The organism is Flavivirga amylovorans (assembly GCF_030540875.1).
GTDB lineage: Bacteria > Bacteroidota > Bacteroidia > Flavobacteriales > Flavobacteriaceae > Flavivirga > Flavivirga amylovorans.
In genome coordinates, this window is record NZ_JAUOEM010000005.1 from 288,357 (window position 1) to 346,027 (window position 57,671).

Annotated in this window: 59 protein-coding genes and 1 riboswitch (2 of these 60 cut by a window edge); of the genes, 40 read left to right on the top strand and 19 right to left on the bottom strand. The window is 32.1% G+C overall.

Annotation, left to right across the window (positions count from 1 at the left end; genetic code table 11):
* The 17 genes from Q4Q39_RS15505 to Q4Q39_RS15585 all read left to right on the top strand — a co-directional run.
* Positions 1 to 82 carry the 3' end of a cytochrome c3 family protein gene (locus tag Q4Q39_RS15505; protein ID WP_303283466.1) on the top strand. It extends 548 nt beyond the left edge of the window, so 82 of the gene's 630 nt are visible here — the last part of the coding sequence; its start codon lies beyond the left edge, outside the window; its stop codon occupies positions 80 to 82.
* A gap of 34 nt (positions 83 to 116) precedes the next feature.
* Positions 117 to 1,244 (top strand): 4Fe-4S dicluster domain-containing protein, encoded by a 1,128-nt coding sequence (locus Q4Q39_RS15510; protein ID WP_303283467.1) that lies wholly within the window; start codon positions 117 to 119, stop codon positions 1,242 to 1,244.
* Positions 1,245 to 1,501: 257 nt separating this feature from the next.
* The gene (gene dsrP / locus Q4Q39_RS15515) at positions 1,502 to 2,725 is read left to right on the top strand and encodes a sulfate reduction electron transfer complex DsrMKJOP subunit DsrP (protein WP_303283468.1); all 1,224 of its coding nucleotides are present in this window, start codon (positions 1,502 to 1,504) and stop codon (positions 2,723 to 2,725) included.
* A 204-nt stretch (positions 2,726 to 2,929) separates the two neighbouring features.
* Positions 2,930 to 3,529, top strand: coding sequence for a cytochrome c nitrite reductase small subunit (gene nrfH / locus Q4Q39_RS15520; RefSeq protein ID WP_303283469.1), 600 nt, complete (start codon positions 2,930 to 2,932; stop codon positions 3,527 to 3,529).
* A gap of 11 nt (positions 3,530 to 3,540) precedes the next feature.
* Positions 3,541 to 5,037 (top strand): ammonia-forming cytochrome c nitrite reductase, encoded by a 1,497-nt coding sequence (nrfA, locus tag Q4Q39_RS15525; RefSeq protein ID WP_303283470.1) that lies wholly within the window; start codon positions 3,541 to 3,543, stop codon positions 5,035 to 5,037.
* A 94-nt stretch (positions 5,038 to 5,131) separates the two neighbouring features.
* On the top strand, positions 5,132 to 8,284 hold the full coding sequence (locus Q4Q39_RS15530) for a cytochrome c biogenesis protein (protein WP_303283471.1): 3,153 nt from the start codon (positions 5,132 to 5,134) through the stop codon (positions 8,282 to 8,284).
* A 491-nt stretch (positions 8,285 to 8,775) separates the two neighbouring features.
* Positions 8,776 to 9,534: a Crp/Fnr family transcriptional regulator gene (locus Q4Q39_RS15535; RefSeq protein WP_303283472.1), complete on the top strand. Its 759-nt coding sequence runs from the start codon at positions 8,776 to 8,778 to the stop codon at positions 9,532 to 9,534.
* Between the two features lie 348 nt (positions 9,535 to 9,882).
* Positions 9,883 to 10,296, top strand: a complete 414-nt coding sequence (locus Q4Q39_RS15540; protein ID WP_303283473.1) for a globin family protein — start codon at positions 9,883 to 9,885, stop codon at positions 10,294 to 10,296.
* 21 nt (positions 10,297 to 10,317) lie between these two features.
* The gene (locus tag Q4Q39_RS15545; RefSeq protein ID WP_303283474.1) at positions 10,318 to 11,127 is read left to right on the top strand and encodes a c-type heme family protein; all 810 of its coding nucleotides are present in this window, start codon (positions 10,318 to 10,320) and stop codon (positions 11,125 to 11,127) included.
* A gap of 114 nt (positions 11,128 to 11,241) precedes the next feature.
* Positions 11,242 to 11,721, top strand: a complete 480-nt coding sequence (locus tag Q4Q39_RS15550; protein ID WP_303283475.1) for a hypothetical protein — start codon at positions 11,242 to 11,244, stop codon at positions 11,719 to 11,721.
* Between the two features lie 7 nt (positions 11,722 to 11,728).
* Entirely contained in the window at positions 11,729 to 12,757 is a 1,029-nt protein-coding gene (locus tag Q4Q39_RS15555) for a ferredoxin--NADP reductase (RefSeq protein WP_303283476.1), read from the top strand.
* Positions 12,758 to 12,778: 21 nt separating this feature from the next.
* Positions 12,779 to 13,486: a cytochrome c3 family protein gene (locus Q4Q39_RS15560; RefSeq protein ID WP_303283477.1), complete on the top strand. Its 708-nt coding sequence runs from the start codon at positions 12,779 to 12,781 to the stop codon at positions 13,484 to 13,486.
* A 482-nt stretch (positions 13,487 to 13,968) separates the two neighbouring features.
* Positions 13,969 to 15,363: a CmpA/NrtA family ABC transporter substrate-binding protein gene (locus Q4Q39_RS15565; protein WP_303283478.1), complete on the top strand. Its 1,395-nt coding sequence runs from the start codon at positions 13,969 to 13,971 to the stop codon at positions 15,361 to 15,363.
* A gap of 149 nt (positions 15,364 to 15,512) precedes the next feature.
* Positions 15,513 to 16,619, top strand: a complete 1,107-nt coding sequence (locus Q4Q39_RS15570; RefSeq protein WP_303283479.1) for an ABC transporter permease — start codon at positions 15,513 to 15,515, stop codon at positions 16,617 to 16,619.
* A gap of 77 nt (positions 16,620 to 16,696) precedes the next feature.
* Positions 16,697 to 17,545 (top strand): ABC transporter ATP-binding protein, encoded by an 849-nt coding sequence (locus Q4Q39_RS15575; protein ID WP_303283480.1) that lies wholly within the window; start codon positions 16,697 to 16,699, stop codon positions 17,543 to 17,545.
* A gap of 9 nt (positions 17,546 to 17,554) precedes the next feature.
* Complete coding sequence (locus tag Q4Q39_RS15580; protein WP_303283481.1) at positions 17,555 to 18,385, top strand: ABC transporter ATP-binding protein; 831 nt, start codon at positions 17,555 to 17,557, stop codon at positions 18,383 to 18,385.
* A 152-nt stretch (positions 18,386 to 18,537) separates the two neighbouring features.
* Positions 18,538 to 19,818 carry an alginate export family protein gene (locus Q4Q39_RS15585; RefSeq protein ID WP_303283482.1) on the top strand — a complete coding sequence of 427 codons (1,281 nt, stop codon included), beginning with the start codon at positions 18,538 to 18,540 and terminating at the stop codon, positions 19,816 to 19,818.
* Positions 19,819 to 19,874: 56 nt separating this feature from the next.
* Here Q4Q39_RS15585 and Q4Q39_RS15590 read toward each other — a convergent pair whose 3' ends face one another.
* From Q4Q39_RS15590 to Q4Q39_RS15605, 4 genes are read right to left on the bottom strand one after another with little or no spacing between them, the layout of a single operon-like run.
* Positions 19,875 to 20,516, bottom strand: a complete 642-nt coding sequence (locus tag Q4Q39_RS15590; protein ID WP_303283483.1) for a response regulator transcription factor — start codon at positions 20,514 to 20,516, stop codon at positions 19,875 to 19,877.
* Positions 20,488 to 21,195, bottom strand: coding sequence for a sensor histidine kinase (locus tag Q4Q39_RS15595; protein ID WP_345075315.1), 708 nt, complete (start codon positions 21,193 to 21,195; stop codon positions 20,488 to 20,490). Before Q4Q39_RS15595 ends, Q4Q39_RS15590 begins: the two co-directional genes overlap by 29 nt.
* A gap of 38 nt (positions 21,196 to 21,233) precedes the next feature.
* Complete coding sequence (locus Q4Q39_RS15600) at positions 21,234 to 21,881, bottom strand: hypothetical protein (protein ID WP_303283485.1); 648 nt, start codon at positions 21,879 to 21,881, stop codon at positions 21,234 to 21,236.
* Between the two features lie 12 nt (positions 21,882 to 21,893).
* A complete protein-coding gene (locus Q4Q39_RS15605) occupies positions 21,894 to 22,397 on the bottom strand; it encodes a hypothetical protein (protein WP_303283486.1) in 504 nt (167 codons plus the stop codon).
* A gap of 325 nt (positions 22,398 to 22,722) precedes the next feature.
* Here Q4Q39_RS15605 and Q4Q39_RS15610 point away from each other — a divergent pair, with 325 nt between their 5' ends.
* On the top strand, positions 22,723 to 23,451 hold the full coding sequence (locus Q4Q39_RS15610; protein ID WP_303283488.1) for a hypothetical protein: 729 nt from the start codon (positions 22,723 to 22,725) through the stop codon (positions 23,449 to 23,451).
* Positions 23,452 to 23,750: 299 nt separating this feature from the next.
* On the opposite strand, the gene Q4Q39_RS15615 is transcribed toward Q4Q39_RS15610, so the two are convergent.
* Complete coding sequence (locus Q4Q39_RS15615; protein ID WP_303283489.1) at positions 23,751 to 23,954, bottom strand: hypothetical protein; 204 nt, start codon at positions 23,952 to 23,954, stop codon at positions 23,751 to 23,753.
* Between the two features lie 133 nt (positions 23,955 to 24,087).
* On the opposite strand from Q4Q39_RS15615, the gene Q4Q39_RS15620 reads away from it, so the two are divergent.
* Entirely contained in the window at positions 24,088 to 25,623 is a 1,536-nt protein-coding gene (locus Q4Q39_RS15620; RefSeq protein WP_303283490.1) for a YifB family Mg chelatase-like AAA ATPase, read from the top strand.
* A gap of 290 nt (positions 25,624 to 25,913) precedes the next feature.
* Here the strand turns inward: Q4Q39_RS15620 and Q4Q39_RS15625 are convergent, their stop codons facing one another.
* The 5 genes from Q4Q39_RS15625 to Q4Q39_RS15645 form a co-directional block, all read right to left on the bottom strand.
* On the bottom strand, positions 25,914 to 26,126 hold the full coding sequence (locus Q4Q39_RS15625; RefSeq protein WP_303283491.1) for a hypothetical protein: 213 nt from the start codon (positions 26,124 to 26,126) through the stop codon (positions 25,914 to 25,916).
* A gap of 1 nt (position 26,127) precedes the next feature.
* Positions 26,128 to 26,568 (bottom strand): hypothetical protein, encoded by a 441-nt coding sequence (locus Q4Q39_RS15630; RefSeq protein ID WP_303283492.1) that lies wholly within the window; start codon positions 26,566 to 26,568, stop codon positions 26,128 to 26,130.
* A gap of 14 nt (positions 26,569 to 26,582) precedes the next feature.
* Positions 26,583 to 27,692, bottom strand: a complete 1,110-nt coding sequence (locus Q4Q39_RS15635) for a hypothetical protein (protein ID WP_303283493.1) — start codon at positions 27,690 to 27,692, stop codon at positions 26,583 to 26,585.
* Positions 27,693 to 27,717: 25 nt separating this feature from the next.
* The gene (locus Q4Q39_RS15640; RefSeq protein WP_303283494.1) at positions 27,718 to 28,836 is read right to left on the bottom strand and encodes a hypothetical protein; all 1,119 of its coding nucleotides are present in this window, start codon (positions 28,834 to 28,836) and stop codon (positions 27,718 to 27,720) included.
* Positions 28,837 to 29,071: 235 nt separating this feature from the next.
* A complete protein-coding gene (locus tag Q4Q39_RS15645; protein WP_303283495.1) occupies positions 29,072 to 29,923 on the bottom strand; it encodes an AraC family transcriptional regulator in 852 nt (283 codons plus the stop codon).
* Positions 29,924 to 30,118: 195 nt separating this feature from the next.
* On the opposite strand from Q4Q39_RS15645, the gene Q4Q39_RS15650 reads away from it, so the two are divergent.
* Genes Q4Q39_RS15650 through Q4Q39_RS15675 form a run of 6 tightly spaced genes read left to right on the top strand, consistent with a single transcriptional unit; the run spans position 30,119 to position 35,943 of the window.
* Complete coding sequence (locus Q4Q39_RS15650) at positions 30,119 to 31,201, top strand: mandelate racemase/muconate lactonizing enzyme family protein (RefSeq protein ID WP_303283496.1); 1,083 nt, start codon at positions 30,119 to 30,121, stop codon at positions 31,199 to 31,201.
* A 1-nt stretch (position 31,202) separates the two neighbouring features.
* On the top strand, positions 31,203 to 31,964 hold the full coding sequence (locus tag Q4Q39_RS15655) for an SDR family NAD(P)-dependent oxidoreductase (protein ID WP_303283497.1): 762 nt from the start codon (positions 31,203 to 31,205) through the stop codon (positions 31,962 to 31,964).
* A 1-nt stretch (position 31,965) separates the two neighbouring features.
* Positions 31,966 to 32,904 carry an aldo/keto reductase gene (locus Q4Q39_RS15660; RefSeq protein ID WP_303283498.1) on the top strand — a complete coding sequence of 313 codons (939 nt, stop codon included), beginning with the start codon at positions 31,966 to 31,968 and terminating at the stop codon, positions 32,902 to 32,904.
* Positions 32,901 to 33,920: a zinc-binding alcohol dehydrogenase family protein gene (locus Q4Q39_RS15665; RefSeq protein WP_303283499.1), complete on the top strand. Its 1,020-nt coding sequence runs from the start codon at positions 32,901 to 32,903 to the stop codon at positions 33,918 to 33,920. The genes Q4Q39_RS15660 and Q4Q39_RS15665 overlap by 4 nt, the downstream gene beginning before the upstream one ends.
* A gap of 35 nt (positions 33,921 to 33,955) precedes the next feature.
* Entirely contained in the window at positions 33,956 to 35,242 is a 1,287-nt protein-coding gene (gene fucP / locus Q4Q39_RS15670) for an L-fucose:H+ symporter permease (protein ID WP_303283500.1), read from the top strand.
* 8 nt (positions 35,243 to 35,250) lie between these two features.
* Positions 35,251 to 35,943, top strand: a complete 693-nt coding sequence (locus Q4Q39_RS15675) for an L-rhamnose mutarotase (RefSeq protein WP_303283501.1) — start codon at positions 35,251 to 35,253, stop codon at positions 35,941 to 35,943.
* A 114-nt stretch (positions 35,944 to 36,057) separates the two neighbouring features.
* Here the strand turns inward: Q4Q39_RS15675 and Q4Q39_RS15680 are convergent, their stop codons facing one another.
* Entirely contained in the window at positions 36,058 to 36,186 is a 129-nt protein-coding gene (locus Q4Q39_RS15680; protein WP_303283502.1) for a hypothetical protein, read from the bottom strand.
* Positions 36,187 to 36,802: 616 nt separating this feature from the next.
* Here Q4Q39_RS15680 and Q4Q39_RS15685 point away from each other — a divergent pair.
* Positions 36,803 to 37,936, top strand: coding sequence for a DUF2891 domain-containing protein (locus Q4Q39_RS15685; protein ID WP_303283503.1), 1,134 nt, complete (start codon positions 36,803 to 36,805; stop codon positions 37,934 to 37,936).
* Positions 37,937 to 38,041: 105 nt separating this feature from the next.
* On the opposite strand, the gene thiH is transcribed toward Q4Q39_RS15685, so the two are convergent.
* From thiH to thiS, 7 genes are read right to left on the bottom strand one after another with little or no spacing between them, the layout of a single operon-like run.
* A complete protein-coding gene (gene thiH, locus Q4Q39_RS15690) occupies positions 38,042 to 39,160 on the bottom strand; it encodes a 2-iminoacetate synthase ThiH (RefSeq protein WP_303283504.1) in 1,119 nt (372 codons plus the stop codon).
* Positions 39,161 to 39,168: 8 nt separating this feature from the next.
* The gene (locus Q4Q39_RS15695) at positions 39,169 to 39,951 is read right to left on the bottom strand and encodes a thiazole synthase (protein WP_303283505.1); all 783 of its coding nucleotides are present in this window, start codon (positions 39,949 to 39,951) and stop codon (positions 39,169 to 39,171) included.
* A 1-nt stretch (position 39,952) separates the two neighbouring features.
* The gene (gene thiE / locus Q4Q39_RS15700; RefSeq protein WP_303283506.1) at positions 39,953 to 40,603 is read right to left on the bottom strand and encodes a thiamine phosphate synthase; all 651 of its coding nucleotides are present in this window, start codon (positions 40,601 to 40,603) and stop codon (positions 39,953 to 39,955) included.
* 4 nt (positions 40,604 to 40,607) lie between these two features.
* Positions 40,608 to 41,393 (bottom strand): hydroxymethylpyrimidine/phosphomethylpyrimidine kinase, encoded by a 786-nt coding sequence (locus tag Q4Q39_RS15705; protein WP_303283507.1) that lies wholly within the window; start codon positions 41,391 to 41,393, stop codon positions 40,608 to 40,610.
* Entirely contained in the window at positions 41,394 to 41,984 is a 591-nt protein-coding gene (locus Q4Q39_RS15710; RefSeq protein WP_303283508.1) for a thiamine phosphate synthase, read from the bottom strand.
* A 3-nt stretch (positions 41,985 to 41,987) separates the two neighbouring features.
* The gene (thiC, locus tag Q4Q39_RS15715) at positions 41,988 to 43,847 is read right to left on the bottom strand and encodes a phosphomethylpyrimidine synthase ThiC (RefSeq protein ID WP_303283509.1); all 1,860 of its coding nucleotides are present in this window, start codon (positions 43,845 to 43,847) and stop codon (positions 41,988 to 41,990) included.
* Positions 43,848 to 43,877: 30 nt separating this feature from the next.
* Entirely contained in the window at positions 43,878 to 44,081 is a 204-nt protein-coding gene (thiS, locus tag Q4Q39_RS15720; RefSeq protein WP_303283510.1) for a sulfur carrier protein ThiS, read from the bottom strand.
* Between the two features lie 122 nt (positions 44,082 to 44,203).
* Positions 44,204 to 44,299, bottom strand: a riboswitch (TPP riboswitch).
* Positions 44,300 to 44,728: 429 nt separating this feature from the next.
* On the opposite strand from thiS, the gene Q4Q39_RS15725 reads away from it, so the two are divergent.
* The 7 genes from Q4Q39_RS15725 to Q4Q39_RS15755 all read left to right on the top strand — a co-directional run bounded on the left by Q4Q39_RS15725 (position 44,729) and on the right by Q4Q39_RS15755 (position 50,305).
* Complete coding sequence (locus Q4Q39_RS15725; RefSeq protein WP_303283511.1) at positions 44,729 to 45,454, top strand: LytR/AlgR family response regulator transcription factor; 726 nt, start codon at positions 44,729 to 44,731, stop codon at positions 45,452 to 45,454.
* Between the two features lie 291 nt (positions 45,455 to 45,745).
* Positions 45,746 to 46,423 carry a response regulator gene (locus Q4Q39_RS15730; protein WP_303283512.1) on the top strand — a complete coding sequence of 226 codons (678 nt, stop codon included), beginning with the start codon at positions 45,746 to 45,748 and terminating at the stop codon, positions 46,421 to 46,423.
* Positions 46,424 to 46,646: 223 nt separating this feature from the next.
* On the top strand, positions 46,647 to 47,912 hold the full coding sequence (locus Q4Q39_RS15735) for a hypothetical protein (protein ID WP_303283513.1): 1,266 nt from the start codon (positions 46,647 to 46,649) through the stop codon (positions 47,910 to 47,912).
* On the top strand, positions 47,890 to 48,240 hold the full coding sequence (locus tag Q4Q39_RS15740; RefSeq protein WP_303283514.1) for a hypothetical protein: 351 nt from the start codon (positions 47,890 to 47,892) through the stop codon (positions 48,238 to 48,240). The genes Q4Q39_RS15735 and Q4Q39_RS15740 overlap by 23 nt, the downstream gene beginning before the upstream one ends.
* Entirely contained in the window at positions 48,233 to 48,736 is a 504-nt protein-coding gene (locus Q4Q39_RS15745; RefSeq protein WP_303283515.1) for a type II secretion system protein, read from the top strand. Before Q4Q39_RS15740 ends, Q4Q39_RS15745 begins: the two co-directional genes overlap by 8 nt.
* Positions 48,726 to 49,850, top strand: a complete 1,125-nt coding sequence (locus Q4Q39_RS15750) for a type II secretion system F family protein (RefSeq protein WP_303283516.1) — start codon at positions 48,726 to 48,728, stop codon at positions 49,848 to 49,850. The genes Q4Q39_RS15745 and Q4Q39_RS15750 overlap by 11 nt, the downstream gene beginning before the upstream one ends.
* Positions 49,851 to 49,876: 26 nt before the next feature.
* Entirely contained in the window at positions 49,877 to 50,305 is a 429-nt protein-coding gene (locus Q4Q39_RS15755) for a type IV pilin protein (protein ID WP_303283518.1), read from the top strand.
* 210 nt (positions 50,306 to 50,515) lie between these two features.
* Here the strand turns inward: Q4Q39_RS15755 and Q4Q39_RS15760 are convergent, their stop codons facing one another.
* The gene (locus Q4Q39_RS15760; RefSeq protein ID WP_303283519.1) at positions 50,516 to 50,707 is read right to left on the bottom strand and encodes a hypothetical protein; all 192 of its coding nucleotides are present in this window, start codon (positions 50,705 to 50,707) and stop codon (positions 50,516 to 50,518) included.
* An 81-nt stretch (positions 50,708 to 50,788) separates the two neighbouring features.
* On the opposite strand from Q4Q39_RS15760, the gene Q4Q39_RS15765 reads away from it, so the two are divergent.
* The 7 genes in view from Q4Q39_RS15765 to Q4Q39_RS15795 are tightly spaced (at most 12 nt apart) and all read left to right on the top strand, a layout consistent with a single transcriptional unit that may run on beyond the window.
* Entirely contained in the window at positions 50,789 to 52,195 is a 1,407-nt protein-coding gene (locus tag Q4Q39_RS15765; RefSeq protein WP_303283520.1) for a GspE/PulE family protein, read from the top strand.
* Between the two features lie 3 nt (positions 52,196 to 52,198).
* A complete protein-coding gene (locus Q4Q39_RS15770; protein ID WP_303283521.1) occupies positions 52,199 to 54,127 on the top strand; it encodes a type II secretion system protein GspD in 1,929 nt (642 codons plus the stop codon).
* Between the two features lie 12 nt (positions 54,128 to 54,139).
* Positions 54,140 to 55,327, top strand: a complete 1,188-nt coding sequence (locus tag Q4Q39_RS15775) for a hypothetical protein (protein ID WP_303283522.1) — start codon at positions 54,140 to 54,142, stop codon at positions 55,325 to 55,327.
* Position 55,328: 1 nt separating this feature from the next.
* Positions 55,329 to 55,856 carry a hypothetical protein gene (locus Q4Q39_RS15780; RefSeq protein WP_303283523.1) on the top strand — a complete coding sequence of 176 codons (528 nt, stop codon included), beginning with the start codon at positions 55,329 to 55,331 and terminating at the stop codon, positions 55,854 to 55,856.
* A complete protein-coding gene (locus tag Q4Q39_RS15785) occupies positions 55,840 to 56,805 on the top strand; it encodes a fibronectin type III domain-containing protein (RefSeq protein WP_303283524.1) in 966 nt (321 codons plus the stop codon). The genes Q4Q39_RS15780 and Q4Q39_RS15785 overlap by 17 nt, the downstream gene beginning before the upstream one ends.
* 12 nt (positions 56,806 to 56,817) lie before the next feature.
* Positions 56,818 to 57,315, top strand: coding sequence for a hypothetical protein (locus Q4Q39_RS15790; protein ID WP_303283525.1), 498 nt, complete (start codon positions 56,818 to 56,820; stop codon positions 57,313 to 57,315).
* On the top strand, positions 57,308 to 57,671 hold the 5' portion of the coding sequence (locus tag Q4Q39_RS15795; RefSeq protein WP_303283526.1) for an OmpH/Skp family outer membrane protein. Its footprint extends 146 nt past the window's final position; 364 of the gene's 510 nt are visible here — the first part of the coding sequence; its start codon is at positions 57,308 to 57,310; its stop codon lies beyond the right edge, outside the window. The genes Q4Q39_RS15790 and Q4Q39_RS15795 overlap by 8 nt, the downstream gene beginning before the upstream one ends.

Sequence of the window (57,671 nt, forward strand, 5' to 3'; positions counted from 1 at the left end):
TTGTCACGATCCGCACAAACCACATTTTGAGTCAAGATGGCCGGCACGTTTTAATACCCAAAAGGAAAAAGAAAGAAAATAATTAACACCATTTATGGAATTAATAATATTTAGGTATGAGTAATAATAGCAAAAAATGGTTTTCATTAAATCTTGGAAGGAAGGAAAAAACGTCTTCTGGTTCTTGTAGTTGTGGAAAGACTTCAGGAGGTTGTGGAGGTCATTCTAATGCTCATCAGATGACAGATGAAGCATTTAACGAAGCTGCCATAAATGCGTCTATTGGAGAAGAAAGAACCAAAGATGGCTTTGAGCAGGTTTTTGATGTGAAAATGGACAGACGAAGTGCTTTTAAAAAGCTAACGGCTAGTTTGCTAATTGGTGCAGGAGCCGTAAGTACGTCTTGTAGCGTGATTAGTGGTGATGAAAGCAAAGAAAAAGCACAAATAGATTGGGAAGAGCAATTTAAAGGGAACTATAAATTGATGACCGATAAAGAAAAAGAAGGGACTGTAGACAGATTGGTACGTTCATATCAATTAAGAACAGGAAAAAATATTAGCATGTCATCTAAAAATGCAGAAGAAGATGTATTATTTGGTTATGCTTTTAATATTTCTAAGTGTCAGGGATATATGGATTGCGTGAACGCTTGTGTTGAGGAAAATAATCAAGACCGAAACTCGGAAATGCAATACATACGAATTCATGAAATGAAGGATGGTAAAGGTTTCAATTTTAATGAAGCTGATGATAATTACTATCATGAAGTACCAGCCCAAGGGCATTTTTATATGGGAACTCAGTGTTTTCATTGTGATAACCCACCATGTGTGGAAGTATGTCCTGTACAAGCCACTTGGAGAGAAGATGATGGCTTGGTGGTTGTCGATTACGATTGGTGTGTAGGGTGTAGATACTGTATGGCTGCTTGTCCTTATGATGGTAGACGTTTTAATTGGAGTAAACCAGAGGTGCCAGAAGCAGAAATTAATCATAATCAACATTATTTAGGAAACCGTATGCGCAAGAAAGGCGTGATGGAGAAATGTACGTTCTGTGTACAACGATCTAGAGCTGGAAAAAACCCTGCGTGTGTTGAAGCCTGCCCTACGGGAGCTAGAATTTTTGGAAATTTATTAGATCCAGACAGTACAATTAGATGGGTTTTAGAAAATAAAAAGGTATTTAGATTAAAAGAAGACCTAGGCACAGAACCTAAGTTCTGGTATTTTATGGACTAATACCGTTTGCGTTAGGGATTGTAACGGCATCCTTTTTTATGTCAGTTCGAGTGTTTTGTGAAGTATGAGCAAAATGTATCGAGAACAAATAAAAAAGATATAGTGGAAAGCCCGACCCTTGTGGTAACGCCCAAAGTATAAAAATTAAAAAGTTACAATAGAAGTTTACGTGAAACGAGCAATAACAAGGGGAAATACCAATCTATATGTTATTAGCGAATGACATCTGACCGAATAAATAAAATAAATAAAAACAGATGAAACGATTTAAAGTTTTTGGAAGTTTAGTTAAAGACAGTTTTGATACCATTACACATGGTTCTAAAAAGTATCATTTATGGATGGCACTTTTAACTTTTGTTATGTTGGCAGGAATGTATTGTTATTCCATTCAATTAGAGCATGGACTTAGTGTTACTGGTATGACAGACAGAGTGAGTTGGGGTTTGTATATTTCTAATTTTACTTTTTTAGTTGGTGTGGCCGCCGCTGCGGTTATGCTTGTTATGCCCACCTACGTTTTAAAAGATATTGATTTTAAACAAGCGGTGCTTATAGGAGAAGGCATAGCAGTAGCAGCACTTATTATGTGTTTAGCTTTTGTAATTGCAGATATGGGAGGGCCTTCGGTTTTATGGCATATGATTCCAGGAATTGGCGTGTTTAATTTTCCAAATTCCATGTTAACCTGGGATGTATTGGTGCTTAATGGGTATCTGTTTTTAAACATAACCATTCCATTTTATATTTTATTTAGACATTACCAAGGTAAAGAGGCTAAACGCAGTGTATATATTCCAGGAGCTATTTTATCTGTTTTTTGGGCCGTTGCCATTCACTTAGTAACAGCGTTTTTATATCAAGGCCTACAAGCACGTCCGTTTTGGAATAACGCCTTATTAGGCCCTCGATTTTTAGCATCTGCATTTGCAGCTGGACCAGCACTTATTATTTTAGTTTTAGCGATTATTAGAAACTTTACAGAATTTAAAATTCAAGATAAGACCATAAAAAAGATTGCGATGGTTGTTACCGTAGCCGCTCAGATAAATTTAATCATGCTTATCTCGGAATTATTTAAAGAGTTTTACGCGCCAACACACCACAGTGAAAGTGCCTATTATCTTTTCTTTGGATTAGACGGTAAGGATGCTTTATTGCCATGGATTTGGACCGCGATTCCTTTAAATGTATTAGCTACGGTCTTATTAACTTTCCATAAGCTTAGAAATAATTTTAAAGTCCTTTTCTTTTGTTGTTTTATATTATTTGTTGCTATTTGGATAGAAAAAGGCTTCGGGCTTATTGTGCCAGGGTTTATTCCTGGCCCTTATGGAAAAATAGCTGAGTATATGCCTACTGGTATTGAAATAGGGGTGACATTAGGTATTTGGGCGCTTGGAGCATTTGTATTTACAATACTTGCAAAAACAGCAATAGGTATAGAATTAGGAAAATTAAAATATAAAAAGAAATCGTAAATTTAAAGTGTTATATTTCTGAAAAATTAAATTAAAAATATCGTTAAATATGATATATATCAGCTTATTTATTCATAAAATATAAGAGATTTACGCCTAAGTTTAAATGTACTTATAGCGCTTAAAAAATTACTAAGGTATTCTTTAATTGCCAATAAAAATGGCTCTTATTAGATGCTCTAACCAAGATAGAAATTTAAAAAAGTGAATCTTAAAAAAAACATATTACCAGATAAAAAATCGAGATGGAGAACTGTCGCGGTTTTTTTAATTGCAGTTATTACTGGGTTGGGGCTTTTTATGGCTAAAGAAGCAGAAGTAGTTTCTTATATGTCAGATAATCCACTTGCCTGTGTTAACTGCCATGTCATGACCCCGGTTTATAATAGCTGGATGCATAGTTCACATCGAGAATGGGCAAATTGTAACGATTGTCACGTACCTCACAACAATGTATTTAACAAATACTATTTTAAAGCTAAAGATGGCTTATTTCATGCTTCGGTATTTACTTTGAGAGCCGAACCAGAAGTTATGTTTATGCGCGAAGAATCTCAGGAAGTTGTACAAAACAATTGTATTCGTTGTCATGTACAGCAAGTCACGCAAACCAAGTATGATGGTTGGATAGAGGATCATGCAAAAAACCGAACAGAGCGGAAATGCTGGAGTTGCCACCAGGAAGTACCACATGGCACTGTACACGGAATTTCCACCATAAAGAATAATATTGCACCTATTCCAACAGATACAGAGGAAACTGTTATCCCGGATTGGTTAGAAAAACAAATAGAAGACAAATAATTATAACAAAAATGAAAAACAAAGTATTATTTATCGTTACAGCCATCGTAGTATTTCTACTGGGCTTGTTAGCATCTAGTATTGTTAACAGAAAAAATGAGGCTAAATATAAATATGTTCCGCAAGTTGAAATAAGTGAAAACGAACCACGAAATGAAGAATGGGGAAAAAATTACCCAGCTGAATATCAATCGTTTTTACAAACTGCAGAAACTGATTTCGCATCCCAACAAGGAGGTTCTGCTATGCGAGATGTGTTACATGAAGATTCACGTCTAGTAGTTCTTTTTGCCGGATATGGATTTGCAAAAGATTACAATCAGGGTAGAGGACATCAATATGCTATTGAAGATTTAAGAAACTCTTTAAGAACAGGAGGTCCTAAAGGAAAAGGAGACGGCCCTATGCCTGCTACATGTTGGACTTGTAAGAGCCCAGATGTACCACGTTTAATGAATGAAAATGGTATTGCTGAATTTTACTCTGGAAAATGGGCAGACAAAGGGGCTGAAGTTGTAAATCCGATTGGTTGTGCAGATTGTCACGATTCAAAAACGATGAAGTTAACTATTTCAAGACCTGCTTTAGTTGAGGCTTTTGAAGAAATGGGGAAAGATATCAACCAAGCTACTCATCAAGAAATGCGTTCTTTAGTGTGTGCACAATGTCACGTTGAGTACTATTTTGATAAGAAGTTACCAGGTAAAGAAGGGGTTCCTTACTTAAAATTCCCTTGGAAAAATGGTATGTCTGTTGAAGCCATGGAAAAATATTATGATGATATTGAGTTTAAAGATTGGACGCATAAACTAAGCCGTACGCCTATGTTAAAAGCGCAACACCCAGGTTACGAGACGTATTTAACGGGCGTGCATGCAGATAGAGGCGTCTCTTGTGCAGATTGCCATATGCCTTACAAGAGTGAAGGCGGACAGAAATTCACAGATCACCACATACAATCCCCTTTAAATAATGTTGCTAATGCTTGCCAAGTATGTCATAGAGAAGATGCAGACAAATTAAAGCAAAACGTTTACGAACGTCAGCGTAAAGCATCAGAAAACAGATTGAAATTAGAAGATTTCATCGTTAAAGCTCATATAGAAGCTAAAAAGGCATGGGATTTAGGGGCAACTGAAGAACAAATGAAAGATATTTTAATGGATATCCGTCACGCGCAATGGCGTTGGGATTATTCAGCAGCTGCTCATGGCGCATCATTTCACTCGCCAGTTGAAACAGCTCGTGTTATGGGAAGTGCATTTACTGTTATTCAAGAAGGTCGCTTAAAATTAGCGCGTTTGCTAGCAGAATTAGGACATAATGAACCTGTTGAGATGCCAGATATTTCTACGAAAGAAAAAGCACAGGAATATATTGGTTTAGATGTTGAAAAAATGAAACAAGATAAAGAAGCCTTTAAACAAAACCTAGTTCCACAGTGGTTGGAAGAAGCAAAAGCTCGTGAAGCTGGTTACGATACTAAAAAAGTATCCATGAATAAATAGGGTTAGTACCAACCTTATTGTTATAATTAATTAAAAAGATAGCATTTGAGGGATAAAACCACAAATGTTATCTTTCTTCATTTAAGACATTCCCATGCAAAAATTATATAAATTCTTTTCATCCTCAAGTTTAGCATTGTTACTACTTTTAATTTTTGCAATCGCTATGGCTACTGCCACTTTTGTGGAAAACGATTTTGGTACCGCAACTGCCTGGGTTGCTATTTATGATGCCTGGTGGTTTGAAGTTGTTTTATTAGGGTTAGCCATTTGTTTTGCTGCCAATATCTTTAAATATAAGCTATTCCGTAAAGAAAAATGGGCGACACTGTTATTTCATGTGGCATTTATTGTTATTATTTTAGGAGCCGCTATTACAAGATATGCCTCTTATGGAGGGATTATGAGAATAAGAGAAGGCGCGTCTTCTAATATTGTTATCTCAGATGCTAATTTTTTAACAGCAACAATTACTGATGGTACAACTACAAAAACGATAAAAGAAAAGCTGTCATTTTCACCTATAAATGATAATAACTTTACTTTAAAAACAAACTTCAATGATAAACCAGTCATTATTTCATACAATGAATTTATAGCTGATGCTGTTCCAGAAGTCGTTCATGACGATGTTTCTGGAGAGCCACTCTTAGAAATGGTAGTAACAGCTGGTAACGGTAGAAATACTGTATATCTTAAAAAGGGTGAAATTGAAAAAATTGGAGAACATCAGCATGAAATCGGGTTTAATTCCAATAAAGAAGGTATTATCGATATTATAGAAAAGGATGGTGCATTTAGTATTAAAACACCGCACGATCTGGACTTTTTTATTATGTCGTCACAGCAAGCAGGAAAAGTTTCCAAAGATAGCTTGCAAGCTATTACTTTAAGAACGTTGTATAGAGATGGCGATATTTCTTTTGTACCATTGGTGTACCATGAAAAAGGAACCTTTCAATTAAAAAGTGTTTCAGAAAAACCTAAAGACAATGATAAAACTAAAGATGATGCTCTAATTGTAAATGTATCTGTTGATGGTGAAGAACAACCCGTAAATATTTTATACAGGGAAGGCTTCTTGCCAACACACCATGATTTAGAAATTAATAGCACTAGAGTGATTCTATCCTATGGAGCAGCGGCTATTCAAACGCCTTTCTCCATTCAGTTAGATGATTTTCAATTAGAAAGATATCCTGGGTCTTCAAGTCCCTCTGCTTACGCCAGTGAAGTCACTATTTTAGATAACGATACCAAGACACCTTTTAGAATTTTTATGAACAATGTACTGGATTATAAAGGCTATCGCTTTTTTCAGGCAAGTTATGATACCGATGAAAAGGGGACAGTGCTTTCTGTAAACCATGATAGATTGGGAACTTTCGTTACTTATTTGGGCTATTTATTAATGATGATCGGTATGTTTTTTACGCTTTTTGGAAAAACATCACGTTTTAAATTCATTAATAAAAAATTAAAACAACTAAAGAAAAAATCTGTCGTGACTGCATGTTTGCTTCTTTTTGGTTTAGCTAGCGTAATGGCACAAACACCAAGAGATTCATTAACAACAGTCGTTGAAAAAGCTATTGAAAGCCAAGAAATAGATAAAGATCATGCCGATTTTTTTGGAAGACTCTTAGTTCAAGATTTAGACGGTCGTATAAAGCCTATAAATACCTTAGCATCAGAATTTCTTAGAAAAATTTCTAGAAAATCTAAATTCACCTATCCGCTGGCTGATAAAAAAATAGTGTTTGATGCCAATCAGACCTTTTTATCAATGCACATGTTACCTCAAATATGGCAGCGTGTACCAATTATAAAGGTCGATTTTGCTAAAACAGGATCCTTATTTGATAGTGTTCCTAAAGGAAAAAACAATTTAATAGCGTTCACGGATTTATTAGATAAAAAAGATGACTATCTTTTAACGAATCAAGTTGAAGAAGCAAATAAGAAGAAACCATCAGAACGTAATGAATTTGATAAAGAGGTTTTAAAAATTGATGAGCGTTTTAATATTCTCTACAATGTTTTTATTGGTAATTACTTGAAAATTTTCCCAAATAAAAACGATACCAACAATACATGGTTTAGTTATACGCATCATTTTAAGGATTTTCCAGAAGAAGATGCGCAATTTTCAAAAACAATTATACCAACATATTTTAATGATATTGCGATAAAGAACTATGAAGCTGCACATGAAAAACTCATGTATATTAAAAAATACCAAGAGGTTTTGGGTGCAGAAGTCATTCCAACACCAGAACGTATTGAAGCTGAGTTATGGTATAATAAGGCCAATATTAATTTTTGGCTATTTCAAGTGTTCTTTACACTTGGTTTTGTGTTGTTGATCTTGGCTATTGTTAGAATGTTTTCTAAGAAAAAATGGGTGGAAGTTTTAAATAATACGTTTATTGTTTTAACATTAATTTCCTTCTTATGCTTTACGGGAAATATACTTTTACGCTGGTATGTAGCACAGCATGCACCTTGGAGTAATGGTTATGAAATGCTGATTTTTGTGGCTTGGGTATTAGTATTGTGCGGATTATTTACATTTAGAAAGTCTGATTTTTCATTACCTCTATCCACCTTGTTTTCTGGGGCGTTATTATTTGTAAGCTATTTAGATTGGTTAAGCCCGGAAATCACCAATTTAATGCCTGTATTAAAGTCGTATTGGTTAAAAATTCATGTAGCCACCATAGTAAGTAGTTATGCACCTTTAGCGTTATCTGCTATTTTGGGGCTAATGGCTTTACTATTGTTGATTTTAAAAACACCAAAAACAAAAGCCATTATAGATATTAAAATAAAAGAACTTACTTATATCAATGAAATAGCCATGACTATTGGTTTGTTTGTATTAGCAGTAGGTACTTTTTTAGGCGGTATTTGGGCAAACGAATCCTGGGGACGCTACTGGGCATGGGATCCTAAAGAAACATGGGCACTAATAAGTATTATCGTATATGCCATCGTTTTACATTTACGTTTTATTCCGAAATTAAATAATATGTATGTGCTTAATGTTGCGAGTATGTTTGCTTTTTGGTCTATAATAATGACCTCCTTTGGAGTCAATTATTATCTGTCTGGTTTACATAGTTACGCTGCTGGTGATCCTTTACCTATTCCGACATTTGTTTATGTCTTGGCTGCATTTATGATAGTTGTAGCTGTTGTAGCTGCTTTTAGGAATAAAGATAAACAGGCAGTTTCTGAAAAATAATGAATTAGTAACTAACAGTTTTCTTTTTACTTTTTCGTCAATATGCAGTTTTTGTTATTCCTGCGGAAGCAGGAATCCACAACTTTATAAAATGATTCATGTATGAATAGTACACTAACATTATTTTACTTTAACAAATAAACTATCATAATACTTAAGATTTGTATAGCAATTGGTTAAAATAAGATATCATCTATTTAATAGAATAAAGTAATGATTTAATATTTTCAATATTTAAGTAGATTTCTGCCTTCGCAGGAATGACAAACCTATAACTATCAAATAATAGGAGTGGTTACATTAAAAATTGAATAAAAATCACGCTTTTTATTTTACGAATTTGCCATAAATCAATATTCAAAATTACCATGTTGTGAATTTGAATATTGATTTTTAGTTTTCTCTTAAAAGTGAATGTGGTATTTATTATTATACGTATTAATACTTATATTCGTGATATCACATAATACTTAAATGAGTACTTAAAGAGAATGCAGTCAACGTTTAAAAGCATAAATGAGGTAAAACAGAGAGCAAATCCGTTGTCTGGTTTAGCGTGCAATTTATGTGATAATACGAACTGTTTAATCAAAAAGAACCTGTCTACTTTAGAAAGCTCTAATTTCACGAATAAAAAGAACAATATCAAGTGTAAAAAAGGGCAGCAGTTCATCATTGAAGGTGCCCCTGTAAATGGCTTATTTTTTATTTTAAAAGGCACTGTAAAAGTCTTTCGAACAGGTATAAATGGAAGAGAACAAATCGTAAGGTTTGCCAAAGAAGGAGAAATTATCGGTCATCGTGGTTTTGGAACTGAAGAATACTATTCTATAGGTGCTATTGCATTGCAAGACACCGTTTTGTGTTATTTTTCAAAGAACGATTTACAAGAAGCGTTACTCGAAAACCCTAAGTTCACTTACGATATGATGCTATTTTATGCAGATGAACTTAATAGAAGTGAAAATAAAGTAAAATCCATTTCGCAAATGACTGTTCGAGAACGTGTTATTGATACCTTATTATATATCCATCGAAAATTTGGCCATTTAAAAGGCTTTTTAAACTTACCTTTAAGCCGGAGAGAGTATGCCGACTATGCTGGAACTACAGAAGAACAGGTTATTCGTGCATTTTCTGCACTTAAAAAGGAAAAGCTTATTATAGCAAAAGGAAAGAAGATTGGTATAAACGATATTCCACTACTTAAAAAAGAGATTAGCGAGCATAATTACTTCTTGGACAGCTAGTTTTCTAAACATTTTTTACTTCTTGTTTTTGAGCATAGCTTTTTAATAGACACGAATTACACTAATTAATTTGTCTATCACCAGATTTAAACTCCAAGCAAGCAAATTAGTGTCTAATTCCTATTGGTCATTATACGTATCTATATTTAGATATATACAGTAGCTCTAAAACCCCTTCCTTTCTCCGCTCTTAAATAATTTACTGCGTTTTGACAGCTTTTCACATGCGGTAAAAGACCATTTACAACTGTATTATTTCATAATTAATTAAGAAACTACTATTTATTTTTGCCTTAAATAAGTACTAATACTTAATTTTTATAAACACAAACCAAATACATAAGATTTATGGAATCAACAACCATCACTCTAGTTCAAGAATCATTTGAAAAAGTAAGACCCATAGCCCCAACTGCTGCAAAAATATTTTACGAAAAACTTTTTGATTTAGATCCACAACTAAAACCATTATTCCCGAGTGATGAAGATGCTATGAAAACACAAGGAAACAAATTGATGAGTATGCTCGGTGCAGCTGTAGCTGGCTTGAGTAACTTGGATGCATTAATTCCTATTTTAAAAGATTTAGGAAAAAGGCATATAGAATATAAAGTAGAAGCTTTTCATTACACGACTGTAGGTGAAGCATTATTGGGAACTCTTGAAGTTGGTTTGGGAGACGATTTTACTCCCGAAGTAAAAGATGCATGGGCAAGTGTATATGGTACAATGTCTAAAGTCATGATTGAAGCTGCTTATTAATAACTAAAAAAAAACAGAAATATGAAAATTATTTACAAAACCATATTACCATTAACATGTTTTATTTTAGTTTCATGTGGTGGAGTTCCAGAAGAAAAATCAGAAACAACAGGTATAGAAAATGCCTTTTCTGTAGAAGACGTATTAGAAATGGTAGCTAAAGAGAACGATGTTACAAGAACGCTCTATACAAAAGCCATAGTAGGCAAAGGTAAAAAGCAAGGGATGAAGTTTGACGAAGACTGGAGAAAGGATGATGTAGAAGCCGGACCATTACCAGCATTATTTTTAAGAGGTGTAGCAACGAGTATTAGAAAGAATCCCGTGCCTTTAGGCTTGTATTTAGGGTCTGATTTTCCGGTAAATGCAGCCAATAAATTTGAAGGAAAGCAGGCGGATTTATTTAAACAAATTAAAAAGGACCAAAAGCCACAATTTTTCTATGACGAAGAGCAAAAACTACATACTGCAATGTTTGCAGATTTAGCCAGTGCAGGAGCTTGTGTAAGTTGTCATAATGAACACCCTCAGACAACAAAATCAGATTGGAAATTAGGAGATGTTATGGGTGCTACGACATGGCAATACCCAAAAGATTCATTAACATACAAAGAAACTATAGCGGTTTTAAACTCTTATGCTAAGGGGACTGTAGATATATACATGGAATATTTGGATGAGATTAAAGCCTTTAAGGAAAGCGAAAAGCCGGAAATAGGTAAAAAATGGCCAGCAGAAGGAAATTATTTGCCAACAGCTGAAGTTTTTCTTGATAGTGTTAAAAAGTTAGCATCTTATGAGACTATGAAACATCTTGTAGCAACGAAATAAGTGAAGTTTAGTTTTTGATTATTCAATTGTAACTCTGCTCATTCCTTATGCTTATGCTTCATAATTGTGATGAGCAAGTTGCTATTGTTTACCTTGAAACCATAGATAAAATTTATGTTAATTAATAACAAGTCCTCTTTAATCGGATTAATTTTCTTAAGTGCTTTCTTTTTACAGTTTTTTTTGAAATTAGAATGGAATGGGTTACTTGAACTCCAGCAACAAGAAATGTATAAGCGCTGGTCTGGTCTGGTTTTGGCTTTGTTTATAGTCTTTCAATGGATACTTACATTAACTCGGATTATTAAAAGGCTTAGAAAATATGCTATGTCTATGCAGACAATACATAAGTGGTTAGGAGCCATTAGTCCCCTAGTCTTTTATATACACAGCATGTCTTTAGGGTATGGGTATCTGTTATTGCTGTCTTATGTATTCTTTTCGAATACATTATTGGGGTATTTTAATCTGGATGTTATAAAAAATAATAGCGATCTGTTATTCAAAGGCTGGATGATTGTTCATGTAGCGTTATCCATAATAGTCACGATTATGATGGTATTTCATATAACCATTGTATTTTATTATAAATAGATACCGTATGAAACTACTAATAAAAGATATAATTAGAGAAACCGATGATGCTATCAGTTTGTGTTTCAAGAATGGAAACTTTTTCAAAAAATTAAAGTATAAACCAGGACAATTTTTAACCATCCATATTCCTATTGATGCGGTTGTGCATAAACGTGCTTATTCGTTTAGTAGTAATCCGTATACCGATAAAGATTTAAAAATTACTATAAAACGTGTCGAGAAAGGACTGGTTTCAAACTTTGTTCATGATAATCTTCATGTAGGAGGTAAGGTAGTTGTTGACGATCCAGCAGGTTCTTTTTATGTTGAACCAGCCAGTAAACAAAAAAAGCAATATGTATTATTTGCAGGAGGTAGTGGAATTACCCCTATGTTTTCTATTATAAAATCAGTTTTAACAGAAGAAAAGGATTCAAATATATTATTGGTTTACGCAAATCAGAGCATGGAGTCTATTATTTTTCATGATGAAATAAAAGCATTAGAAAGCAAGTACCCTGATAATTTTTCTATTGAGCATATTATTTCTTCAAATAAGGAAGATAATAACAACTACTATGCAGGCTTAGTAACACATAAATTATTAAATAAAATATTTTCTAAACATTTATTGGCTTATGATGATCATACCTATATGATTTGTGGCCCTTTTGGTTATATGGAGAAAATAAAAGAGATCTTAAAAGATAATGGTGTTACCAGAGAAAAAATTATGATCGAAGTTTTTAAAGCTCCAGTAGTAAAAGTTTCTGGTAAAGATCTTTTGAGTGATGTGACTTTAAAAGTTGAAGGAGAAGCCCATCAGATACAAGTAAGGGGAGACAAATCCATATTAGAGCAAGCTATGTCAGAAAGTATTATTATTCCATATTCATGTAGAGCAGGTATGTGCTCTTCTTGTAGAGCAAAATGTATATCGGGAGAAGTTATGATGACTGAAGGACATTTGTTGCCAGATAGCGATGTGGAAAACGGAGACATTCTCACTTGCATTAGTTATCCTGTAAGCGAGAAAGTAGTCATTGAAATATAATTAAAAAATACCAGTTAGTGCATGTTTAAGGTAAGTCCATTACGAAAAAGACAATTTTTAGGAGGGGTTATAGGTGTTATTTTGGGAACTTCCATATTTTATATCTTAACTTTAAATAGCACTGAAGAATACATATCAATTGGCCCGATGAATACAGGACATCAAGACCTTTCCTGTTTTTCATGCCACGCAGATGCTAAAGGAAATTTACTGCAACAAGTACAGTCTAATATATCACATACTTTTGGAGCCAGAGATAAAAGTGTAGATTTTGGAACTAAAGATGTTACTGTAGATAACTGTCTGCAATGTCATGACAGAGCCAATGATAGACATCCTACCCATCGATTTTCCGAACCAAGATTTAAAAAAGCGGTAAAACATATTGACGCGACCACTTGCATTACTTGCCATACAGAGCATCAAGAGGAACGCGTATCTGTAGCTTCAATTAATTACTGCATTAATTGCCACCAGGATTTAGAGGTAGAAAACGACCCATTAGACATATCTCATAAAAACCTAATTGCAAAAGAAGAATGGTTTACCTGTATACAATGTCATGATTTTCATGGTAACCACAAATATGATGTTCCTGAAAAACTATCAGATACAATTCCTATGAAATCTATTCAAAACTATTTTGAAGGTGGTGCAGACCCTTATGGAACAAATAAAAAATACAGGGCTTTATCCCAAGAGGCGTGGTTAAAGACTTTAGATAAATAAAGTCATAAATATTATTCTCCTTTAATGTGAGTCGAAAGGTACCAAAAATTTCGCTATTTCAATTAGGTTTCGACTTTAGCCTGTCTTGAGTCGAGTCGAAAGGCTCAACCTGACAGAATAAATCAAACTGCTTTAAGTCAATAATTTACATGTGTACTTGTGTTAAACTTACGTTCGTTTATTATTTTCTGTATGCTTTCCTGTTAGAGACAAATAAATAGCATTAATGTTTGGCCTTTATTTTTATTAAAAACACAAATACTGTTACTTTTTTATACCAATTACGTAGAGTGTTTAGTATCTCTTTTTAATATTTAATTATTTTAAAATCAGACTTTTATGATGATTTTATGTTTTTTTGCAGGTTTGACTATGTGAAAAAAGATGATTGCATATGTGTATTTGCATAAACTATAAGTGTTAATACTTATATATTTGCTTTAAATAAGTATAAATACTTAGTTAATTTAAAACTAAAAATTATGAAATCTATAATTAAAAAGTCATCTTGGATTCTACCAGTAGTAGTTTTGCTATGCTCTTGCGGTAGTAAGGAAAAAAAGCAAACTTTAGCTGAAAACGTAACAGCTGAAGCTTCAAAAACAAAAACCCTTGAAATTGAAAAACCACAATTAACATTTGGCTTTATCAAACTAACAGATATGGCACCTTTAGCGATTGCCAAAGAAAAAGGATTTTTTGAAGATGAAGGACTCTTTGTTTCAGTGGAAGCACAATCTAACTGGAAAAATGTATTAGATCGTGTCATTGATGGACAGTTGGATGGATCACACATGTTAGCTGGACAACCTATAGCAGCAGCTGCAGGGTTTGGTAGACAAGCAAAATTGGTAACGCCTTTTTCAATGGATCTTAATGGTAATGGTATTACTGTTTCGAATGATGTGTGGTCTAAAATGAAGTCAAATGTACCAAAAGGAGCAGATGGTAAACCTATTCACCCTATTAAAGCAGATGCTTTAAAACCAGTTATTGAAGATTATAAAAACTCAGGAAAAGCCTTTAAAATGGGTATGGTATTTCCAGTATCTACGCATAACTATGAAATAAGATATTGGTTAGCAGCAGCTGGTATTCATCCTGGTATGTATACTGCTGAAAATGTACAAGGGCAAATAGATGCAGACGTTTTATTATCTGTAACACCACCGCCACAAATGCCAGCAACACTAGAAGCAGGTACTATTTATGGATATTGTGTTGGAGAGCCATGGAATCAACAAGCCGTATTTAAAGGGATTGGTGTGCCTGTAACTACAAATTATGATATCTGGAAAAACAACCCGGAGAAAGTATTTGTCATGACAAAGAAATTTATCGATGAGAACCCAAATACAGCAATAGCAGTGACTAAAGCTCTAATTAGAGCAGGGCAGTGGTTAGATGAACCAGGAAATAGAGCAGAGGCAGTTAAGATATTATCGATGTCTCAATATGTTGGTGCAGACGAAGCGGTATTAGCAAATTCTATGACAGGAACATTTGAGTTTGAAAAAGGAGACAAACGTGAGATGCCAGATTTTAATGTATTCTATAAGTACCATGCAACCTATCCTTTCTATTCTGATGGTATCTGGTTTTTAACTCAAATGAGAAGATGGGGACAAATACCAGAAGCTAAACCAGCCGAATGGTATGCAGAAACTATCAAAGATGTATACCGACCAGATATCTGGAAAAAAGCGGCTGATCTTTTAGTTGAAGAAGGACATATTCCAGCAACTGATATCCCGAATACTGATGGTTACAAACCAGCAACTACAGATTTTATAGATGGAACAGCTTACGATGCTAAAGATCCAATTTCATATATCAATAGTTTCTCTATAGGGAATAAAGATAAAGCAGTACAATAATTGTGTTGTCATTCCGGACGAAGAATGAGGAGAAATCTCATCACTTTTGAGATTTCTCGTTGCTCGTTCCTCACTCTGTCGAAATGACAAATAGCTAAGTTCTAGTTTTAAAACTTTAAAACAATTACAACACTAAATAAGAAGTAATCATGAAACAAAGCATAACATTAGGAAAAGTAACTAAATTTATGGGATTAGGTTTTTTAAGTACTTTAAAAGATCTATTTACTGGGAAGCTAGACAAAGAAGATTTTAAAAACTTCTTACGTAAGGTATTCGTACCACTTGCTTCCATACTGTTATTTATCGGGCTATGGCATGTAGGTTCAAAATATTTATATAATAGAGAAGCCGATTTTAAAATTGAAAAAGCACTTACAGACCAAGGTCCAGCAGCTGCAGAAGCTATGCGGGAATGTATTGCATCTGGCGATATAAGTTGTCAGCCCAATACACTACCATCACCTAGTCAGGTTTGGGATTCTTATAAATCATTATTGAGAGATCATAATATCATTAGTGCAGATAAGGCAGCATTTATAGAGAAGACAGCCACATTAAATGCGAAGCGAATTGCTGAAGGTAAAGCACCCATAACCTATACTGGTAGACCGTCTTTTATAGATCAAATTATTATGAGTTTAAAAACAGTATTTGCTGGTTTTCTATTAGCTTTAATAATAGCGGTTCCTATTGGAGTTCTTATAGGGTTAAGTCCTACTTTAAAAAGTGCTTTTAATTGGTTTGTTCAAATTTTTAAGCCCGTATCTCCAGTTGTCTGGTATCTGTTGGTATTTATGATCGTTAAAACGATCTTAATAGATTCCAATGGAGATAGCTCATTCATCATTTCATTTATAAGTGTTGGGTTATGTTCTATGTGGGCCACTTTAGTTAATACGGCTATGGGAGTATCATCTGTAGATAAAGATTATATAAATGTAGCTAAAGTTTTGAAATTAGGGCCTTTTCAAAAAGTGTTTAAAGTGATTTTACCGTCATCTTTGCCTTTAATATTTACAGGATTAAAGATTACATTGTCTGTAGCGTGGATGGTATTAATTGCTATTGAATTATTAGCGCAAAGTCCAGGTTTGGGACTCTTTGTTTGGGAAGAATTCCAAAATGGTGCCAATGATTCAAATTCTAAAATTATTGTGGCCATGTTTGTTATAGGAATTATAGGTTTTTTATTAGACCGAATTATGTTGACTATTCAAAATGCGGTGTCGTTTAATAAAAATGATGGTATATAATTATGTTTAATTGTTGAATCGTGTAAATAAAACAAGCGATTAAACAAACAAACGAATCAACAAATAAATAATAAGAAATGGCATATTTAGAATTAAATAATATATATAAGACTTACGGTCAAGGGGATCATGAAACTGAAGTGCTTTCGAATATAAATTTATCAATTGAAGAAGGAGAATTTGTTGCTATTGTGGGATTTACTGGAAGTGGAAAAACAACCTTGGTAAACCTCATTAATGGATTGTTGGAACCAACAAAGGGAGAGGTGTTATTTAAAGGCGAGCCTGTTTCTGGTACGAGCCATGAACGAGGCGTTATTTTTCAGAACTATTCATTATTGCCATGGTTAACAGTTGGTCAGAATGTTTTCATGGCAGTAAAAGAGGCCTTTCCAAAAAAAAGTAAAAAGGAATTGAACGAACTAGTAGCAGAGTACGTTGAAATGGTGAGTTTAACACCGGCAATTAATAAGCGTCCAAAGGAATTATCTGGAGGGATGCGTCAGCGTGTTGCCGTTGCTAGAGCTTTATCTATGAAACCAGAAATGATTATCATGGATGAACCTTTAGGAGCATTGGATGCCTTAACCAGAGGTAATCTTCAAGATGAAATTTTAAATATTTGGGGAAAAGATAAACGAACCGCGTTGTTAATTACTAACGATGTCGATGAAGGTCTATATATGGCAGACCGTATTATACCTTTAAAGCCAGGGCCAAATGCCACTTTAGGGCCTGAATTTAAAATAGATATAGAACGCCCTAGAGACAAAACGGAGCTGAACGATAATATGAATTTTAAAGAAACCAGAAATGCTATTATAGAGTATTTAATGAATATTGGAGACGAAAGAAAATCACAGGCTAGAGAAGAATTTGTACTTCCAGATTTGAGTCCGAAGGATTTTGTTAATCAATTTAAATAAAGGAATCAAATGACTACTACTATAGAAAAAACAAAAACAGATAGTATTACTAATACCACTCTTTTTCCTTCATCTCAGGTGATGTTGGATCTAAAAAAGTTAAAGAAGGTATATCCAACACCAAAAGGCGATTATGTTGTTCTTGAAGATTTGAACCTCCAAATAAGAAAGGAAGAATTTGTGACTATTATCGGGCATTCAGGTTGTGGTAAAACAACCATGCTTTCAATGATTGCTGGTCTTAATGCCATTTCTGGGGGTAACATTTCTGTATTAGGGAAACATATAAAAGGACCAGGACCAGATAGGGGCGTTATTTTTCAATCACCTAGCTTAATGCCATGGATGACGTCTCTTCAAAATGTATTATTAGGCGTTAATCAAGTTTTTCCACATGCTACGAAATCTCAAAGAAATGATATTGCGAAATACTATTTACAAAAGGTAGGGTTAGAGGACGCCTTTAATAAAAAAGCATCGGAATTATCTCAAGGCATGCAGCAACGTGTTGGGATAGCCAGAGCGTTTGCTATAAAACCAAAAGTGTTATTGCTGGATGAACCTTTTGGGATGTTAGATTCTTTAACAAGAGGGGAGCTTCAGGATATTTTAATTGAAATATGGAACAAAGAAAAAATTACTGCTGTCATGATTACGCATGATGTTGATGAAGCTATTTTTTTAGCAGATCGTGTCGTGATGATGACCAGTGGGCCAAAAGCTAAAATAGGTGATATTTTAAATATTGATTTTGAAAGACCAAGAACGCGTAAAACCGTTTTAGAACATGAAGACTATTATAAGTACAGAAAACATTTAATCGATTTTTTAGAACATTAATCAATGAAATCACTCAAAACCATAATATTATAAATATTAGGTTATATGAGATTTGTCATAAATAAGACGTTTTTGTCTTTTTACATTTGACAAGCAATAATTAACAATATAATTAAACTCAAAAAACACAAACAACTTAAAAATTAAAAAAGATGAAAAAACAATATGTAATATTGGGGTTATTACTAGCAGGGTGCTTAAATTTTGCACAAGCGCAATTTACTTTAGATGGTGAATTTCGTCCACGTACAGAATATCGTAACGGTTTTGGAAGCCTTATAGCTGACGATGCAGATGCTGGTTATGGTATCTCAACCCGTATACGTTTAAATGCTGGGTATTCAGTAGATGCTTATAAGTTTTATGTGAGCTTTCAGGATATTTTGGTTTGGGGAGAAAATAGACAGATTCTACCTTACGATCAGAATAACTCGTTTGCAGTTTTTCAAGCTTGGGCAGAAATTAATTTCGGATCTGGATGGTCAACAAAGTTAGGACGTCAGGTGTTGTCTTATGACGATCAGCGTATTCTTGGGGGATTAGACTGGGCACAACAGGGACGTAACCACGATGCGGCGTTGATAAAATATAAAAAGAACAAATTCTTAATAGATGTTGCATTCGCATTTAACCAGGATTACTCTAACCCAACAGGTTTTCAGTCAGTCGGAACAGCGTATAACACTACAGGTTTCTTTTCATATAAAACCATGCAGTATGCCTATATAAAACAAGCTTGGGAAAACTTTTCAGGTAGTTTGCTATTAATGAATAATGGTTTCCAGGAATTTGATACAAGTAATGAACCTGATGGTGTGAGTAACCTTCAAACGTTAGGAACTCATTTAAACTACGGACAAGGGAGTTTTGCGGTTGCTGCTAATGCATTTGTACAAACCGGTAAAAGACAAAATGACATAGATGTAAAAGGCGCGTATCTTTTAGGTTTGGATCTAACATACAAAGCGTCTGATAAGGTTCAATTAGGAGCAGGTGTGGAACTTATTAGTGGTAATGATGCTGATCCTGGAGAAACAGGCGCGTTCTTTCCTTTGTATGGTACCAATCATAAATTTAATGGACTTATGGATTATTTTTACGTAGGGAACCATGGCAACTCTATCGGTTTATTTGATGTTCACGCAAGTGCGAACTTTAAATTCAATAAAACTTCTAGCCTGATGGTTAAAGCCTTAAATTTTAGCGGAGATAAAGAGTTGCCTAGCGGTGAGAAATCATTAGGAACAGAAATTGATTTGGTTTTCAAAAAGGAATTTAAAGGGTATGCTTTAGTAGCTGGATATTCACATATGTTCCCTTCAGATGGGATGTATGAGTTAAAAGGTATTACAGAAGATGCTGCATCAGATACACAAAATTGGGCTTGGGCTATGTTAGTGCTAAAACCTAAATTTTTAAATGGTAAGAAATAGATAACTTAGAGTGACTGATTAATACTTTAAGAGCCTTCTTTTAGAGGGCTCTTTTTTTATATTTTATAAATTCCATTCTTAATAGCATATAAAACAAGTCCTATTCTATTTTTAACATGTAGTTTTTGGAACAGATTATCTCTATAACCATCTATGGTTTTGGGGCTTAAAAACATTTTCTCAGCTATTTCTTTATAAGTCATTTCTGAACAAGTATGAATTATAAACTCTATTTCTCTGTCTTTTAATTGAATTTTACCTGAATCGTCACTATTTAAAGAATTGATTAAAATATTAGAAACATCTTTAGTGTGATAATAGCCATGTTTTACAGTTTCTAATAAAGCTAACTCTAAAATATCTTTTTCAACATCTTTTAATAAATAACCTTTTGCACCAGCTTTTAACATTTTTATGATGGTGGTATCATTTTCTTCAACAGAAAGCGCAATAACTTTTACTTCAGGATATTCATTTTTTACAATCTCCGTAGTCTCTATGCCATTCAGAATGGGCATATTAACATCCATAAGTATAATGTCTGGAATATTACTTGGTGTTTTAAGTTTAGTAAGTAACTCTTTACCATTTTTGCAGGTATAAAGCACATTAAAATCTTTAAAAGAATCTACTAGACTTGCTATGGCCTGAGATAATAAAATATGATCTTCAACAATTGCTATTGTATGTGCCTTCATGATTAAGTTTGTATGTAATAGTTAATTTAGTTCCTTTATTAGGTTCCGATGTAAATGTAGCGCTTGCGTTTACTAACTTTGCTCTACTCTTTATATTGGTTAAACCTATTCCAGAATGATTTTGCTTGTTTAGATCAAAACCCAAACCATCGTCTTTTGCTATAATAATTAGCATGTCAGATTGGTAATCTAATATAACATCTAGATGAGTAGCTTTTGCATGCTTTATCGTATTTGAAAAAAACTCTTGTAAAATTCTAAAGAATACAATTTCAATTTTACTATCTATTTTTATTTGTTGCCCTTTAATGGTGAGTTGCGATTCTATAAAGTTAAGTCTGTTAAATCGATTAATTTCATCAGATACCGCCTGCTCTAAAGACATGTTTTTTAGAGCATCGGGATTAATTAATTTAGATAAAATCCTTAATTCCTTAATACATTTATCTAGTGTTCCTTTTACTTCATTAATGGAAGAATCGCTTTGTAACTGTATTTTTGCTAAAGTTAATAACTGACCTATATTGTCATGTAGCTCCCAGCTAATATTTCTAAATGTTTCTTCTCTAATTTCAATTTGAGCCTTAGATATTTCCTGTTCAAAATGTTTTTTAGCAAACTCATTTTTTAATAGCAATGCATTCTTTCTTTTTTGAAAAAGAACAAAGAGGGAAATCATTGTCATTATTAAAAGAAATAATATAACAGATGATATTATTAAAAATGATTGTATTTCTTTTTCGTCCATATAAAACCTATTATGTAGCAACCATACAATACCATGTTTAGAAAAAGTAAAATAATACCAAATACAGAATTATGAGCCCAAACATTAAAATACTTAGACAATAATATAAATGGTATCATACCTATGTTAAACAATACTAAAGCGGTGGTTATCCAGAAGCTTAATTTATGTTTTATAATTAAGGTGTAATTTGAGTTAAATAATTGATGCAAGTGAAACCCAGCAAAAATTAATACAAAAGAAGCACCTATTATAAAACTATATTTATGATGTTCTATATTTATACCATTTAATACGTACAATATTATGAATATAGCACTTATTGTTAGTATGATTTTCTTATATAATTTTTCTGTTAAAATGGAATAATACCACCAGTAATAAAATAAAAAACTCATTCCTGTATATCCATAATAGAGCCACGTATTACCAGGGTTGTATATACCAATTAATGGCCCTAATATGGAATCTACAAAAAATGTTACCCATAAAAAATGCAAGAAGTAAGCTTCAGATGAATTTACGTATTTCTTATAATGAATTGTAGCAATAACAGCAGCTGCAAATTCAAATGCACTAACAGAATATGACATTACATATGGATAAAAATCACTCATTTACATGATACTTTAGTTTACGTTTTTTGGTGGTTTTCCAGCATGGCCATAATTATATGCTGGAATTTCATGAATGTTATCGTTTATAACAAAAGTCGAACTTATAGGAGAAAAACTAGCTTTAGACTTGGTTTTATTACCTGTAGGAACTAAAAAGACAGTTGAGTAACCTGGGTCATGAAATCTCTTTTCTTTTGGGTAGGCTCCATTATAAATACGAATACCTAATCTTGTGTAACCCAATGAGTCTGCCTCCTGTTCTACATATGCAATGTATTTTTTTAATTCTTCCAGATCAAACCAGAATTCTCGGGTATCTTCTATTCCTAGGTGCTTATTGATAATAGCACTTCGAGTATTTTTATATTCATCCTCTAACTCTTTGGCATACTCGTAATCTATAATTTGCTTTGGAGCTTTAATTTTTGGAGGTTTAGGTTTTTCTTCACATGATTGAAAAGAGAATGCCATAATTGCTAAGAAAAAAGCTAACCTCTGAATTGATTTTGTATTCATTTTAGTTTTTATTAAATGGTTTATTCCAAAAATACATATTAATATTTGAATTTTTTGATATATAGAACTATGTATAGAATGGTTTTGTTTTATAATTTATTGATTTTTAGTTAATTATGTTGTGTTTGAAGTGATTGAAAGATGCTTTAGATATTAAAAAAGGGGAAAAACACCCCTTAAATAAAATAAAAACACTCAGTGTTTTTTGGAATAATCTCCTTGTAGCTTTTCGGGATTTTCACTCTTAAATTAAAGCAACTTTCAAAATATATTTGTACCAATATTGATAAACCTAAAAATCAATCAATCTTAAAACATATATAAAATGGAAGATACCGATTCTATATTAACTATTAAAAACGCTATTGATGGTATCTGGATTAATAATAATAAAGATTCAAAAATCACAACTAAAATCATTATTTCTAACAATGGAAAAAATGTTCAGATATTTGATAAATGTAGTCCCAAATATTATGATAATGAAACAAATACCTTAACTCCAGAAGGTTACAGCACAAATATGTATTGGGCTATTTTTAATAGTTGTGTTTCGAAATCTACGTTCATATTTACTATTGATGATAATAAAATGGAAGTAAGATATGAGCAAGACTATAAATCTACATCTATTGAACCTGAAAGGTTCGTTGAAAACTTCACCAAACTTGACTCTGCTATACACGAACCCGTAATGACACAAACATATTTAGAAACTAAGGCACAGACAGAAATGGAATTAGAAGACATACCAACACAAGTACTTGATAATACACCTATTTTACTTTGCGATGATTTATTTGCAAATAATGATATTGAAAATTTATATGAAACTACAAAAGTAGGGATGAAAATATCCACGATTAAAGATCTTACATCAGGATTCTTTTACTACTTACCCAGTACTTATCATTTACAGTATAATAATGATAAAAGTTATGGCATACTTAAAAGGGGACTAAATGTATTGACATATATTAAGAATATTTTTAGTAGAGTAGGTAATATTGTTTCTATTCGTAGGTTAATATCGCCAACAGATATGATTACCTAGTTGCTGTGTAAATTAAAGTTACCTGCTCGGTACTAGAGGTAAAATTTACGAAAGTAACAAAAGTACTTGGCATGTTCTATTATTAGGATGGTTGTAGATTCTTATACCAAGTATTAAATAAAACCCTGAAATATTTTTAGGGTTTTATGTTTTTATGTCTTATCATTGGTACCTACCTTAGTAACCTCTGCATATTATATTACTAAGGGTACATTTATAATATCTATATCTTATTATTTTATTCTGCAACCTCAAACAATCATAGTAATTGGAATGAAAACAGCACAGCTACTTCAGACTTAAGTTATGTAAAAGACAAAACATGGTATTTTGTCATTGATGATGGTAATGCTCCAGATGGCGTAGGTTGGGGAGATCGTGGCTCTTGGAGAATCTCTAGAATGTAGAAGTAAACAAAGCACCTGGACTGCTAAAGCAAAGTCATCTGTAAACCCAAAGGCTAATAAGTTTTGGACAGAAGCAGACAGAGTGATTGATGCCATGTGCCCAAATGGATATTCTCATGAATGTTTTTTATAGAAGGCAAAAATTATAAGAATAAAAAATTTTAAAAGCATTGTTAGAATTAGTTAATAACAGGTAATTTTTCCTACATTTAAGCAATAAATAAATTATATGCTTAAAAAAGTTTTTGGAAGCGCCGTTTTTGGTGTGGAAGCAACAACCATTACAGTTGAGGTTAATGTTGATTCTGGAATAGGTTATCATCTAGTCGGATTACCAGATAATGCTATTAAAGAAAGTAATTATCGTATTGCCGCAGCATTACAGAATAACGGTTATAAAATACCAGGAAAAAAAATTACTATTAATATGGCTCCTGCCGATTTACGAAAGGAGGGAAGCGCATACGACCTAACACTGGCTATTGGAATTTTAGCAGCTTCTAAGCAAATTCAAGCTGAAAATTTAGAAAAATATTTGATTATGGGAGAACTCTCTCTTGATGGGAGTTTACAACCAATAAAAGGCGCTTTACCAATTGCGGTTAAGGCAAGAGAAGAGGGGTTTAAAGGTTTTATCTTATCTAAACATAATGTCAAAGAAGCCGCCATTGTCGATGGATTGGAAGTTTATGGGATTGATAATATTAAGCAAGTTATTAATTATTTTGACAAAGGAGGACCGCTAGAGCAAACTATTATTAATACCCGTGATGAATTCTATAAAAATTTAGAATTTCCAGAATTTGATTTTTCAGATGTAAAAGGTCAGGAAGGGATTAAACGTTGTATGGAAATTGCAGCTGCGGGCGGGCATAATATCATTTTAATCGGACCACCAGGAGCAGGTAAAACCATGTTAGCAAAGCGTTTACCTAGTATTTTACCTCCAATGACACTTTATGAAGCTTTGGAAACAACAAAGATTCATTCTGTGGTTGGTAGAGTAAAAGATTCTGGCTTAATGGCGCAGCGTCCTTTTAGGAGTCCTCACCATACCATTTCGGATGTTGCTTTAGTCGGTGGCGGCGCATTTCCACAGCCAGGAGAGATCTCTTTATCTCATAATGGCGTGTTGTTTTTAGACGAATTACCTGAATTTAAGCGTGGTGTTTTAGAAGTATTGAGACAACCCTTAGAAGATAGGGAAGTGACTATTTCTCGTGCTAAGTTTACAGTAACATATCCATCGTCGTTTATGTTGGTAGCGAGTATGAATCCAAGTCCGGGTGGCTATTTTAACGATCCTAATGCTCCCGTAACCTCAAGCCCTGCCGAAATGCAGCGATATTTAAGTAAAATTTCTGGTCCGTTATTAGATAGAATTGATATTCATATTGAAGTAACACCTGTACCTTTTGAGAAGTTATCTGAAGATCGAAAAGGAGAAACCTCAGTAGATATTAGAAAGCGAGTTACCAAAGCTAGAGAAATTCAAACGAATCGTTTTAAAGAATCTGATGTGGTACATTATAATGCACAAATGAATACGAAGCAAATTCGGAAGTATTGTTTGTTAGATGAAGCATCAAAACAGTTATTAAAAACGGCTATGGAGCGTTTGAATTTGTCAGCTAGAGCTTATGATCGTATTTTGAAAGTTTCTAGGACGATTGCGGATTTAGAGGGTGTAGAAGAAGTGAATGGTTCTCATATTAGTGAGGCTATTCAATATAGGAGTTTGGATCGTGAGGGGTGGTTGGGGTAACGAATTCCTGCGTAGGCAGGAATCTGTATCTATTTTAGGGTTAATATAAAATATGTAAAACTTTTTAGGAGAGATAGGAGGCTTACTCATAAACGCCACTAGTTTTGGAAACTAGCGACAGCGAACATACTATACCCGAGCAGGGTTTCATATCCATTTTACAACTAGAACTAAAACCCTCTAAACTCAATAATTAATAAAGCTCTTCACGAGCTTTATAGAAGAAATTCAAGAATTGTATCAAAAAAAAAGAAAAATAACTAATTAGAAATGGTCTTTAAAGACCATTTCTAATTAGTTATTCCAGTAATAATTAAGCTTTCACTTTGGATTGATTCCCGTGCTTCTTGAGCACGTATTTCAAATTCCATTTCGACCATTTCATCAGCTATTTTAATTTGCTTTTGAATTGACATTTTTTTTGTTTTTTTTCCGTCTTTGAAAATTTCTTTAAGAGGTTGATATATTCCTCTTGTTGTTTCTGAAGTATACTTTCTAGGCATATTAAAATAAATTTAAGTTTTGCGTGTATCTAGGTAATGTTTTGATACTCACCGATTTTTCTTCATTATATCCGTTTGAACTCTCAGTGTTAACTTGACAATTACCATTAATATATTGAAACAAAAGCGTATCTGGAAAGGTAGGAGTATTAGGGTCTAAAATCAATAGTCCAACTACTTGATTATTAATAGACTTATTAACATTTATTAACTCAACCAGCCAAATAAAACGTGGTAAATGTAATGAATCTAATATTAATTTCAAATCCAGCTTAATTTTAGCATCTGAACAGTAAAAGTTTTTGAATGCATTAGAGGTGGTTATAAGAAATCTAGATACCAACGGATATACCCCATATTTTTTAAGTTCTTTAGTGAAGAATAAGTTTTTATCACCAATAATTTTTTCCTTAAATATTCTTCTTACTCGGTAAGAGTCCATTCTAATTCGATTAGTTAAGGGGACAACAAAACCAGAAATAAAATATTTTTTTTATCAAATGAGTTTAGAGGATTATAAAAACCTCCAATTCTATATGGGGCTTGATTATCGTCTATAAATACGTATTTTCTATTTGATGTTAATGAATTTATATAATCAAGAATAGTTGTACCATTAAATTTATTAAATGATACAGAATTTGCTTTGATTTTAAAATCATCTATCTGTGAGTTCATATAACCAATATAGATTACAGAATGAGCAATGCCATTACTTAATGATTCCACATTTTCAAGCCGACTGGAATCAACTTTTTTTGACTTTTCATCTATTTGAGAAAATACTGTTATGACCGGTAAACCAGATTCAATATAATCATTAAAGGCTTTTTTAAATCCTTCAGCATTATTATTTGTTCTTGAATATGACCTAACACCAAATCCGAATTCCTTTAAAACGAAAGAAATTTCATTTTGTTTCATACCCTTACCTGGTTCTATATTTTCGTAGCGTAAACTATCAATAACTGAGAAAATTTTAGAAGGAGTTTTATCTTTGAAATGGTCGTATTTAGAAAAATAATTTAAAACACTTAGCAAGCTTGTTTCACTACAGGTATGCAATTCATTATCTTGTCCAGAATTTTGAAAAGCTTCTACATTTAATTTAATCCCGCGTACTGTAAAATAATATTTTCTACAAATTATTTCAATTGGCGGAATAGTAAATGCATTTGGAGATAATATCATTCTGCCAAATTGATTATTTCTAGTTGGTCTAATTACAAGAATTCCTAAAAAAGTAGATAAACCATTTATTAAATCTGAAAAAGGATTATCTAGATTAAATGGAGTATCAAAAAAGCTAATTCGTATACAATCTTTTTCTACATGGTAATTTTTCGAAGAATGATAAAAATAAAATGAGTCACGATAATGAGAGTCGACATAAGGATATTCTATATTACAAAATAAATCTTCTTTAAAATTGTTTATATGAAAAAATTGATTGATTCTATTAGACGCATGCATAAAATCATTATTCTTTATCTTTTTACCAATATCTTTAATAAGAAATTTAACGTCAGGTAATTTACCCTCAGCTCTAATTGGCGATATGTTCATGAAATTTATATTATAAATTTAAGTATTAGAAAGCTGTTATCTCATTTAAAATCTTACTCTTCCTTTTAACGTAAAACTTCGTTTTTGTTAATTTATAAAGAGGTATAGCATACCCAATGGTTAAAAAGAAAGGGTCTTGACTATTAGCAAGAGTTCCTAGTTCGTAACCTAAGCCTAATTGAAAGTCCAAAAGCCCTAAAGAAATTACAGGGGCAAATACATTATTTCCATCCTCTCCACTTGATGCCGAAAATAATACTCCCGCATGAATACTAATTGAATTTCTAAAATCAGTAGCAACTAAATCTCCTGCACCATTTCGAATTTCTTCTAGTTTACCCCAGCTCTTGCCAAATCCAGCTCCAATTGAATTAAATAGAATTACATCCCCTTCACTATTCTCGTCATCACCAAAATTGAAACGAGCTACAGGAACAGTGAAATTTGTATTATAAATTGTAGCTTTATATGTAGCCTTAGTATTTGCAAAAGCTTTTTTTGATTTTTCATTTACCCTCAATCGCTCTAATTTTTTATTCACATCTATCTTTTGTGCTATTAATGGGTCATTGCTAGTGTTTAATCGTTCTTCAGGAGTTAATTCAAATGGTAATTCTTCTTTTTGAATTAATTCAGCTTGTTCAAATATTTTTACTTTCTCCAAATTTATTTGGGTTTGAAGTTTTTCTCTTTCTTTAGTATATTTTTCTTTTACTTTTACAAAATCATCATATGAAGATTGATCTTTGTTATTATACTTACCTGAAGCATCTTTAGGTAGTTTATGTATCTCGGCTAATAGGTTTTTTATTAACTCATCATAAGTGTTAATCGTATTTTGACGTTCAATATTATCTATTTTTATTAATATGGCTCTTGGGTCATTTGCTGGTAATTTAACTCTAGCTTCATAAAGTGAAAGTTTTTTATTAATTATTTTCTTGTTAGTTTCCTTTATATTTTTTTCAAGATTCTTCTTCTCAGTTTTATCTTTAAATATACCATCTAATTGAGAGTGTAAGTTTTTTAATGAAATAAGACGTAGTTCTAATTCTTTTAGTTCAGAAGTTTCTTTTTCAATATCTTGGGCGGATACCATTATGCTAAATAAAATTAAAATTAAGAATGCATACTTTTTGTTCATAGTTTTATGGTTTTGGTTAGTTAGACTACTAATGTAAAATAAATTAACAAATAAAAACCTACAAAATAAAATTTAAGAAAGAAATTTATACATTAACATAAGGGTTATAATAAAAATTATAGCTAAAATCACATATAAACGATTCAAACTTTTCTTTTGAAGATTAATAGTATGCATTAATGTTTTTTTGTCTTTCAAGGACTGTTTATTTAACTGAAGTAGACTTATCCCCTAATTAAATCCTTTGATACAACTGCCTATAAGTATTAGGAGATATTTGTTTATATTTATTAAATTGTCGGTGAAAAAATGATAAGTTATTAAACCCAGATTCGTAACCTATTTCAGAAACTGATAAATCCGTTTCTATTAGCATTTTACTGGCTATCGTAATTTTATATTCGTTAAGATAACTTGAATATGTTTTATCAAACGTTTTTTTAAAAAACCGACAAAAGGCTTCTTTGCTTAACGATAATTTATTTGATAATTCAGTTAAAGAAGGTTCGTTTTGATAATTGTCTTTAATATAATTGTTAATCACATTCACTCTATGACTCTCTTTCAAAGAAAGATCCTTACCAAAACTTGGTCCAGCTAATAATTTAATAGATGCTTTAGTAGCCAAAGTGTTTAATATATTCAATAAAGATAAGAAGCGCTCAAATGGATTTTGCCTAAAAATAGAACTAAACGAAGGTTCTAAAGAAAGTGCCGTTTTTAAATCGAAAGAAAGGCCATAACTCGATTTTAGAAGCATTTTTTTTATACTAGTAAATTCGGGTTTATCAATCCAATGTTTAAATAAGTCTTCATCCCATTGAATGACAACGCATTTAACTTGTTCGTTTTTGGCATCAATAGTTTTCCAAGAATGTGGTACATTTTTACCAACTAAAACGAGATCACCTCTTTCAAATGCTTGCATGGAGTCCCCAACATATCTAATTCCTGTACTTTGTATCATATAAGTTAGTTCGTACTGTGGATGAAAATGCCATTCAGCCTTAAACTCTTTTTCCTCAAATACTTTAACTTTAAATGAGTTATTTGGAGATGTCGTAATTTGTTTTAATTGCGCTTTCATAAAATAAAAGTACTAAAAAATGTAAAATATTGATATAAATACAATGATATGGCTTTAAAAAATCAATATAGTACACAATAAGTGTCATATTATATATGGAATCAAAAATCAATTTGAAGATATTTGTAATACCAAATGAATTTAATTCATCATTTTGAAGTTCATTTGGTATAATAATAAATAAGCAATACAAAAATGAAGGATTTAGAAATAAGAGACTTAAAAATTTATAAAGCGGCTACACCATTGAAAAAGCCAATTTCAGATGCTACGCATACACTCACTGAAATTTCTTTTATTGTTTTAAGAATTCAACTCGAAAATGGAATCGTAGGGGAATCCTATTTATTGTCATTCCAATACTCTCCTAATGCCATTATTGGAGCATTAAAAGATTTAATTCCAATTGTAAAAGGCTATAAAGCCTATGAAACGGCTTTGTTGGGTCAAAAACTTGATGGATTATTTGAGTATTTTGGAAATCAAGGTTTGTTAAGATGGGCACAAGCTGCAATAAACATTGCTATGTGGGATGCTTGGGGAAAAGCTCAAAATCAACCCGTTTATAAATTATTGGGTGTTACCAAAGAACAAGTAAATATTTATGGAAGTGGTGGCTGGATCTCTTATAGTATAGATGAACTTATTGCAGAAGTAACGGATTATGCCGATAGAGGATTTAAGGCTGTAAAAATTAAAGTAGGCTCCCCAAAAGTAAGTACAGATTTAGAGCGTTTAAGAAAAGTTAGAGATGCTGTTGGAAATGACATTGATATTATGATGGATGCCAATCAAGGTATGGATTTACCATCAGCGATTAAACTTGCAAATGGTGCTAAAGACTTAAATATAAATTGGTTTGAAGAGCCCGTAAACCATCAAGATTTTCAAGCCTATCAAATATTAAAGAATCAAACAGGTATATCTTTAGCCATGGGAGAAAGAGAATTTGATACCTTACCACTTCGTGAATTGGTAACAAGAAATGCTTTAGATATTTGGCAGCCAGATATTTTAAGAATTGGAGGTGTAGAAGCATGGAGAGAAAGTGCAGCTTTAGCTAATAGTTTTCATTTGCCCGTTTTACCACACTATTACAAAGATTATGATGTACCGTTACTTTGTACGATACCAAATGGAGTAGGTGCAGAATCTTTTGATTGGGTGGATCCATTAATTGATAATCCAATGAAAATAGAAAACGGTTATGCCAAACCTCATGATTTACCAGGATGGGGATTTACCTTTATAGACGATCATTTAACTGAAATTAAATAATATGGGGTTAGCAGTTTTTTCATTAGAAAATAAAATAGCACTGGTTACTGGTGGCGGCACAGGAATTGGACTAGGCATTGCAAAAGCATATATTGAAGCTGGAGCAACAGTCGTTATAACAGGTCGCAGAGAACAAGTTTTAAAAGAGGCGGTTGATGAATTAGGAGAGAATGCACAGTATCGTGTAAATGATATTACCAACAAAAAGGAGATTCCAAGTTTAGTAAAAGATATTGAAACAAATATTGGCCCTGTTGACATATTGGTAAACAATGCGGGAATCCATTATAAAGGCATGGCTCAAGAAACATCTGATGAAGATTTCGAAAGAATTCTACAAACCAATGTTATGAGCGTGTTTTCCTTAACACGTGAATGCGCCAAGTATATGCTTGAAAGAAAAAAGGGATCTATATTAATGATTGGTTCTATGGCAGGGTTATTTGGTATAGATAAAGTTGTAGCCTATGGAACCTCAAAAACCGCATTAACAGGACTTGTAAATGCGTTAGTTACAGAGTATTCAACTAGTAATGTGCGTGTAAATGCTATAGCACCAGGTTGGATAGAGTCCAATATGTTTTTAAAAGCTATTGAAAGTGATGAAAAACGAAAACAACAAATAACAAACCGAATTGCTATGGATCGTTTTGGACAAACAAGCGATATTGGTAACGCCGCTGTTTTTTTAAGCTCAGAAGCCGCAAAATATATTACAGGTGTTGTATTGCCTGTAGATGGAGGAGCAACCGTAAATTTTTAATATGATAACAAAACCAACATATATAGGAGACTATGCTAAAAGTGTAGCTTTTAATAACCAAAGTCGTTTAGTATATGGTACCTCAGCACTTGGTGGTGTTTGGGGGCCTGTTGATGAATCCGAATCTATAGATGCTTTATTATTTGCATTAGAAAATGGTATTTCTGTTTTGGATACCGCACCTTCTTATGCCAATTCTGAATTGTACGTGGGCAAGGCATTGCAACAATGGAAAGGCGAAAAACCATTCGTTAGCACCAAAATAGGTCGTTTGCGAGGTGATGATGCCTTCGATGTTAAGCTCGACTATTCCCCTGAAGCGATGAAGCGAAGCTTATCCAATAGTTTAGAAACTTTAGGGTTGGAGTACATCGATTTACTATTTCTACATGAACCACAATTGGTGCCTTTGGAAAAAATAGAAGACATTCTAGATACGCTCAAAGGTTTTAAATCTGAAGGGCTAGTGAAAAAACTTGGAGTAGGAGGCAACCCTTCAGAAGCATTTAAACCATTTATAACAAAAGATAATTTTGATGTCGTATCTGGTTTTTTAAGAATGGATGCCTGTAATCTAAGCGCTTATAATGGCGAAATTCAGCAATATAAAAAAGAAGGTATAGCATATTACGCAGCATCAGCATTACACTTTTCTTTATTAGGTAATAGGTTTGAACAATACAAAAAGGAAGGTATTGATGGTGAGTGGATCACACAAACCGATTTAGACAATGCTATAAGAGTAAAAACAGTTGCAGACAGAATACATATCCCTTTAGCTACATTGGCGCAACGTTATTTATTTTCAATAGCGGAAGCAGACAGAGTAGTCATGGGAGCGCGAAATATGAAACAAATACAATCTACAATCAAGGATTGGAAATTAGGAAAGTTATCAGAAGACATATTTAATGAAATTACCGAAATAATCACAGTATGAAAGTAATTAGGCTCAATGAACCAGGAAAATGGGAATCATTTCAAGTTTCAGAATTAGATAAAACACTTTTAGAGGGAGAAGCTTTGGTTAAGGTAAAAAAGATAGGTGTTTGTGGTACAGATTTACACGCATTTAAAGGCAGTCAGCCCTTTTTCAATTACCCTAGAATTTTAGGTCATGAATTGGCTGTAGAAGTAATTGATGTAGCAAACGATGTTGAAACGATAAAAGTAGGAGACCAATGCGCTGTCGAACCTTACTACAACGAAGGTGTAAATCAAGCGGTTCGAAATGGTAAACCGAATTGCGGCGATAATTTAAGAGTATTGGGCGTACACGTAGATGGAGGTATGCAAGAATATTTTAAATATCCAGCAAAATTTCTTCATCCATCCAAGACGTTATCAGAAGATCAATTGGCAATGATAGAACCTCTAGCAATAGGTTGCCATGCGGTAGATAGAGCTCAAATATCACATAACGATATTGTTTTAGTCATTGGAGCTGGTCCTATTGGGTTAGGAACCATTCAGTTTGCTCAGTTAACAGGGGCACGAGTGATTGCTATGGATATAGACGATGACAAACTGGAAAAATGCAAAAAGATCACAAACATAAATGATACTATTAATGCTCTTGGAGATGTAGAGGCGTCATTAACCAAATTACTAGACGGGGATTTACCCACAATTGTACTGGATGCAACAGGAAGTGAAACATCTATGCTGAATACCTTTAAATATGCAGCTGCAGGCGGAACTATTGTTTTTATAGGCTTATTTTTAGGCGATGTGGTTTTTAACGATCCTTATTTTCATAAAAAAGAACTAACCCTAAAAGCAAGTAGGGCAGCTTTAAGTTCCGATTTTAGTCGTATTATTCGCTTAATAGAATCTGGTAAAATAGACCCAACACCTTTTATTACACATAGAATAAAGTTTGATGACGTTCCTACTGAATTTGAAAAACTATACACATATCAAGGCGATTTAATTAAAGCTGTCATTGAGTTGTAATGATATAAATAACAAACCACAAACAAAATCCAACTATGGCCACATCAAAAAGTATAACATCTTCAAAATATCTTGTTCCGTTTATCATTATCATGTTGTTAATGTTTTTCTGGAATTTGAGTAGAAACATCAACGATGTCCTTATTCCACATTTGAAACGAGCATGTCAATTAACGGATTTTCAGTCCTCATTGGTGCAATCCGCTTTTTTTGGAGCCTATTTTATTGTAGCCCTTCCTGCAGGATGGTACATTCAGAAGAAAGGATATCGTACAGGTATTATTACGGGTCTGGTCATAGCAGCAGTAGGTGCATTTTTGTTTTTCCCAGCAGCCGAAACCAGAATCTATTCCTTCTTTCTAGCGGCATTGTTTATCATGGCGGCAGGTTTCGCTATCTTAGAAGTAACGGCATCGCCATACATTACAAAATTAGGTGACCCTGATGGTGCTTCAAGTAGACTTAGTTTATCGGCAGCAATAGGTTCGGTAGGAGCAACGATTGCACCCTTTTTAGCTGCGAAACTTTTGCTGCACGAAGTAGATGTTGAACAAACGACCATAGACGCTTTTTCGCAGGTGGAGCTACAGACTTTTTTAACTGGCGAAGCAGATTTGGTAAAAGCACCATATTTAATATTAGGCGGTATTCTTGCCGTGATAGCGATTGTGGTACTATTTGTAAACCTGCCCGAGATCAAGGATGGTGATGGTGATGCTTCAGAGAAAAAGCCTCTAAAGGATATTTTAAAATTCAAGCACACCCTTTATGGAGTAGGAGCAGAATTCTTTTATGTAGGAGCAGAGGTTGGTATTGTCAGCTTTATCATTCGTTATGCTAAATGGCTGAATATTCCTGATTTAACCGAACAGAATTCGGCAATTTTTATTACCATTTTTATGGCCTTGGTATTGGCTGGCCGATTGGTAGGTGTTTATATTTTAAAAATATTCAATCCAGCACGGGTTTTGGCTTTTTGTAGTATTGGTGCCTTTGTTATGGTGGCAATTTCAATGAGTACTAGCGGTTATTTCTCATTGGCATGCTTGTCTTCCGTAGGTTTATTTACATCTATCGTGTATCCGATTATTTTTAGTTTAAGTATGAAAGATTTAGGAGGATATACCAAGACTGGCTCTTCCGTATTTCTTTTGGGGATTGTAGGTGGGGCGATAGTTCCGCCATTAATGGGCTATATTTCCGATATTTCTAACATACGATATTCATTCATTATTCCGCTTATTTGTTATGTATATCTCTTGTTTTTTGCTTTTAAGGGACATAAAGTCAATATTCAAGATACAACCAATGTTTCAATTTAGGTTTTTTAATGGATTATTCAGAAAATCAATTTAGACGCTTTACCTTTTTTTTGGAAACAGATTCTAAAGAGATCATCTGGTCCTTTTTAAAGTGGGATGTAGCAACGCTGCGAACTGCTGGAATTCTTAATTTAGAAGGATATCGCAAGGAAAATCAATGTTTTTTTGTTGTAGATACCCTACCGAAAATGACCCATACCGATGTTAGAAAAGTGTTTGAAATGACCCAAGGAATGTTCAATTCTCAGGAAAATAAAACCGATAAGAACCAGCACTTACCAATTCAAACGGAGCCTTTAGAACGTATTTATGAACTGGATCAAGAGAAAGTTTATGCAGCACAAGAAGGACAATTGAAAACAAGTTTAGGCACATGCAAAAGGTTTGTATGGACATTACTTTTAGAAGAAGCCCCCGAATTGATGGACGAATACAGAAAAGCTCATAGTATTGGGCAAGCATGGCCGCAGATTACGAAAAACATGAAACAGGTAGGCGTCAAGGATATGGAAATATACTTGCACGGTAACCAAGCTATTTTGATAATGGACACCAACCCTGATTTTGATTTAGAAAAAGTAAGTCCTGTATGGCAAAGCCTTCCACATGAAAAAGAATGGCAAGAATATGTGGCGAAATTTCAGCGTACACGCCCCGAAAGTTCCATTCAAGAGAAATGGTTGGACATGGAGAAAATTTAACTTGCAATTACCAGGAGGGGCAACTACCGTAAAGGTATGGTTGATTGATCTAGATGGAAACGAGCAAGGAACATATTAGGTTTAGATTGGACTCATTTAGACTTTTTCAATTTGCTAAAAAATGGCTATTTTCAGCTCTGTTTTTTTTCCTTCCGTAGCTCTGCTATGCAACTCAAAAAAGTCTTCAACATAGGCAAAAACTTCTAATTTTCGCTTAAATCCAAAAAGTCTAAATGAGTTCATTAGCAAAATATAAATTCAAATATATTTGATGCTATTTTAACGTGAATCTTGCTTAATAGTTCAAGATGTCACTTCGAGTGAAATTCTGGAAGAATTTTGTATCGAGAAGCTTTTTGGGGCGAAAATTTACTTGTTTTCGATACGATTTTTTGCAAAAATCACTCAAACTGACATAAATTTTCTTATCCAAGATTCACGTTATTTTAAGAACTCCTATTTATAGAATCAAGATAAAATAGTAGAATCTCCATAAAAAAAATCAGTAGTATAATTTACTTAAATATTTGTACGAATTTATACCACCCATTTTTGTTTTTTGTTGTGTTAACTCTTAAATATGAGGAAATTTTGTAAAAGAAAAATCTAAAATAGAAGATTGATTCGTATTTAAGAAATAAGGTTTGCAAATAGAGATATAAAAGTCATTACCTGCAAATTAAAAAAGTACACTAGGACATAGAATAGAAACTGCTTTGTTATAAGGTTGAAAATATTTCAGAAGGGGCTTTCTGCTTAATATAATCACTAAAAGCAGTTTCTATTCTATATTCTAGTTATCCAAAAAAATGTATTAATAATTGCTTTACCTTCAGGATTCTATGCTTAAATTTGCAGCATGAAAAACTATACTCTCTTACTATTAATCATCTTAATGTTTAATTGTAATACTTCAAAAGAAGAAAATTACAAAGACCAACTTATTTTAGCCGTTAATAAAGCGTCTAACAATACAGAAATTAAAGATGTTCCGAAACTTAATTTAAAAGCTGCTAAAATATTATCAGAGTTACCTTTACACTGTATGAATACAGAATATCCAAACAAGTTATCACAAACTTTGGGCGGTGATGAAGATTTAAAACCCCCAAGTGTATTGCATCCAGCTTTTTATGGCTGTTTCGATTGGCATTCTGCAGTTCATGGCCATTGGAGTTTAGTAAGTTTACTGAAATCTTTTCCAGAAATCGATATAACTGGAAAGATTAAGCAAAAATTACTTTACAATATAACTAAAGAGAATATAGAAATAGAAGTCGCTTATTTTTTAGGAAAGCACAACAAATCTTATGAGCGTACTTATGGTTGGGCTTGGTTACTAAAATTAGCAGAGGAATTGCATACTTGGAATGAACCAATAGCAAGAAAATTAGAAGATAATTTACGTCCATTAACCGATTTAATTGTTGGGAAATATATAGAATTCCTTCCTAAATTAAATTACCCAATTCGTGTAGGGGAACATCCAAATACAGCTTTCGGGCTTAGTTTTGCTTGGGATTATGCTAATACTGTAAATAATGATGAATTAAAAGGCGTTATAGAACAACGTGCTAAGGATTTTTATTTAAAAGATGCAAATTGCCCGATGGCATGGGAGCCTGGTGGTTTCGATTTTTTATCACCTTGTTTAGAGGAAGCAGCCTTAATGAAAAGGATATTAACGACAGCTGAATTTAAAATATGGATTAATCTATTTTTACCACAATTAAGATCTAAGAATTTCTATTTAGAAACTGGAAAAGTATCTGATAGAAATGATGGTAAACTAGTGCATTTAGATGGTGTTAATTTTTCACGAGCATGGAATTTAAATAAGATAGCAGAAGGATTGTCAGAGTTCTCGCATCTCAAAAAAACAGCAAATAATCATATAAACTATTCCTTACCAAGTATTGTAGATGATAGTTATGAAGGAGGACACTGGTTAGGAAGCTTTGCTATCTATGCACTGAATTCAGTCACAGAATAATTATTTAAGTTGTTTTTTATCTAAAAAGAGCTCCCTGGGGCTGGATTCCATAGCTGGAACTGAATCCTAAATTACTTATCAAAGAGTATTGATATTGAATAAGCTCTAATGAACAGCAACATAAGACTTGGACCAATCTTTCCAAACCACTTCATAGCCTTGAGATTGAATCATCTGTTTTATCTGTTCGGTATTACGCTCGTCTGAAATTTCAAATTGTTCGAGCGATTCTGGCTCCACACTATAACCTCCGGGATTTGTCTTAGATTCAGCACTCATAGAAGTAATTCCCAAATGAATACAATGATTTCTGAAGGTTTCACTTTCTCGGGTAGATAGTGACAATTCAACGTCTTCATCTAGTAATCGATACGCGCAAATTAATTGTACCAAATCAGTATCGGTCATCTCTACTTTTGGATCTAGCCCACCCAGATGGGGTCTAAGTCTTGGGAAAGAGATCGAGTATTTTGTTTTCCAATAGGTTTTTTGCAAATATTTTAAATGCAAAGCGGTATAAAAACTATCTACGCGCCAGTCTTCAAGACCAAAAAGCGCACCCAGACCAATTTTATGAATCCCAGCTTTTCCTAAGCGATCTGGTGTATCTAAACGGTAATCGAAATTCGATTTTCTACCTTTTGGGTGATGGGTTTTATAAGTTGCTTTATGATAGGTTTCCTGGTACACCAAAACGGCATACAACCCAGCACTGATTAAGGTTTCATAGTCCTCTTGATCTAAAGGTTGTACTTCGATACTGATATTTGAAAATTGAGACCGAATCAAGTCTATAGCATGTTTTATATAAGGAACACCAACAGTTTTGTTAGCTTCTCCTGTTACTAGAAGAATATGATCGTACCCCAGTTTTTTAATATACTCGACTTCCTTTAATATTTCGGCATCACTCAAGGTCTTTCTTCTAATACCATTATCCATACTAAAGCCACAATAGGTACAAATATTTTGACATTCATTGGATAAATACATGGGAATATACATTTGAATGGTATTTCCAAAACGTTTTTTGGTAATAGCATTGCTTCGTTGCGCCATCTGCTCTATATATGGTTTAGCAGCTGGAGAAATGAGTGTTTTAAAGTCTTCTAACTCAATTTTCTCTTTGAGAAGGACGTTTTCAACATCTTGAGCTGTTACTTCGTAAATCTCTTTTTCTAAAGCATCCCAATTGTATGTTTCAAATGTATGTTTAAAAGACATAAGTTGTGTTAATTTAAGTCGTTTAGAAAAGAAGTGAGAGGACTACTAGCTTCAGCCTGATTTTTAATAGGAGCTAGTTTGGAATTATAAGCCATTCTTCCAGCTTCAATAGCCATTTTAAAAGCAATTGCCATATCTATAGGGTTCTGAGAGACAGCAATAGCGGTATTTACTAAAACGGCATCAGCACCTAATTCCATAGCAAATGCGGCGTGAGATGGTGCACCAATACCCGCATCAACTATTACAGGTACGTTGCTTTGTTCGATAATGATTTCCAAAAATTCAAGGGTTTTAATGCCTTTATTGCTTCCAATAGGAGCACCTAATGGCATGACGCATGGTACACCAACATCTTCCAAACGTTTACATAAAACAGGGTCGGCATGAATATAAGGCATCACGACGAATCCGAGTTTTACCAATTCCTCAGCAGCTTTTAAAGTTTCGATAGGGTCGGGGAGCAAGTATTTTGGATCTGGATGTATTTCCAGTTTTATCCAATTGGTTTGAAGTGCTTCTCTTGCTAATTCAGAAGCAAATATCGCTTCTTTTGCTGTTCTTACTCCAGATGTATTAGGAAGTAAATTAATATGTTCTTGGTTTAAATGAACAAGCATATCATCCGATTTATTCTCTAAATCGACCCGTTTCAAAGCAACTGTAACCAATTCGCTTTTCGAGGCTATGATGGCCTCACGCATTGTATTGGCACTACTAAATTTTCCTGTTCCGGTGAATAATCGTGACTTAAAAGTTTTGTCTGCTATTTTAAGTGTATCTGTTGTCATGTTATATGTTTTGATTTGGATTCCAAACCTGTTCTTGCTCTGAAGGATCGTTTAACAGTTTGTTGAATTGACTAATTTTATTAAAGTCTTTGGTGATTTCTCCAGAAGCAGCAATGCCATGAATTCCTGTTTTTAAAATGTCTGGAACATCTTCTATAGTTATACCTCCAATGGCGATAATAGGAGTGTCTGTTTGTAATGCTTCAAGAATGGTTAAGTATCCATTCGTTCCTAGAATCGGACTTAGATTATTTTTTGTTGTTGTAAAACGAAAAGGCCCTAAACCAATATAGTTTACTTTTTTTTCGATGAGTGCTTCACAGTCCTCAAGTGTGTTGGCAGTACCTCCAATAATTTGCCAGGTTTCTAAATGTTTCCTTGCTACAGTAGGAGCCGTGTCATTTTTTCCCAAGTGCACGCCGTCTGCTTTTATTTTTTTTGCAATTTTATAATGATCATTAATGATTAAGCGTGTTTGATAATGTGCTGTAAGCTCTCTGGCTTCTTCTGCAATTTTCAGCATTTTTTTTTCGGACAAGTTCTTTAAACGCAATTGTACCAATTCTGCCCCCGAAGTACATGCTTTTTTGATGTTTTCAAGATGTTCTTTTCCTGAGTTTCCTTGTGATATGTAATGTAATTTCGGAATCATAATTCTAATTATTAATTATTTGAGTTTGCTCAACGGTATTGTATTTATGCTTTCCTAAGAGACTATCATTAGAATTCAAAAACTGTTCTGTATACTGTTTCGCATTTTTAGCCGCATCTTCTAATTCAATGCTCAAAGCAAAATTACTAGCCAGAGAAGCAGATAGTACGCAACCACTTCCATGTTTTTCATAAACTTTATTGGTATTTGGAGGTATGTTTACCATAACGATTGCACTGTGATACAATGCATCCCAACCTTTTTTGTCGGTTCGGTGGCCACCTTTTAAGTAGATATTGGTTAATGATGATATATATTCAATAGTATTTTCAATACTTAATTGAGGATATAAACTTTGAATTTCATCGTAGTTTGGTGTTACAATAAAGCATTTTTCCCATATTTTATCTAATAAATTTTGGCTTTCGGTTTCGTGAAAATCAAAACCTGCACTTGCTTTGATGATGGGGTCTAAAACAATTTTTATATCGGAATTTAATTCGTGTAACTTGTTTAGAATATAATGTAATACTTCCCAGGATTCTACAATTCCAATTTTTACAGTGTGAATTTTAAAACGCTTAAAAAGGATTTCGATTTGAGCTATAATTACATCGGCTTTTGTCCAGATGCATTGTTTAAAATCGATATCATTTTGAATGGTCATAGCAGTACAAACGGACAAACCGTATAGTCCGTGCGACTCAAATGTTTTAATATCTGATGTTAATCCAGCACCTCCAGAGGGATCATGACCAGCAATGGTTAGTATGTATGTTTTGTCGTTCATTTATCGCTCAAAGTGATTTTTCATGGTTTTAAAAACATCTATAGGGGTATTGCTATTCCAAATACCGCCTAAAACCCCCACACCTTTAAATCCTAATGTGTCAAATTCAGTAAGATTATCAGTCGTTACGCCGCCCATTCCAATAATACGTTTATCAATATGATTGACATCAAACCCTCTGCCTTCATAGTCTTTTTTGGAGATTGAAGAGAAAACGGGACTTAGTAAATGATAATCAAATTCAAATTCGCAGCTTGCTAAAACATCAGGTTCATGAAATGAACTACTAATGGTTTTTCCATACATATCTAATCCTTTGAAATACTGGCTGGGATTATCTATGTTATCTATTCTTTTTTGTTCTTGAAAATGGATGCCTTTTAAGTGGTATGTATTAATTAACTCATGAAAATAATGTACCACAATGCGATTGTGAAATTTAGAATCAATTTGATCTAAATAATCGCAGTGTTCCTGATAATTTTTTTCAGGTTTTCTTAAATGATAGTATTCTAAACCAGCTTCGAAAAGCTGATTTAGAATGACTATTTCATTGTGAATATCGGTTTCAGGAGCAATTAATACAATCATAGTTTATAAATAGACTTCGCTTCCTTTTTCTTTGAATTCTTTCGATTTTTCTTCCATACCTTTTTGAACCACTTCATTATCAACAATATCATTTTCTGCGGCAAAATCACGTACTTCTTGAGAAATTTTCATGGAGCAAAACTTAGGGCCGCACATAGAACAGAAATGAGCTATTTTAGCACCATCTGCGGGTAAGGTCTCATCGTGATATTCTCTAGCTAATTCTGGATCAAGTCCCAAATTAAATTGATCTTCCCAACGGAATTCAAATCGTGCTTTACTTAATGCGTTATCCCTGTGCTGTGATCCAGGGTGTCCTTTTGCTAAATCGGCAGCATGAGCCGCTAATTTATAAGTCACAACCCCAGTTCGTACATCGTCTTTATTTGGTAATCCTAAATGTTCTTTTGGAGTTACATAACAAAGCATGGCGCATCCGTACCAGCCAATCATAGCCGCTCCAATACCAGAAGTAATATGATCGTAGCCTGGAGCAATGTCTGTTGTTAAAGGCCCTAATGTATAGAAAGGTGCTTCATCACAAACCTCAATTTGTTTCTCCATATTTTCTTTAATCATGTGCATGGGTACGTGACCAGGGCCTTCTATAAAGCATTGTACTTCTTGCTCGCGTGCAATTTTGGTTAATTCACCCAACGTTTCTAGTTCAGCAAACTGCGCTTCGTCATTTGCATCTGCTACAGAACCTGGACGCAATCCGTCTCCTAAAGAAAAAGCGACGTCATATTGTTTTAAAATAGCGCAAATATCTTCAAAATGTGTATAAAGGAAATTTTCTTTGTGATGTGCCAGACACCATTTAGCCATGATAGATCCTCCACGGGATACAATGCCTGTGACACGTTTAGCCGTCATAGGAACAAATCTTAATAGAACACCTGCATGAATGGTGAAATAATCAACACCTTGTTCAGCCTGCTCTATTAAGGTATCTCTAAAAATGTCCCATGTTAGATCTTCTGCAACGCCATTTACTTTTTCTAAAGCCTGATAAATTGGAACGGTTCCAACAGGTACTGGAGAGTTTCTAACAATCCACTCTCTGGTTTCGTGAATATTTTCTCCTGTAGATAAATCCATGATGTTATCGGCTCCCCATCTACAAGCCCAAACGGCTTTTTCAACTTCTTCTTCAATGGAAGATGTTACAGCGGAATTACCAATATTGGCATTGATTTTCACTAGAAAGTTTCTTCCTAAAATCATAGGTTCTGCTTCTGGGTGATTAATGTTTGATGGAATAACAGCGCGACCTCTGGCTACTTCCGAACGAACAAATTCGGCCGTGATCTTAGAAGGAATGGAAGCCCCAAAATGTTCGCCTTTGTGTTGCTTGCTAATTTCGGTTATTTCATCAATTCGCTGGTTTTCACGAATAGCAATGTATTCCATTTCTGGAGTTATAATGCCTTGTTTGGCATAATGTAATTGAGTGACATTTTTACCTTCTTTGGCACGTAATGGTTTTTTGAGTAATGAAAAACGCATGTGATCTAATGAGGCATCATTTAAACGTTCGTTACTATATGTAGATGTGAATTGATCTAATTCCTCAACATCATTGCGATCTAAAATCCATTGTTTGCGAATAGGTTCAATGCCTTTGTGAATATCAATATCTTTATTTGGGTCTGTATAAGGTCCCGAAGTGTCGTATACTGTTACTGGTTCGTTTGGTGTTAATTTCCCAGTCATGGAATCTTTAGTATCACTAAGAGCAATTTCTCTCATGGCTACTTGTATGTTTGGGTGTATGTCACCTTTTACATAGATTTTTTTAGAATTAGGAAACGGATTTCTTGAAATTGTTCCTTCCTTTGGAGCTGTGTCTTTTGTTTTCATTTCATAAATACTTTTAGTACTGGAATGGCATTAACCACCTTGGGTTGCTTGAATAATTAAAACATGATCATTGGAGCTTAAGCTATGTGAATTCCATAGCTCTTTTGCTATAATTTGATTGTTAATAGCAAAAGCAATGCCTTCTGAAGGCGATTTGATTTTAGTAAGTAGTTTAGAAATAGTGGTGGTTTCTTCAACCTCTAATTCTGTCTCATTTACCGATATTTTAATCATAAATAATACATTTTAATGATTTTTTATAACTAAAGGGGTAGAGACAAAATACTTTGAAATAGAAGTACAGCCATTATAAATTAATGTGTACTTAAATAAGAAGTATGTAAATGCATATATAAGATGCATTTCTAACTTTTTCCTTCGTTGGTGCTAACCATATCAGGTTCAAAGGGACTCTCTCAGTTCCAATATAAGGAACACCCCTAAAGTTTCGGATACAAATTTATTTAAAAATATCCGTTTTGGCTATGTTTTTTTGGATAAACATTAATTATTTGATTGAAATATTAAGTGAGAGTTGAGCAGAAAAAACCTTTTTTGAATCATAATTGTAGAAAAAAATCAAAGCGTTTAGTATAAGGTAACATTCTAGATGAAAATTCTTGTATATATTTTGAAACAGAAGCGCATCAAATACATTATTCATTTGACGATAGTATAATTAAAGGGAATTCATCATATAAAAATGTTTCTGAATGGTAAAAGAACGACAAGATTCAATATGCAAGAAGAGATAATTAATAAAGTAAAAGTTTTTCAAAAAACTAAAATTTAGGCTAAAGCCTTACATTAAGTATGGTAAAACCCTAATGAGTTTAGTGAGAATATGGATATAATTGTTTTCAATTTTTAATTACAATATTTTGAATAATTATCTTATAATTGATACAGAAGAAGTTAGTATAAAAAAAATAAAAAAAGTTCTCAGTGATTTCCCCGAGTTTAATTGTGTTGGTTGTACTTATGATTATTTAGAACCTATTGATGTTATTCTTAAAAATACTCCTGATTTAATTTTTTTAAACCTAGATACAGTATTAGATAACCCCTTTAATCTAGTTAATGAAGTAGATCAATATTTAAAAAAGGATTATGAGTTTATTGCTATTTCTTCTTCAAAAGAAAAAACGTATGAAGCTATAAAAACTGGCTTTTTTGATTATTTATTAAATCCAATAACTGAATTGGATATAAGAAAAGCAGCTTTAAAGTTTAAAAAAAAACACTCAAATAAAACTGGTAAAACCATTTGTCTAAAATCTTATAAAGATTATCAGTATTTAAATGCGGATGAAATTTTGTTTTTGAAAGCAGATAATAATACTACTGATTTTTATATGAATAATGGACATACTGTAAGTGCTTATAAAACACTTAAGACTTTTGAATTAATACTGCCGAGAAATTTCTTAAGAATACATAAAAGCTATATTGTCAATAAAAATTATGTTAACAGAGTCAATTACGGTACTTTAAATTGTACACTAAAAAAATGCTTAAAAAATATACCATTTAGCAAAACATATATTAACAATGTAGAACTTATGATAAATGCATTATCGCAAACTTCAGTATTAGGGTTAAGTTGATTTCCCTATCAAAAAATACTGTTTCACTAATGTAAGTATCTATTTCACTAATTACATTCAAATAGTATGAAGTTTCTCGTTTGTATATTTTATGTTTGTTAGACACTATGAATGTGTGAAATTTGATTTATAAAACTATTTTAGTTAATGCCAATAAACTTAAAAATAAATTTTCAATTAAAAATGTATGAAAAGTGGAGATTAAGCACTTCGTTTTTTTGGAAGATTGGGTTGGGTTAAAGTAAATTGATTGTGATAAAATAACATTTTTTTAATTTAATATTCTCTAACATGAAAAGTCCCTGCAGAGTTTTGCTTATTGACGACCACCCACTAATTACAGATGTTTATAAAAATGCTTTACAAAAAACAAACAAATTAAATAAAGCTTTTAAATTTAGTATTGATGTGGCTCATAGTTGTGATACTGCTTTACTAAAAATTAATGAGGCAGCTAAAAATAAACCCTTTGATATTGTTTTTTTAGACATAAGAATACCTGCATCTAAAGACAATAAAATTTTAGGAGGAGAAGACTTAGGTATATTAATTAGAAAACAATTTAAAAATATAAAAATAATTGTATCTACTAGTTATGATGATAGTTATATGATTTCTTGCATTCTTAAAAATATTAACCCAGAGGCTTATGTGACTAAGGGAGATTTAACAATAGAGGTATTAAACGAAACTATAAAAACGGTTGTTTTAGAGCCCCCTTATTACAGTAAAACTGTAATGAAAATTTTACGGAAGCAATCTGCAAATGACTTTGTTATTGACAATATCGATAGGAAGATTTTATATGAACTATCAAATGGGACAAAAATGAACGAATTACCAAGTGTTTTGCCACTTTCAATTGCTGCACTTGAAAGAAGAAAACGAATATTAAAAGATGTTTTTAATGTTGAAGGTAAAGGAGATAGAGATTTGCTTCAATTAGCTCATGAAAAAGGTTTCATTTAGTAATGACGAATTCCTAACTTAAGGTATAAATCTTTAAAATTTGATTAAAAACTTAGGTTTATTTATCAATAAACTCTGGTTGATTATGCTCTAAAATTAAATATTATAAAGTAAGGGATTGCCTTTTTATTTTAAGGCATAACCTTAGTTGTTTTAATATAAGGTCTATTACTTTTAACCATATATGGTTAAAAGTAAAACTGAAAATATAATTGTTTATTAGTTGAAAAATAAATCAAGAAATAGCATTAACTCAAAGTATTTATTAAAGGCCTCTTCTTTAATAAATGCCATTTTTATTTGTGTTATTATTTCTGTTTTTAGCGGTTGTTTTATTTTAATATCTCATTATCAAAATGTATTGAATGACAGGCTTTATCTTCAAGAAGACTTAATTAATAAAAACGAGTCGGCATTCCATTATTTTTTAAACAATAATGAATTGGTTTCTTATAACGATGTTAAGGAGATTTATGTTTTTGATGATGATATTCCATCCTTTATTGAGAAAAAGAATTGGGGCTTTTATGATATTTTAATTTGTAAAACTGTATTTAAAAATGATACTATTAGTAAAACAGTTTTAGTAGGTAGCATTAAAAAAGCTATAGACAATTTTGCATTATATGTTACTGATTATGATAAACCTTTAAAATTATCTGGTAACACAAAAGTTTCAGGTAATATTGAAATCCCTAACGGACGTATTGAGCAAGCCTATATTAACGGACAGAAAGGTAATGCTATAAATTTGAAAGGGCAGCAATTAAAATCTAAAGATAAACTTCCAAAAATTGATAAAGTTATTGATATAGATGTTTCAGGTTTACCTCGTTTGTCATTCAATACTATTAATGAAGAAAAGATACATATTAACGGATTTGATAGAGATACTAAGGTTATTGATCTTAATGGTATAACTTCTCTGAAAGATATTAGTTACAAGGGAAATTTTATTTTGTATTCTATTAATGATTTAGAAATTGATAGCTCAGTAACATTACATGATGTTGTCGTAATGGCACCAGTTATTAAAATTGAATCGGGATTTAAAGGCAATATTCAAATCATAGCTACTAGTGAAGTTGTTATTGAAGAAAATGTATCGTTAATGTATCCTTCTAGTATTTATATTAAAAATGATACAGACATTGTTTCTATAGAAATTAAAAAAAACAGCACATTAGTTGGAGGTATAGTAATAGATGGAGATACTTATAATAATTCTTTAGAGCGTAAATTATTCATAAATGAAAGTGCTACTATAATAGGGAATGTCTATTGTTATGGAAGTACAGAATTAAAGGGAAGTATTATAGGGAGTCTTTATACAGATAGGTTTTTTCTAAATACTGAAGCTTCTAATTATGAAAATATTATTCTAAATGCATCTATAAACAAGGATAAACTTCCAGATAATTTTGTGGAACTTCCTTTATTTAATAACTCATCTAATAAAAAAAAATATGCAGTTATTAAAGAATTTTAAGGAGTTGAAGGCCTCTTCGTTAGTAGAATCTGTAATAGCAATTTCCATTATCTCCATTTGCGTGTTAGTAGTTTTTATGGTGTATCTAAATGTTATTAAGCTAAATAAACCGGTTTCTTATTTTAAAGCTAAACATACTGTTGAATTTTTAACACATGAAAGCATAGAACAACAAGATTATGAAGATAATATTTTTAAATATGAAGGATATACTGTTGCTAAAAATGTAAAAATCAATGAAAAGGGTCAAATGGTGTCTCTATCATTTCTTATAAAAACTGGATCAAAAGAGTATAAGATTAATAAGCTAATTCCATATAATGAATAATAGTGCATATTTGAAGAGTTTCACCATATTAGAGGCTTTAATAAGCTTGGCTCTTATGGGGATTATCATAACATTGAGCTATACTGTATTTAATTTGGTTGAAAAACAAATGGCACTTTTTCAGAATGAAAACAGGAGTGTTTTACAATACAATTTATTTAATATAGCTATTAAAAATGATATTTATAACGCTGAAAACTTCACTCATGATGATGACCAATTATTATTGGAGCATTACGATGGATCTACTATAAGTTATCAAGTATTAAAGAATTTAATTTTAAGGCATCATAGTATAAAAACAGACACCTTTAAGCTGAATGTGTCAAGTCACGAATTCTCACAGAGTGATATTTCTAAGCCTCTGAATAAAACATTTAAGATTTCTATTGAAGTTTTAGGTGAGCTCATTAATACAAATTATTATTTGAAAAAAAATACAGCAAGTACTATAAACAGTATCTATTTTAATGAAATGCCTATAAATGAAAATTGAATTAAGTACATATAATCCAAAAATAAAGAAGAAAAATACGTTTAATGCGGATATTACTTTTTCTACTTCAGTTTTTAAACGGTTTTCAGATAAACAAAAAGAAGATTTTTATAGGGAGTTTTCTACCCTTATAAAATCTGGAGTAGATTTTAATCAAGCTTTAGAAATATTAACAAGTCAACAAAAATCTAAATTTGTAAGATCTATCTATAAAACTATTAATGATGATGTTGTTAAAGGAAAATCACTTCATCAAGCCATACAAAATTATAAATACTTTTCGCCTTATGAGTATTACAGTATAAAAATTGGTGAAGATACAAGGCGGTTACCAGCCATTTTTGATCAACTTCAAAAATTCTTTTCACGAAAAATTAAAATGAAAAGGCAGGTTGTTTCTGTTTTAGCATACCCCGCGTTTGTATTACTTATAACATTTGGAGTACTCTATTTTATGCTAAACTTTGTGGTGCCCATGTTTGCATCCGTTTTTCAACAATTTGGAAAAGAACTACCAGAAATCACACAATTTGTTGTAAATGTTTCAAACAATTTTAATGTTATAATTTCAGTGATATTAGGGTTTGTTTTATTAATGTTTATTGCGCATAAATTATTAAAACAACATGATACATATAAAAGAGCGCTATCAAGTATACTTCTCAAAACACCTTATTTTGGAAGTCTTATTAGAAAGATTTACTTAGCTCGTTTTTGCCAATCATTTGGGCTTTTATTATCTGCCAAAACACCATTGATTACATCTTTAGAATTAACAGAGAAGATGATTTCATTCTATCCATTAAAAAAAGCATTATCACAGACTAAAAAAGACATTCTGAAAGGAGAAACTCTTGCCAATAGTTTAAAGAAGCATACTTTTTTTACTCCAAAAATAATATCGTTAACAGCTATTGGAGAACAGATTAATGAGTTGGATGCTATGTACGATGGGTTAGCAAATCAATATAACGATGATGTAGATCATTCAACCAAAATGATAGGAACCATTTTAGAGCCAATCATGATTGTTATTATTGGAGGTATTGTTGGTTTTATAATGATTGCGATGTACTCACCAATTTTTAATTTAAGTAAAGTCATTCAAAATTAGATAGCAAATAATTTAAAAGTTAAAAAATGAAAAAGTTAATATCAAAATTAAGAAAAGAAAAAGGACAATTAAAGGCATACTCTATGTCAGAGATTCTTATCGTACTCTGTATTATAGGTATTTTAATCTATCTAGTAGTTCCTAATCAAACATCTGTAGTTACTAGTGCTAAATCTATTGAAGCGCAAAATATGTTGAGTATGATACATGGTTTGCAAAAAAGCCATTTTTATCGTCACTCTAAATACACAGCAGATTTTAATGAATTAGGGTTTGAAGAATCTTTAACTATAGATAAAGGAGGACAAGCAGTCTATAAAATAGAAGTCATAGAAGCTTCATTAAACAGTTTTAAAGCTACAGCAACAGCGTTACAAGATTTTGATGGTGATGGAGTTTTTAATACTTGGGAAATAGATCAAGACCGTAAATTAAAAGAAATTGTAAAAGATTAATATGCTACTTAATTTAGGATACATTTTATTAATAATAGCGCTGCTTCTTGTTCTGTATTTTGATATGAAAAAGCGAATGATACATATTATTTTACCTATACTTATTTTTTGTTTTTCTATGTTAATTAATTATGTGTCAACTAATTTGAAATTAATCGATACTATATATAATATAGGTTTTTTACTTATTAACATATTGGGTGTTATACTTTATTTTTCATTAAAAACAAAGGCATTAATTAATCCAATAGATCGTTTTATCGGCTTAGGAGATATTGTTTTTTTTATAGCTATAACACCACTTTTTAAACTAGAAACATTCATTCCATTTTTTATAATAGGCTTATTGTTCTCATTGCTGTTATATGTGATAGTTTTATTATTTAAAAAGATGAAAACCATTCCACTTGCAGGCTATTTATCATTATACCTTGTTATTAATATACTTATAAAGAATGTGTTTAATATTAATATGTCTATTTAATGGAAACAGCAAAAATTGATCACATAGATTTATCCGTTAGCTTACAACAAGCTATTAGTTCTGAGATGGCAAATCATTTTTTAATAATTCCAAAATCTATTTCCGAAACGGAATGTATATTTTTTATTGACCAAACACAAGAATTAGAATTACATAGCATTAAAGAAGAACTTAGGTTACTTTTTAATAAGCAGATAAACTTAGAAACTGTTGAAACTTCCGTAATTAAAAAAGCCCTTTCCGTTTACTATAGGATGAATGATTCTCAGCCTAAATTGGTTTCTTATGGTAATGATTTTTTAGAAGATCTAATTTTTGAAGCAAAACATATTAATGCTAGTGATATCCATATAGAAATATATGAAGAAGACGTAAGGGTTAGACTGCGAATAGATGGTCAATTAATTGAGAAAAACAATATCAAGAAAGAGAGTTATTTAGAGCTAATTAATCAAATTAAAATTAAATCGAATTTAGATATTACAGAAAAAAGATTACCACAAGATGGAAGAATTGAATATGATGATTTTGACATAAGAGTTTCTATTTTACCAACTCATCATGGTGAAAAAGTGGTTATGCGTATATTAGGAAGAGATGCCTCCCATTTAGATATCTATCAATTAGGATTCGAAACACATGATTTACCACTTTATCTGGAAGCTGTAAAAAAGACTAATGGTATTATTTTAATTAGTGGACCAACGGGCTCTGGAAAGACGACCACTTTATATGGAACTTTAAAGCACCTTAATACTATAAATACGAATATTGTTACTGTTGAAGACCCTATAGAATATACATTGAAAGGTATAAACCAAGTACAATTAAAAGAAAATATCGGATTAACCTTTACATCTGCATTACGATCTTTTCTAAGACAAGACCCGGATATTATTATGTTAGGAGAGATTAGAGATGGGCAAACTGCTCAAATGGCAATTAGAGCATCTTTAACGGGACACTTAGTGCTATCTACAATTCATACTAATTCAGCAATAGGAACCATTTCTAGATTGGTAGATATGGGCGTTCCATCTTTTTTAATTGCAGAAACAATTAACATATCTGTGGCACAAAGATTAATAAGAACGCTGTGTAAAACATGTAAGAAAGCACAAGAATTTAATGATGATGATTTGCCATTGTCTTATACGCCAAAAACTAAACTAAATAAGCATTATGTCGCTGTTGGGTGTCATGATTGCTATCATACAGGATATAAAGGTCGGAGAGCTATTTATGAAATATTGCCTATTACTCATGATGTGATAGAAGCTATAAAGAAAAATACATTGGAACAGTCTAATATTATGAAAAATAGAAAACTCTCTGATAAAGCTTTTGATTTATTTTCAAAAGGAATCACATCGCTAGATGAAATATATCCAATACTTATCAATTAAACTATGTCATACAGAACTGTAATTGTACTTATATCTTGTATTATTTTTAATGTGAGTTTTTCGCAAACTAATATTAAAATATTTACTGAAGAATTAGAAGCACTATCAAAAACAAAGAAAGGGTTACAAGATAATGTCAGAATAGATTTAAGTGGTTTAACACTATATGATTTTATTAATGCCCTGGCTGAAGAGCATCAATTAAATGTTAGCGTAGATTCAAATTTAAACCAACTTGTAACAAGTAACTTTTATGATGTTAATATAAAAGATGTCTTCTTGTTTTTAATTAAAAAACATCAACTGGAAGTCGATGTTGCAAATAATATTTTGATTTTTAATAAAAAGCCAGAAGCAATTGTTATTAAAAAGCCCGAACCATTAAAACCTATAGATGTTACATATAACGAACAAAATAGATTTTTATCAGTCAAACTAAAAAACGATTCATTACCAAGGGTCGCTCAAGCAATTACGGATGCTTCCAAAAAAAATATTGTATTAGCTCCAGATATAAAAGACCAAAAAGTGTCTGCATATATTCTAAACAGACCAATAGATGAAGTGTTAGAAATGATGGCAAAATCAAATAGTTTGGTTTTAACCATAGATGAAAACGAAAACTATTATCTTGAAAAGGCCACAATAATAGCACAAACCCCTCAAAAAACAGCTACATCACGTTCTAAAGGAAGAACGCGATCAACAAACAATAACTCAACAAACCAAATTGATTCAGGTGCTTTTGAAGTTAAAACGAATGCCCAAGGGTTTTTAGAAATTAAAGCCTTTGAAGCTGATGCTACAGAAATGATTAAAGAAGCAGCCGAAAAATTAAATATTAATTTCTTCATGTACAATACACCTCAAGGAGTTATAACAACTTTGGTAGCTAATAATATTACGTTTGATAATCTATTAGATCACCTTTTTAAAGGAGAAAACTACACTTATAAAAAATTGGATGATTTATATTTAATAGGAGAGCATGCGACAGAAGGACTTAGAATGACAGAATTAGTACAGCTAGAAAATAGAACTATAGAAACAGTTTTAACAACATTACCTACAGCAGTTACCCAAACACTGGAAATTAAAGAATTTGTTGAGCTTAATGGTTTTGTAGTTTCTGGGTCAAAAAATCAGATTCAAGAGTTTAAGGATTACATATATGAAATTGATCGCGTTGTGCCAGTCATTCAGATAGAGGTTATTATTGCACAATATCAGAAATCCTATGAAGTACAAACAGGAATACAGGCTGGGATTAATAATGAACCAGGGGCTACATCCGGAATTCTTTTTCCAACAAGTGATGTAAGCCTTAATTCCACATCTGTAAATAGTTTAATTGATGCATTTAATGGCTTGGGTATTGTAAACCTTGGTAAGGTAACCGAAAAATTTTATTTAAATTTAAAAGCCTTAGAGAATAACTCGCTTATTAAGTTATCGTCTACCCCTAAACTAGTAACGCTCAATGGTCATGAGGCCACATCTTCTATAGGAGAAACTAATTACTATTTTGAGCAAAATAACAGATTAATTAATTCTGGAGTAAATAATAATATTCTTCAATCTGGTACGTGGAAATCCACCGAAGCAAATTTGAGTATTAACATTAAACCTTTTGTGTCAAAAGATGAAAATGTAACGCTCACTATTTCTGTGGAGAAAAGCTCTTTCCTTGGTAGGGCAGGGGAGAACGCACCTCCAGGGAAATCTACTCAAAAATTTGAATCGATGATTAGTGTTAAAAATAATGAGATGATTCTTTTAGGAGGTCTGGATGAATTAGAAAATGAAAACTCAGGAACAGGAACACCTTTACTATCAAGAATTCCCGTAATTAAATGGCTGTTTAGTGGAAGAAAGAAAAGAAAAGAAAAATCAAAGCTTCATATTTTTATTAAACCTACTGTTACCTACTAAAATGTTACTAAAATGTTACTAAAAAAACTAACAAACATATTAGACGATAATAAAAAATACTATGCATTAAGTATATCTAATGTTAATGGAGTATTGGAGTATTATTTAATTACGTTACTATTTAAAGACAATGAATTAAAGGTTGAAGGTAGGTTTAAGTCTAAGGATATTGATGATACTTTTAAAACACATATAAATAAAAACTATCCGGTTATTTTACATATTGAAGGAGATAGTATTATAAATAAACATGTAGAAAATAAAGCCGGATATAGAAAAAAAATAATATTTAAATCAAATCTTGACGACTTTTACTTTTATGAATATAAACAGGAAGAAACGGTATTTGTATCAGTAGCAAGAAAAGAACTTATTGATGCGTTTATAAAAGAGATAAACATATTAAATGTTTTTGTGGTTCACCTTTCTTATGGTCCGTTTGTAATGGCGAATTTACTTTCTGTTATTAAAGACTATTCTAGTATTTCATCTGTTAATTATGCTATCGAAATAAAAGAAAATAAAATTCTATCTTTTAAAAACAAAAGCAATTCTAAAAATCAATACACAATTAATGGAGATACTTTTAACGAGTACGAAATACCATTAATTGGAGCCTTTTTTAGTTATAAGTTTCCTAATAATATTATTGACTTTGATACCGATTTTTTGAGTCATAATACAAGCGAATTCAAGTATAAAAAATGGTTTAAAATAGCATGTGTTTTTTCTCTTTTCTTTTTTTTAGTAACACTTTTTTCAAGTCACTTACTGTATAATTCTTATATAAATACTTTAGTTGAAAAAGAATCCGTTTATGCGTTGTCCCAACAAACAGCTATAGAACTTAATGAACTTAGGGAAGAAAAAAAGCTAAAAGAAAAAATACTGCAAACAACTAATATTAGTAACAAAAGTTTTATCACAAGATATGTAGCAGATATTGGGAATTCTACACTTCCAGAAATAACATTGAAAAAAATTCACGTCATACCTAAGTTAAAAAAAATTGAGCATGGCAAGAAGATAGATTTCCATTTTAATGTTATAAGTATAGCAGGAAATGTTACAAATGATGAGGTTTTTAACCGTTGGGTCAAACAAATTAAGACGTTAGAATGGATTGAAAAATTAGATATTGTTGCATACTCACAAGAAAGTAAAATAATGAACGAATTTATTCTAAAAATAGAAATTTAAAGTGTTTGATAACCTAACATATAAGCGAAAATTTTTCTTAGTCATTATTGGTTTTGTGTTGCTTTTTATGGCATCGTATAAAAAAACATTTAAGGATATGTTGGCAGCTAAAAAAGAACTCAATCTTGTAGAGCAAAAACTTGCAAATACGGATAAATCATTTAATAATTTATATGTTTTAAAAGATGATATTAAGACTTTAGATAAATTGATTGGTGGGCGTTCTTTAAATCCCATAAATGTTCAACAAAAAATACTTGATTTTATCTCTAAAACAGATTTAACAATAAATATAGTGTCTATTGAAGATGTACATATATCTAGAGGTGAAGAATTTTTAATTTATTCTAATCAAATTGAGCTTGAAGGGACTTATGAAGCACTGATTAAATTACTTTATGAAACAGAAAAAAACTTTAAAGATTCTCGTGTAGTAAGTACAGAATTTTATTCAAAAAAAAATTACAGGACTAATAAAGAAACCCTTTTTTTAAAAATAATATTACAGAATTATGAAAAAGCTAAATAATATAACCTTACTATTAATTTTACTTTTTATATCATTTGCTTGTGATGATATTTTAGAAGATGATATTACTGACGATATTGTGCAAATTATATCTCCAAGAGAAGGCGTAACAATAGAAGGCAATACAGCTCAGTTTTTGTGGCAAACCATTGAAGGTGCCGATAGTTATAGAGTCCAAATAATAGGAGACAATCAAAGGCAAGAAGTAGATTCTTTAGTAACGGTGGCAAACTTCACTTATAATTTAGACCCAGGAAATTATCAATGGCGTGTAAAAGCCGAAAACTTTGCATATGAAACCGATTATACGTTTCCTGTAAATTTTGAGATGCGTCCTTCAGATGATTTGTCGAATCAAAGTGTCGTACTTCAAACACCAACAGAAAACTTATATACCAATAACAAAAATATCATTTTTACCTGGAAAAGTTTAAGTAATGCTGATACATATACATTTGTATTGGCAAAAAAAACTAGTGGAGAACAAACCGTTTTAGAAGAACCAGATATCAATAAAATAAGTTTCAATATTGATCCAGATAAAATTGATGAAGATGCCGAATATATATGGAAAGTAAAAGCCTTTAATACAACATCTAATACATCTACACCTTTTTCAGAACATATTCTTTTTATAGATACAGTAGTACCAAATCAACCAACATTATCTGAACCATTAGATGAAGCTAAAATATCGCCTTCTTCTGTTACCTTTAATTGGATAAATGGAGCAGATTCAGGAACTATTAAATCGACAATAACGAATACTTTAGAAATTTCTTCAGACTCTAATTTTAATACTGTGATTCATTCAGCTAAAACAACAAACAATTCAGCAATATATGAATTCACTACACCTAATACTTATTATTGGCGTGTAAAAGCTATAGATGCAGCTAAAAATGAAAGTGATTATAGTATCGTTAGATCTGTTGTTGTTGAAAATTAAATAAGTATCATTTTGAAAAAAAAATATTTAAATGGTGTTTTAATAGTATTACTCATAATTATTTGGGGAGCAGTAGTATATAAATATTTTGGAAAGTCTAATGCTTCAAAGAAAAATAGAGACAATAATATATCAAACATAAGTAGTCAACCCAAATACAATGTAACAAAAGATACCTTTTTACTGGAAATAATAAATAAATCACCCTTTAAAGCATCAAAAAGAATTAAAAAACCAGTACAAGCAACTAAAGTTAAAGCTTCAACTCAAAAGCCTATTCTTAAACATATAAAAAAAGTAAATACAGTTTGGCCAGATATAAGTTATCATGGTTTTGTTAAAGGAAATCATAAAACGACACGACTAGTTTTATTAAAAATAGACAAAAAACTTTACAGAAAACGAGAAAATGAAACCGTGGGTGATCTAACCTTAGTAAAAGCATATAACGATTCTTTAATAGTATCATTCAATAATATAAAAAAAACAATAACGAAAATCCATGACTAATTTTAATCGCCTTACCCTGTCAAATACTATTTTAATAGTAATTATCATTATAATAACTTTAATTAATTTTTCACAATTCAACAATCAAAAAGACATTGTTTATATAGATAACATTAAACTTTTTAATGGGTTTAATATGACTAAAGATATTAAGGTTGTTGAAGATGCAAAAATTCGTAAAAAAGGAAAAGAGTTAGATAGTTTATATGCCATTTTCCAGACTATAAAAGATAAAGAAAATAATAACTTTAAAAGTTTGCAACAACAAATTGCTTATAAGAGCAAAGCTTTTCAAGAGTTACAAGATAATTACTCTCATAATTTAAGTGAAAATGTTTGGAACAGACTTAATAATT

Excerpts from the sequence above, each read along its gene's own strand:
- Q4Q39_RS15510 (WP_303283467.1), top strand. The coding sequence starts at position 117 with ATGAGTAATAATAGCAAAAAATGGTTTTCATTAAATCTTGGAAGGAAG.
- dsrP (WP_303283468.1), top strand. The coding sequence starts at position 1,502 with ATGAAACGATTTAAAGTTTTTGGAAGTTTAGTTAAAGACAGTTTTGAT.
- nrfA (WP_303283470.1), top strand. The coding sequence starts at position 3,541 with ATGAAAAACAAAGTATTATTTATCGTTACAGCCATCGTAGTATTTCTA.
- Q4Q39_RS15530 (WP_303283471.1), top strand. The coding sequence starts at position 5,132 with ATGCAAAAATTATATAAATTCTTTTCATCCTCAAGTTTAGCATTGTTA.
- Q4Q39_RS15535 (WP_303283472.1), top strand. The coding sequence starts at position 8,776 with ATGCAGTCAACGTTTAAAAGCATAAATGAGGTAAAACAGAGAGCAAAT.
- Q4Q39_RS15540 (WP_303283473.1), top strand. The coding sequence starts at position 9,883 with ATGGAATCAACAACCATCACTCTAGTTCAAGAATCATTTGAAAAAGTA.
- Q4Q39_RS15545 (WP_303283474.1), top strand. The coding sequence starts at position 10,318 with ATGAAAATTATTTACAAAACCATATTACCATTAACATGTTTTATTTTA.
- Q4Q39_RS15550 (WP_303283475.1), top strand. The coding sequence starts at position 11,242 with ATGTTAATTAATAACAAGTCCTCTTTAATCGGATTAATTTTCTTAAGT.
- Q4Q39_RS15555 (WP_303283476.1), top strand. The coding sequence starts at position 11,729 with ATGAAACTACTAATAAAAGATATAATTAGAGAAACCGATGATGCTATC.
- Q4Q39_RS15560 (WP_303283477.1), top strand. The coding sequence starts at position 12,779 with ATGTTTAAGGTAAGTCCATTACGAAAAAGACAATTTTTAGGAGGGGTT.
- Q4Q39_RS15565 (WP_303283478.1), top strand. The coding sequence starts at position 13,969 with ATGAAATCTATAATTAAAAAGTCATCTTGGATTCTACCAGTAGTAGTT.
- Q4Q39_RS15570 (WP_303283479.1), top strand. The coding sequence starts at position 15,513 with ATGAAACAAAGCATAACATTAGGAAAAGTAACTAAATTTATGGGATTA.
- Q4Q39_RS15575 (WP_303283480.1), top strand. The coding sequence starts at position 16,697 with ATGGCATATTTAGAATTAAATAATATATATAAGACTTACGGTCAAGGG.
- Q4Q39_RS15580 (WP_303283481.1), top strand. The coding sequence starts at position 17,555 with ATGACTACTACTATAGAAAAAACAAAAACAGATAGTATTACTAATACC.
- Q4Q39_RS15585 (WP_303283482.1), top strand. The coding sequence starts at position 18,538 with ATGAAAAAACAATATGTAATATTGGGGTTATTACTAGCAGGGTGCTTA.
- Q4Q39_RS15590 (WP_303283483.1), bottom strand. The coding sequence starts at position 20,516 with ATGAAGGCACATACAATAGCAATTGTTGAAGATCATATTTTATTATCT.
- Q4Q39_RS15595 (WP_345075315.1), bottom strand. The coding sequence starts at position 21,195 with ATGATTTCCCTCTTTGTTCTTTTTCAAAAAAGAAAGAATGCATTGCTA.
- Q4Q39_RS15600 (WP_303283485.1), bottom strand. The coding sequence starts at position 21,881 with ATGAGTGATTTTTATCCATATGTAATGTCATATTCTGTTAGTGCATTT.
- Q4Q39_RS15605 (WP_303283486.1), bottom strand. The coding sequence starts at position 22,397 with ATGAATACAAAATCAATTCAGAGGTTAGCTTTTTTCTTAGCAATTATG.
- Q4Q39_RS15610 (WP_303283488.1), top strand. The coding sequence starts at position 22,723 with ATGGAAGATACCGATTCTATATTAACTATTAAAAACGCTATTGATGGT.
- Q4Q39_RS15615 (WP_303283489.1), bottom strand. The coding sequence starts at position 23,954 with ATGGCATCAATCACTCTGTCTGCTTCTGTCCAAAACTTATTAGCCTTT.
- Q4Q39_RS15620 (WP_303283490.1), top strand. The coding sequence starts at position 24,088 with ATGCTTAAAAAAGTTTTTGGAAGCGCCGTTTTTGGTGTGGAAGCAACA.
- Q4Q39_RS15625 (WP_303283491.1), bottom strand. The coding sequence starts at position 26,126 with ATGCCTAGAAAGTATACTTCAGAAACAACAAGAGGAATATATCAACCT.
- Q4Q39_RS15630 (WP_303283492.1), bottom strand. The coding sequence starts at position 26,568 with ATGGACTCTTACCGAGTAAGAAGAATATTTAAGGAAAAAATTATTGGT.
- Q4Q39_RS15635 (WP_303283493.1), bottom strand. The coding sequence starts at position 27,692 with ATGAACATATCGCCAATTAGAGCTGAGGGTAAATTACCTGACGTTAAA.
- Q4Q39_RS15640 (WP_303283494.1), bottom strand. The coding sequence starts at position 28,836 with ATGAACAAAAAGTATGCATTCTTAATTTTAATTTTATTTAGCATAATG.
- Q4Q39_RS15645 (WP_303283495.1), bottom strand. The coding sequence starts at position 29,923 with ATGAAAGCGCAATTAAAACAAATTACGACATCTCCAAATAACTCATTT.
- Q4Q39_RS15650 (WP_303283496.1), top strand. The coding sequence starts at position 30,119 with ATGAAGGATTTAGAAATAAGAGACTTAAAAATTTATAAAGCGGCTACA.
- Q4Q39_RS15655 (WP_303283497.1), top strand. The coding sequence starts at position 31,203 with ATGGGGTTAGCAGTTTTTTCATTAGAAAATAAAATAGCACTGGTTACT.
- Q4Q39_RS15660 (WP_303283498.1), top strand. The coding sequence starts at position 31,966 with ATGATAACAAAACCAACATATATAGGAGACTATGCTAAAAGTGTAGCT.
- Q4Q39_RS15665 (WP_303283499.1), top strand. The coding sequence starts at position 32,901 with ATGAAAGTAATTAGGCTCAATGAACCAGGAAAATGGGAATCATTTCAA.
- fucP (WP_303283500.1), top strand. The coding sequence starts at position 33,956 with ATGGCCACATCAAAAAGTATAACATCTTCAAAATATCTTGTTCCGTTT.
- Q4Q39_RS15675 (WP_303283501.1), top strand. The coding sequence starts at position 35,251 with ATGGATTATTCAGAAAATCAATTTAGACGCTTTACCTTTTTTTTGGAA.
- Q4Q39_RS15680 (WP_303283502.1), bottom strand. The coding sequence starts at position 36,186 with ATGAACTCATTTAGACTTTTTGGATTTAAGCGAAAATTAGAAGTTTTT.
- Q4Q39_RS15685 (WP_303283503.1), top strand. The coding sequence starts at position 36,803 with ATGAAAAACTATACTCTCTTACTATTAATCATCTTAATGTTTAATTGT.
- thiH (WP_303283504.1), bottom strand. The coding sequence starts at position 39,160 with ATGTCTTTTAAACATACATTTGAAACATACAATTGGGATGCTTTAGAA.
- Q4Q39_RS15695 (WP_303283505.1), bottom strand. The coding sequence starts at position 39,951 with ATGACAACAGATACACTTAAAATAGCAGACAAAACTTTTAAGTCACGA.
- thiE (WP_303283506.1), bottom strand. The coding sequence starts at position 40,603 with ATGATTCCGAAATTACATTACATATCACAAGGAAACTCAGGAAAAGAA.
- Q4Q39_RS15705 (WP_303283507.1), bottom strand. The coding sequence starts at position 41,393 with ATGAACGACAAAACATACATACTAACCATTGCTGGTCATGATCCCTCT.
- Q4Q39_RS15710 (WP_303283508.1), bottom strand. The coding sequence starts at position 41,984 with ATGATTGTATTAATTGCTCCTGAAACCGATATTCACAATGAAATAGTC.
- thiC (WP_303283509.1), bottom strand. The coding sequence starts at position 43,847 with ATGAAAACAAAAGACACAGCTCCAAAGGAAGGAACAATTTCAAGAAAT.
- thiS (WP_303283510.1), bottom strand. The coding sequence starts at position 44,081 with ATGATTAAAATATCGGTAAATGAGACAGAATTAGAGGTTGAAGAAACC.
- Q4Q39_RS15730 (WP_303283512.1), top strand. The coding sequence starts at position 45,746 with ATGAAAAGTCCCTGCAGAGTTTTGCTTATTGACGACCACCCACTAATT.
- Q4Q39_RS15740 (WP_303283514.1), top strand. The coding sequence starts at position 47,890 with ATGCAGTTATTAAAGAATTTTAAGGAGTTGAAGGCCTCTTCGTTAGTA.
- Q4Q39_RS15745 (WP_303283515.1), top strand. The coding sequence starts at position 48,233 with ATGAATAATAGTGCATATTTGAAGAGTTTCACCATATTAGAGGCTTTA.
- Q4Q39_RS15750 (WP_303283516.1), top strand. The coding sequence starts at position 48,726 with ATGAAAATTGAATTAAGTACATATAATCCAAAAATAAAGAAGAAAAAT.
- Q4Q39_RS15755 (WP_303283518.1), top strand. The coding sequence starts at position 49,877 with ATGAAAAAGTTAATATCAAAATTAAGAAAAGAAAAAGGACAATTAAAG.
- Q4Q39_RS15760 (WP_303283519.1), bottom strand. The coding sequence starts at position 50,707 with ATGGTTTTCATCTTTTTAAATAATAAAACTATCACATATAACAGCAAT.
- Q4Q39_RS15765 (WP_303283520.1), top strand. The coding sequence starts at position 50,789 with ATGGAAACAGCAAAAATTGATCACATAGATTTATCCGTTAGCTTACAA.
- Q4Q39_RS15770 (WP_303283521.1), top strand. The coding sequence starts at position 52,199 with ATGTCATACAGAACTGTAATTGTACTTATATCTTGTATTATTTTTAAT.
- Q4Q39_RS15775 (WP_303283522.1), top strand. The coding sequence starts at position 54,140 with ATGTTACTAAAAAAACTAACAAACATATTAGACGATAATAAAAAATAC.
- Q4Q39_RS15785 (WP_303283524.1), top strand. The coding sequence starts at position 55,840 with ATGAAAAAGCTAAATAATATAACCTTACTATTAATTTTACTTTTTATA.